Annotated in this window: 44 protein-coding genes and 3 tRNA genes (1 of these 47 only partly in view); 36 read left to right on the top strand and 11 right to left on the bottom strand. The window is 46.6% G+C overall.

The window, feature by feature from the left end; all coding sequences use genetic code 11:
* Positions 1-103: 103 nt before the first annotated feature.
* Positions 104-412 carry a hypothetical protein gene (locus QZN42_RS02630; RefSeq protein ID WP_296954171.1) on the bottom strand — a complete coding sequence of 103 codons (309 nt, stop codon included), beginning with the start codon at positions 410-412 and terminating at the stop codon, positions 104-106.
* A 9-nt stretch (positions 413-421) separates the two neighbouring features.
* Positions 422-1042: a M48 family metallopeptidase gene (locus QZN42_RS02625; RefSeq protein WP_296954170.1), complete on the bottom strand. Its 621-nt coding sequence runs from the start codon at positions 1040-1042 to the stop codon at positions 422-424.
* Positions 1043-1129: 87 nt separating this feature from the next.
* Between QZN42_RS02625 and QZN42_RS02620 the strand changes: the two genes are divergently transcribed.
* The 10 genes from QZN42_RS02620 to QZN42_RS02575 all read left to right on the top strand — a co-directional run bounded on the left by QZN42_RS02620 (position 1130) and on the right by QZN42_RS02575 (position 10559).
* Entirely contained in the window at positions 1130-1894 is a 765-nt protein-coding gene (locus QZN42_RS02620; protein WP_296954169.1) for an SDR family NAD(P)-dependent oxidoreductase, read from the top strand.
* Between the two features lie 196 nt (positions 1895-2090).
* A complete protein-coding gene (gene rpsF / locus QZN42_RS02615) occupies positions 2091-2375 on the top strand; it encodes a 30S ribosomal protein S6 (protein WP_008860071.1) in 285 nt (94 codons plus the stop codon).
* 11 nt (positions 2376-2386) lie between these two features.
* Entirely contained in the window at positions 2387-2929 is a 543-nt protein-coding gene (locus QZN42_RS02610) for a single-stranded DNA-binding protein (RefSeq protein ID WP_296954168.1), read from the top strand.
* A 32-nt stretch (positions 2930-2961) separates the two neighbouring features.
* On the top strand, positions 2962-3192 hold the full coding sequence (gene rpsR, locus QZN42_RS02605) for a 30S ribosomal protein S18 (RefSeq protein WP_232217348.1): 231 nt from the start codon (positions 2962-2964) through the stop codon (positions 3190-3192).
* Positions 3193-3595: 403 nt separating this feature from the next.
* Positions 3596-5068 (top strand): DASS family sodium-coupled anion symporter, encoded by a 1473-nt coding sequence (locus QZN42_RS02600; RefSeq protein ID WP_296954167.1) that lies wholly within the window; start codon positions 3596-3598, stop codon positions 5066-5068.
* 203 nt (positions 5069-5271) lie between these two features.
* A complete protein-coding gene (gene hrcA, locus QZN42_RS02595) occupies positions 5272-6336 on the top strand; it encodes a heat-inducible transcriptional repressor HrcA (RefSeq protein ID WP_296954166.1) in 1065 nt (354 codons plus the stop codon).
* 13 nt (positions 6337-6349) lie between these two features.
* On the top strand, positions 6350-7000 hold the full coding sequence (grpE, locus tag QZN42_RS02590; protein WP_296954165.1) for a nucleotide exchange factor GrpE: 651 nt from the start codon (positions 6350-6352) through the stop codon (positions 6998-7000).
* 65 nt (positions 7001-7065) lie between these two features.
* Positions 7066-8943: a molecular chaperone DnaK gene (dnaK, locus tag QZN42_RS02585; RefSeq protein ID WP_296954164.1), complete on the top strand. Its 1878-nt coding sequence runs from the start codon at positions 7066-7068 to the stop codon at positions 8941-8943.
* Between the two features lie 20 nt (positions 8944-8963).
* Complete coding sequence (gene dnaJ / locus QZN42_RS02580; protein ID WP_296954163.1) at positions 8964-10136, top strand: molecular chaperone DnaJ; 1173 nt, start codon at positions 8964-8966, stop codon at positions 10134-10136.
* A 165-nt stretch (positions 10137-10301) separates the two neighbouring features.
* Positions 10302-10559, top strand: a complete 258-nt coding sequence (locus tag QZN42_RS02575) for a hypothetical protein (RefSeq protein WP_296954162.1) — start codon at positions 10302-10304, stop codon at positions 10557-10559.
* Positions 10560-10599: 40 nt separating this feature from the next.
* On the opposite strand, the gene rpsD is transcribed toward QZN42_RS02575, so the two are convergent.
* From rpsD to QZN42_RS02555, 4 genes are all read right to left on the bottom strand, one after another.
* Positions 10600-11193, bottom strand: a complete 594-nt coding sequence (gene rpsD / locus QZN42_RS02570) for a 30S ribosomal protein S4 (RefSeq protein WP_296954161.1) — start codon at positions 11191-11193, stop codon at positions 10600-10602.
* Between the two features lie 163 nt (positions 11194-11356).
* On the bottom strand, positions 11357-11950 hold the full coding sequence (locus QZN42_RS02565; protein WP_296954160.1) for an aminodeoxychorismate/anthranilate synthase component II: 594 nt from the start codon (positions 11948-11950) through the stop codon (positions 11357-11359).
* Complete coding sequence (gene trpE, locus QZN42_RS02560) at positions 11947-13434, bottom strand: anthranilate synthase component I (RefSeq protein WP_296954159.1); 1488 nt, start codon at positions 13432-13434, stop codon at positions 11947-11949. The genes QZN42_RS02565 and trpE overlap by 4 nt, the downstream gene beginning before the upstream one ends.
* Before the next feature lie 330 nt (positions 13435-13764).
* Positions 13765-15585, bottom strand: coding sequence for an ornithine decarboxylase (locus QZN42_RS02555; protein ID WP_296954158.1), 1821 nt, complete (start codon positions 15583-15585; stop codon positions 13765-13767).
* A gap of 138 nt (positions 15586-15723) precedes the next feature.
* On the opposite strand from QZN42_RS02555, the gene QZN42_RS02550 reads away from it, so the two are divergent.
* The 24 genes from QZN42_RS02550 (at position 15724) to alr (ending at position 42517) form a co-directional block, all read left to right on the top strand.
* Complete coding sequence (locus QZN42_RS02550) at positions 15724-16434, top strand: ScpA family protein (RefSeq protein ID WP_296954157.1); 711 nt, start codon at positions 15724-15726, stop codon at positions 16432-16434.
* Positions 16431-16964 (top strand): SMC-Scp complex subunit ScpB, encoded by a 534-nt coding sequence (scpB, locus tag QZN42_RS02545; protein WP_296954156.1) that lies wholly within the window; start codon positions 16431-16433, stop codon positions 16962-16964. The genes QZN42_RS02550 and scpB overlap by 4 nt, the downstream gene beginning before the upstream one ends.
* Complete coding sequence (locus QZN42_RS02540) at positions 16961-17683, top strand: pseudouridine synthase (protein WP_296954155.1); 723 nt, start codon at positions 16961-16963, stop codon at positions 17681-17683. Before scpB ends, QZN42_RS02540 begins: the two co-directional genes overlap by 4 nt.
* Positions 17667-18923 carry an NAD(P)/FAD-dependent oxidoreductase gene (locus QZN42_RS02535; RefSeq protein ID WP_296954154.1) on the top strand — a complete coding sequence of 419 codons (1257 nt, stop codon included), beginning with the start codon at positions 17667-17669 and terminating at the stop codon, positions 18921-18923. Before QZN42_RS02540 ends, QZN42_RS02535 begins: the two co-directional genes overlap by 17 nt.
* Complete coding sequence (gene cmk / locus QZN42_RS02530; RefSeq protein WP_296954153.1) at positions 18916-19593, top strand: (d)CMP kinase; 678 nt, start codon at positions 18916-18918, stop codon at positions 19591-19593. The genes QZN42_RS02535 and cmk overlap by 8 nt, the downstream gene beginning before the upstream one ends.
* A 9-nt stretch (positions 19594-19602) precedes the next feature.
* Entirely contained in the window at positions 19603-20208 is a 606-nt protein-coding gene (locus QZN42_RS02525) for a 1-acyl-sn-glycerol-3-phosphate acyltransferase (protein WP_296954152.1), read from the top strand.
* 115 nt (positions 20209-20323) lie between these two features.
* Positions 20324-22216: a bifunctional 4-hydroxy-3-methylbut-2-enyl diphosphate reductase/30S ribosomal protein S1 gene (locus QZN42_RS02520; protein ID WP_296954151.1), complete on the top strand. Its 1893-nt coding sequence runs from the start codon at positions 20324-20326 to the stop codon at positions 22214-22216.
* Between the two features lie 173 nt (positions 22217-22389).
* Complete coding sequence (gene der, locus QZN42_RS02515) at positions 22390-23718, top strand: ribosome biogenesis GTPase Der (RefSeq protein ID WP_296954150.1); 1329 nt, start codon at positions 22390-22392, stop codon at positions 23716-23718.
* Positions 23718-24302: a glycerol-3-phosphate 1-O-acyltransferase PlsY gene (plsY, locus tag QZN42_RS02510; protein WP_296954175.1), complete on the top strand. Its 585-nt coding sequence runs from the start codon at positions 23718-23720 to the stop codon at positions 24300-24302. The genes der and plsY overlap by 1 nt, the downstream gene beginning before the upstream one ends.
* Positions 24303-24308: 6 nt before the next feature.
* Positions 24309-25319, top strand: a complete 1011-nt coding sequence (locus QZN42_RS02505) for an NAD(P)H-dependent glycerol-3-phosphate dehydrogenase (RefSeq protein WP_296954149.1) — start codon at positions 24309-24311, stop codon at positions 25317-25319.
* Positions 25320-25487: 168 nt separating this feature from the next.
* Positions 25488-26048: a 16S rRNA (guanine(966)-N(2))-methyltransferase RsmD gene (gene rsmD / locus QZN42_RS02500; protein WP_296954148.1), complete on the top strand. Its 561-nt coding sequence runs from the start codon at positions 25488-25490 to the stop codon at positions 26046-26048.
* A 14-nt stretch (positions 26049-26062) separates the two neighbouring features.
* Positions 26063-26551 carry a pantetheine-phosphate adenylyltransferase gene (gene coaD, locus QZN42_RS02495; RefSeq protein WP_296954174.1) on the top strand — a complete coding sequence of 163 codons (489 nt, stop codon included), beginning with the start codon at positions 26063-26065 and terminating at the stop codon, positions 26549-26551.
* Between the two features lie 9 nt (positions 26552-26560).
* A complete protein-coding gene (locus tag QZN42_RS02490) occupies positions 26561-27058 on the top strand; it encodes an ATPase (RefSeq protein ID WP_296954173.1) in 498 nt (165 codons plus the stop codon).
* Between the two features lie 71 nt (positions 27059-27129).
* Positions 27130-27684, top strand: a complete 555-nt coding sequence (locus tag QZN42_RS02485; protein WP_296954147.1) for a ComEA family DNA-binding protein — start codon at positions 27130-27132, stop codon at positions 27682-27684.
* Positions 27681-29939 carry a ComEC/Rec2 family competence protein gene (locus QZN42_RS02480; RefSeq protein ID WP_296954146.1) on the top strand — a complete coding sequence of 753 codons (2259 nt, stop codon included), beginning with the start codon at positions 27681-27683 and terminating at the stop codon, positions 29937-29939. Before QZN42_RS02485 ends, QZN42_RS02480 begins: the two co-directional genes overlap by 4 nt.
* Positions 29930-30928, top strand: a complete 999-nt coding sequence (gene holA, locus QZN42_RS02475) for a DNA polymerase III subunit delta (RefSeq protein ID WP_296954145.1) — start codon at positions 29930-29932, stop codon at positions 30926-30928. The genes QZN42_RS02480 and holA overlap by 10 nt, the downstream gene beginning before the upstream one ends.
* 10 nt (positions 30929-30938) lie before the next feature.
* Positions 30939-32303: a VanW family protein gene (locus QZN42_RS02470; protein WP_296954144.1), complete on the top strand. Its 1365-nt coding sequence runs from the start codon at positions 30939-30941 to the stop codon at positions 32301-32303.
* Positions 32304-32329: 26 nt separating this feature from the next.
* Positions 32330-36088: a PolC-type DNA polymerase III gene (locus QZN42_RS02465; protein ID WP_296954143.1), complete on the top strand. Its 3759-nt coding sequence runs from the start codon at positions 32330-32332 to the stop codon at positions 36086-36088.
* Positions 36089-36165: 77 nt separating this feature from the next.
* Positions 36166-36242: transfer RNA gene (locus tag QZN42_RS02460), tRNA-Val, on the top strand.
* A gap of 50 nt (positions 36243-36292) precedes the next feature.
* On the top strand, positions 36293-37192 hold the full coding sequence (locus tag QZN42_RS02455; protein WP_296954142.1) for a DMT family transporter: 900 nt from the start codon (positions 36293-36295) through the stop codon (positions 37190-37192).
* 89 nt (positions 37193-37281) lie between these two features.
* Complete coding sequence (locus QZN42_RS02450; protein ID WP_296954141.1) at positions 37282-38184, top strand: DMT family transporter; 903 nt, start codon at positions 37282-37284, stop codon at positions 38182-38184.
* Between the two features lie 105 nt (positions 38185-38289).
* Positions 38290-40086 carry a translation elongation factor 4 gene (gene lepA, locus QZN42_RS02445; RefSeq protein ID WP_296954140.1) on the top strand — a complete coding sequence of 599 codons (1797 nt, stop codon included), beginning with the start codon at positions 38290-38292 and terminating at the stop codon, positions 40084-40086.
* Between the two features lie 9 nt (positions 40087-40095).
* Entirely contained in the window at positions 40096-41229 is a 1134-nt protein-coding gene (gene hemW, locus QZN42_RS02440; RefSeq protein ID WP_296954139.1) for a radical SAM family heme chaperone HemW, read from the top strand.
* Between the two features lie 169 nt (positions 41230-41398).
* The gene (gene alr / locus QZN42_RS02435) at positions 41399-42517 is read left to right on the top strand and encodes an alanine racemase (RefSeq protein WP_296954138.1); all 1119 of its coding nucleotides are present in this window, start codon (positions 41399-41401) and stop codon (positions 42515-42517) included.
* Positions 42518-42654: 137 nt separating this feature from the next.
* Here alr and QZN42_RS02430 read toward each other — a convergent pair.
* From QZN42_RS02430 to QZN42_RS02420, 3 genes are all read right to left on the bottom strand, one after another.
* A tRNA-Lys gene (locus tag QZN42_RS02430) sits at positions 42655-42730 on the bottom strand.
* A gap of 150 nt (positions 42731-42880) precedes the next feature.
* Positions 42881-43114 carry a hypothetical protein gene (locus QZN42_RS02425; RefSeq protein WP_296954137.1) on the bottom strand — a complete coding sequence of 78 codons (234 nt, stop codon included), beginning with the start codon at positions 43112-43114 and terminating at the stop codon, positions 42881-42883.
* Positions 43115-43193: 79 nt separating this feature from the next.
* Positions 43194-43269, bottom strand: a tRNA-Arg gene (locus tag QZN42_RS02420).
* Positions 43270-43504: 235 nt separating this feature from the next.
* On the opposite strand from QZN42_RS02420, the gene thrC reads away from it, so the two are divergent.
* On the top strand, positions 43505-44995 hold the full coding sequence (gene thrC, locus QZN42_RS02415) for a threonine synthase (protein ID WP_296954136.1): 1491 nt from the start codon (positions 43505-43507) through the stop codon (positions 44993-44995).
* Between the two features lie 19 nt (positions 44996-45014).
* Positions 45015-45734 (top strand): TVP38/TMEM64 family protein, encoded by a 720-nt coding sequence (locus QZN42_RS02410; protein ID WP_296954135.1) that lies wholly within the window; start codon positions 45015-45017, stop codon positions 45732-45734.
* Positions 45735-45780: 46 nt separating this feature from the next.
* On the opposite strand, the gene QZN42_RS02405 is transcribed toward QZN42_RS02410, so the two are convergent.
* Both QZN42_RS02405 and QZN42_RS02400 read right to left on the bottom strand, forming a co-directional pair.
* Complete coding sequence (locus tag QZN42_RS02405; RefSeq protein ID WP_296954134.1) at positions 45781-46644, bottom strand: methylenetetrahydrofolate reductase; 864 nt, start codon at positions 46642-46644, stop codon at positions 45781-45783.
* Positions 46641-48871 carry the 3' portion of a homocysteine S-methyltransferase family protein gene (locus QZN42_RS02400; RefSeq protein WP_296954133.1) on the bottom strand. The gene runs 151 nt beyond the window's last position, so the window shows 2231 of its 2382 coding nt (coding positions 152-2382); its start codon lies beyond the right edge, outside the window; the stop codon is at positions 46641-46643. The genes QZN42_RS02405 and QZN42_RS02400 overlap by 4 nt, the downstream gene beginning before the upstream one ends.

Here is a 48871-nt window from a genome sequence, read left to right as displayed (position 1 = left end):
AGTGACAGAAGCACAAGCGCGTTAACGCGCAGCCAGTAATAAAAGGCCCTTGTGGCCGCATGTGAAGAACCACCAGCTATGCTGGTGGATTTCTTTTTGATGGTCATTTGACCAGTATATCTTTTATTTTCATAATCAGGCTTACCAGGGTCAGGATGACCACAAAAGCTGTGATGGTCATAGACCAGGCTATACCGATATGCATATATCCTTCAAAGGAAAAATCCCAGGAAAAATACATGAGGGTGATGACTATAGTGGAAATGCAGCCGATGGCCAGAATGGCTGGCTTCTCCCTGTATGTAAAAAGAAAGAAAATACCTGCTGCATATCCCAGCACTCCGGCGGCAGAAAGAAATATATCATGGTAGAGCACCAGCGAAAGAATGGAAAGGATGAATGCGTATTTCATAGGAATTTCTTATTTCACCAGACTTTCAAAGTCTTTGTCTCCATGGAGCCAAAGGAAATGGTCCTGGGTAGAGGCTTCGGGTCTCACATGCTGCGGGTCCAGGGAAATCGATTTTTTTAAGTATTCCAGGGCTTTGGCCTTATCCCTCTTGTCGGCATAGTTGGTGGCAATCCCATAGTAAGACCAGGTATTCTGCGGGTCTTTTTCGATGACCTTTTGGAAATACCGAATGGATTCATCATAATGCTTCCCCAATTTCTGGGCCATAGCCATGTCGAAAAAAGCCTGGGTATAGTCTGGATTGATGGCAAGGGATTTCCTGATCGTTTCTATTCCTTTTTCCGGGGAAGTATCAAAGGCTTCCAGGATTCCTTTGAGGGAAAGGGCCTTGTAATTTTCACCATCTCTCCCAAGAGCCTCATCGGCGAGGTTCAGGGCTGTCCTGTGATCCCCCTTTCCATAGGCAGAAATCGCTTGCTCGTAAAGCTCAGATGATTCTTTACTGATTTCATGGACTGCCGGGGCAGAAACGGAAGGAGCAGCCGGCGGCAGAGCCGGTTTTTCCTCTTTCCCGCAGCCCGGGAGAATGAGGGCAGAAGCCATCATGAAGGCGATGGGCAGATATTTCATAAGATTCTCCTTTTTCTCTGTGACAGGGAATTGAAATTGGGTATAATAAAATATATTTCTTATTATTATATCAGAAGGAGAGTCCATATGAGTCATTTTGCATTCATCACCGGCGCCACCAGCGGAATTGGTCTGGCGACTGCGAAAGCTTTGGCAGAAAAAGGATATGATCTGGTCCTGGCGGCCAGAAATGAAGAAAAACTGGCAAAGATAAAAAAAGAAATTGAAGAAAAAGAGAAAGTATCTGTGACTGCTTATAAACTGGATGTACAGAATTCAGATGAAATTCATGAAGTGACCATCCGCTGTCTGAAAGAGGTGGGGACGCCTTATATCCTTCTTAATGATGCAGGTCTCGCCAGAGGTCTTGAACCTTATGAGGAAACGGATGAAGATGATATTCTCCAGATGGTGGAGACCAATATCAAAGGACTTTTCCTTATGACACGCGCTTTTCTCCCTGCCATGCTCAAAGCCAATGAAGGCCATATCATCAATATGGGTTCCACGGCAGGACTTTATGCGTATGCGGGAGCAGCAGTATACTGTGCGACAAAAGCAGCCGTTAAGACATTCAGCGATGGAATCCGGATTGATGTTATTGACAGTAATATCAAGGTTACCACAATCCAACCGGGCATCGTGGAGACTCCTTTCAGTGAGGTCCGTTTCCATGGTGATAAAAAGAGAGCTGCTGCCGTTTATGAAGGTGTAGATGCCCTTCAGGCTGAAGATATTGCCAATATCATCGCTTTCGTAGCCGATCAGCCGAAAAGGGTACAGATTTCCGATGTTGTCATCATGGCCAATCAACAGGCTACAGGGTTTATGGTGAGCAAGAAGAAAAAGTGATTGGCAGCTGAAGCGTCAGGCTGCAAAAAGGTGAGATTTGTCAGGGGAATGAAATTCTGTAAAAATACAGGGATTTATAAATTTCCATTTGCATTTTGACGGCTGTTCATGTATAATAATTAAGCTTGCTATTTGGCAAGAAACTTCCTGGCCCGCAGAGAGTGCGGGACATAGGTCCGAAAAGGAGGCGAATTTCGTGAAAAAGTATGAAGTTATGTTCATTGTGAATGCAGCTAATGATGAAGTAATCAAAGCTGCTGTTAAGCTGGTGCAGGATACCATTACCAGAATTGGCGGCACCATCGACAACACTGATGAATGGGGTAAACGTCATCTTGCGTACGAAGTAAAGCATCAGAGTGAAGGATACTACGTAGTAGTAGATTTCCAGGCTGACCCGGCGCAGATTAAAGAACTTGACCGCGTTATCAAGATTCATGAAGAAATTATCCGTCATATCATTGTTAAACAGGATGACTAAGAGGCAGCACTATGAATTCAGTTCAGATTATGGGTAACCTGGCCCGGGATCCGGTTGTTCGCGCTACAAAGACCGGCCGTGCCGTAGCATCCTTTACGGTTGCAGTGAATCGCAATTTCACAAATCCCCAGGGCGAACAGAGGGAGATTACTGACTGGATCAACGTTGTTGCTTGGGGTCCCTGGGCGGAAGCTGCAGGCAACCAGCTGAGAAAAGGAACACGGGTCTTTGTAGAAGGCCGTTATACCACCCGTTCCTATGAAGCGCAGGATGGTACAAAAAGGTATGTGACTGAAGTGAATGCAAACTTTATTGCCATTCCTTTGAGCACAGCCGGTGGTTCTTCTTATGGACAGCAGCAGACTCAGGGCGGTTCCTACGGTGGTAATAATGGCTACAACGGAAATAATAATTTCGGCGGAAACGGTGGTTTCGGTGGAAATAATAATTTCGGAAATAACGGCGGCTTCGGCGCTGCCGGCCAGAATAACCAGCCGAAAGGTGATTTTGGTCAGTTCGGACCTTCTTCCAAGGATGAAGACATACCGTTCTGATAAACATTGATTTTGGAGGATAATAAAGCATGATCAGAAGAGATAGAGTTAGAAGACCGAGAAGAAAGGTCTGCCAGTGTTGCGTAGATCACGTAGACACCATTGATTACAAAAACGTTGCTGCACTGCGTCGTTTCGTTTCCGAAAGAGGCAAGATTCTGCCCCGCCGTGTAACCGGAACCTGCGCAAAACATCAGCGTAAAATCAATCTCGCTATCAAGAGAGCAAGAGCCATCGCTCTGCTTCCTTTCAGCGCTGACTGATGAAAATATAAAAAACCGTGAAGTCTCTTGGTTTCACGGTTTTTTGATGCATAGAAAGACAGTTAGAAGAAGGTCTCCGGAAATATTTCACTCAGCCCTTTCGTCCGCAAATTATTGGTGACAATCACTTGCAGATGATCGCGGATAGACAATCTTCTGTTGCCGATGGTACCATTTATGATTTTGGGTAATGATTGACCCCACATCTAATCATAATTGTCATACTGGTTGACACCCGGAATTGACAGGTCTATACTAAGAATAAATAAACAGACCGAGCAAAGAAACTCCTGACTGCCATGGGGCAGTGCGGGATTTTTTTGTTACCGGGACGGACCGGCAAGAGTGGAACGGAAGGGTACCGTTTCATGACATCGGTCTTTTTTGTTTTGGGGGTGAAAGTATGAATCAATCAGAGGGGATCGCGAAGAAAATCGGCTTGTGGGCTGCGTTGGCGGCCATGATCATTGTCTGGCTGTTCCCAACGCCGGTAGACTTGCCTACCCAGGGTCACAGGCTCATTGGAATTCTTGCATTTGCAGTCATCATCTGGATGACCGAAGGCGTTACGTACCCGGTCAGCGCATTCATCATCATGGTTCTGATGGCATTTTCACTGGGCATGGCGCCAAATCCGGCAAAACCGACAGCCATTCTGGGAACGGCAAATGCCATGAAGATGGCTTTGGCCGGATTTTCAACAACTGCCTGGGCATTGGTGGCAGGGGCTATGTTCCTGTCGGCGGGCATGATGATCACAGGACTTGACAAACGAATTGCTCTGGTCGTCATGAGCCATATCGGTGTGAAATCCAATCATCTTGTCATTGGTGTTATTTTCGTAGGTTTCCTGCTTTCCTTCTTTGTTCCGTCCACTACGGCCCGTGTATCCTGCATGGTTCCGATCGTGGTCGGGATTATCAGGGCCTTTGGGCTGAAAGAGGGTTCTCCCTTTGCTGCCGTACTGATGATGGCAGTGGCTCAGGCAGACTCTCTGTGGAATATCGGTATCAAGACGGCAGCCGCCCAGAACATGGTGGCCATCGGCTTTATCCAGCAGGTGCTGGGACAGGATATTTCCTGGATTGAATGGTTCATGGCCGCTGCTCCCTATGCAGCCATTATGTCCGTGGTCCTGTACTTCCTTCTGATTCATACCATTCCACCAGAAGTCAAGGAAATGCCTGGCGGCCGGGAAGCGCTGGAAAAAATGCTGAAGGAAATGGGACCGGTTTCCTTTGCGGAAAAGAAACTTCTTCTCGTTTCCTTCCTGCTCCTGTTCTTCTGGGTCACTGAAAAGAAACTTCATCCATTTGACACGACTACTGTGACCGTAGCGGGGATTATGATCATGATGATGCCGAAGATCGGTGTCATGACCTGGAAACAGGCAGTACCTCACATCAACTGGGGCACAGTCCTTCTCTTCGGCGTCGGCATCAGCCTTGGTACGGCTCTCCTGAAATCGGGGGCTGCCATCTGGCTGGCCCATCACTTCGTGGCCATGTTCGGGATGGAAACCATGACTCCGCTCGTGATCCTTGCTGTACTTGCTTTCTTCCTTACGATTATTCATCTGGGGTTTGCCAGTGCTACAGGTCTCGCTTCGGCTATGATTCCAATTGTCATTGCCGTTCTCCAGAGCGTCAAGACGCCGGGGATCAATGTACTCTACATGACCATGATCCTGCAGTTCACTGTTTCCTATGGCTATATCCTGCCGGTCAACGCACCGCAGAACATGATTGCCTATAGTACCGGTTATATCACATCCAGAGATTTCCTGATCACCGGTATTCCCTTCACCATCCTTTCCCTGATTGCCATCCTCATATTCTCTGCCACATACTGGCACTGGCTGGGATATGTGGGTTAGAAGAAATTGAAATCCTGAAAGGGGAGACTTTCGAGTCTCCTCTTTTTTATTTTTTGTAATTTTAGACTGGGAAAATTCATTTTGCTTTACAACGAATTTCTTGTAAAAATGCCATAAAGTCTTGACAAGGCAGGGCATGAATGATATTCTATTATCGTAAGTTAGCACTCAAAGCTAATGAGTGCTAATAACAAGGTGATAATATGGCAGCACGCAGAGCAAAAAATGATGGCGACCGTCAGGGAGCCAACGAACTGAATGAAAGAAAGAGAAAAGTCCTCTGGGCCGTGGTTCAGGATTATGCGGATACTGCAGAACCCGTAGGGTCCCGCACCATTGCCAGAAAGTACGATCTTGGCGTCAGCAGCGCCACCATCCGGAATGAAATGCAGGATCTGGAGGACGAAGGGTATCTGGAGCAGCCCCATACTTCCGCAGGACGTATCCCTTCCATCAAGGGATATCGTTTTTACGTTGACTGGCTCATGCAGCCTTCTCCCGTAACCAGTGAAGAAGAATCCATGATTGACAGCATGCTTCTCAATCATGTGACCAGGGTGGATGAAATATTCCGGAATATGGCCAAAGCCGTGGCGGCCCTGACCCACAACTTGTCGGTTGCTACTTCGGCGGGATCGAAGAAGAAATTCAACTATATCCGTTTCCTGCCGCTGGACGGCATCCGGGCCATTCTTCTGGTCGTTTCCGATCAGGGGGATGTGTCCAATGCAGTAGTCGAAATACCAAAAGGTACCACTTTTGATGGAATGCAGCTTCTGGCGGACAAGATGAATTATTTCCTTCATGACCGGGAAATCGCCGCTATGGATGAAAAGACCATTCTTTCCTTCCAAAAGGAAATAGAAAAGGACCTGAGTCCTTATGTGAATGTGTTCAAGGCACTGCAGCAGGCCCTGACTCCGCCGAAAGAAGTTTACTCCGGCGGCGCCTCCCAGCTGATTGAACAGCCGGAATTCAAAAATGTGGAGAAAATGCAGGATATCCTGAACCTTCTTGAGCAGAGAGATATGCTGCAGAGCATGCTTCTTTCCAGTTCCGATCAGCCCATTGCCGTGCATATTGGTACAGAAAATACAGTGAAATCCCTCTCAGACCTCTCCATCGTCCGTGCCCAGTTCTCTTCGAATGGCCGGGTAATCGGGTCTGTGGCTGTACTTGGTCCTACAAGAATGCAGTACAGCAGAATTATAGGCATGATGCGATTCATGCAGCAGAGACTGGATACACTTCTGAAAAATAAAGAATAATAGGAGGATCCTGATGAAAGACGAGAAAGTCAAAGTCGATGTGAAAGTAGAGGTTAACCAGAAAGCTGCTTCCGGTGAAGCGCCGAAGGCAGAGCCGAAACAGGAAGTGAAAAAAGAAATACCAAAACCCACGGCGGAGGAATTGCAGCAGCAGGTCATTTTCCTGACAAAGCAGGCTGCCGAAGCCCAAAAACGGGCCAATGAAGCGGAAAGTAAAGTAAAAGCGGGAGATGCGAAGATGCAGGCAGCCCTTTCCCAGTATGTGAGACTGCAGGCGGATTTCGATAATTTCCGCCGCCGCACCAGGGAAAACGATGCCAAAGCGGCAGATATCTACAAATCGGAAACATTGAAAAATTTCCTTCCGGTCCTCGACAACTGTGAACTGGCCCTGAAGCACATGAAAAAAGAAGAAGGCAGCGAAGCCTATGCGAAAGGCTTCGAGCTCCTCCAGAAACAGCTCCTGAAGATCATGAATGACTTCGGAGTCACCGAAATGGAGGCTCAGGGTAAGCCCTTTGATCCCCATTTCCATGAAGCCGTCATGATGGTAGAAGCCGATGACAAGGAAGATGAAACGGTAGCCGCCGTATTCCAGAAAGGCTACATGTACAAAGATACGGTATTACGTCCTGCCAGAGTCCAGGTTGTAAAGAACAATTGACTATGGCAGCACAAATATAAAAAATATCAATATTAGTAAAATATAACGAAAGGGGACATTTTAAAATGTCAAAAGTAATTGGTATTGATTTAGGTACAACCAACTCCGTAGTAGCTGTCATGGAAGGCGGCGAACCGGTCGTTATCCCGAACGCAGAAGGTTCCAGACTTACTCCTTCCGTAGTCGGCTTCTCCAAGAAAACCGGTGAAAGACTGGTAGGCCAGCTGGCAAAGCGTCAGGCTGTTTCCAACCCCCACCGCACCGTAGTTTCCATTAAACGCCATATGGGCAGCGACTACAAAGTCACCATTGATGACAAATCCTACACCCCACAGGAAATTTCTGCCATGATCCTTCAGAAACTGAAAGTCGACGCAGAAGCTTACCTGGGTGAGAAAGTCACTGAAGCCGTTATTACCTGCCCGGCATACTTCACCGACAGCCAGCGTCAGGCGACAAAAGATGCCGGCGCTATCGCAGGACTGAAAGTTCTCCGTATCATCAATGAACCGACTGCATCTGCTCTGGCTTATGGCCTGGACAAGATTAAAGACGGCAAAGAACACAGATTCCTGGTCTATGACCTTGGCGGCGGCACATTCGATGTTTCCATCCTCGATCTTGCTGACGGCGTATTTGAAGTAGAAGCATCTTCCGGCAATGGTCATCTGGGCGGCGATGATTTCGATGCCCGCGTCATGGACTGGATTGCAGATACTTTCCAGAAACAGAATGGTTTTCCGCTGAAACGTGATCCCATGACCAATCAGCGCCTCAAGGAAGCCGGCGAAAAAGCAAAGATTGAACTTTCCAGCATGATGTCCACCGATATCAATCTGCCCTTCCTTACCGTAGATGAAGACGGCACTCCGGTTCACTTCGAAGGCACTCTGACCCGTGCAGAATTTGACCGCATCACGGAAGATCTCGTTCAGGCAACTGTAGAACCTATGGACCGTGCTATGAAAGATGCCGGACTCTCCATCAATGATATTGACAAGATTCTCCTCGTTGGCGGCTCTTCCCGTATCCCGGCCGTTCAGACCCTCATTAGAAATAAATTCGGTAAAGAACCATCCAAGGGAGTCAATCCGGATGAATCCGTGGCCGTAGGCGCAGCCATTCAGGCAGGCGTACTCAAAGGCGAAGTCAAAGACGTACTTCTTCTCGATGTCACTCCGTTGTCCCTGGGCATTGAAACTCTGGGCGGAGTCTTCACGACCATGATCAAGAGAAATACCACCATTCCTACCTCCAAGACCCAGGTATTCTCCACGGCAGTCGATAACCAGCCATCTGTAGACATTCATGTACTCCAGGGCGAAAGACCGATGGCAGCCGATAACAAGACCCTCGGCCGCTTCGAACTCTCCGATATTCCGCCGGCTCCGCGAGGAATTCCTCAGATTCAGGTCACTTTTGATATCGATGCCAACGGTATTGTCCATGTTTCTGCAAAAGATCTGGGTACCGGCAAGGAACAGAAGATTGATATTACCTCCTCATCCGGTCTCTCTGATGAAGAAATCAAGAGAATGCAGGACGACGCAAAGGCACACGAAGCAGAAGATAAGAAACGTAAAGAAGCCATTACTGCTAAGAACAATGCAGAAGCCCTGATTTACCAGGCTGAAAAGACCATCAAAGAACTGGGTGACAAAGCAGACCAGGCAAAAGTCAAAGAAGTCAATGACGCTATTGCTAAACTGAAAGAAACCCTCAAAGGCGACGATACCGAAAAGATCAAAGCCGATGCCGAAGCCCTCACCAAACCGCTCCACGAACTGACCGAAAAACTTTACCAGCAGGCTCAGCAGGCACAGCAGGCTCAGCAGCAGGCCCAGAATGCCCAGGGCACACAGCAGGGACCCCAGGGCAGAGCCAAAAAAGACAAAGACAATGTAGTAGATGCTGATTACAAAGTCGTTGACGACGACAAATAATCAGGAATAGAGATTTCTAAATGGCAGACAGCAAGGATTACTATGATATCCTGGGCGTCAACAAAAACGCCTCGGATGACGAAATCAAAAAAGCATATAGAAGACTTGCCCGCAAGTACCATCCGGACCTGAATAAAGACAATCCCAAAGCGGCAGAAGAAAAGTTCAAGGAAGTCAACGAAGCCTACCATGTACTTTCTGATGCCGATAAAAGGGCCCAGTACGACCAGCTCGGCCACGACGCCTTCACTCAGGCATCCCGGGGCGGAGCCGGGGCAGGGGGATTCGGCGGATTCGGACAGGGCGGCTTTAATGGCCAGGGATTTGACTTCGGCGGATTCGATATGGGGGACATCTTCGACATGTTCACCGGGGGAAGCCGCAGAAGAAATAATGGACCTGAACAGGGCGCAGACCTTCGCTATGATATGACCATTACCCTTCGGGAAGCATTCACGGGAGTGAAGAAGAAATTCTCCGTCACGAAAAACGAAGTCTGCGATCACTGCCATGGAAATGGCGCTGAACCGGGCTCCTCCGTGGATACCTGCCCTGCCTGCCATGGGACAGGCCAGCAGAGAGTAGTCAGAAACGGCCCTTTCGGCCAGATGGTCAATATCGTGACCTGTAACGAATGTCATGGCACTGGCAGAATCATCAAAAACAAATGCCATAAATGTCACGGCAGCGGGACCATTCGTGCCTCCAAAACCATTGAAGTCAATATTCCGGCAGGCGCTGACAGCGGCGTACGGATGAGAGTGGCCGGAGAAGGCGAACCGGGAAAACGGGGAGGCCCGAAAGGCGACCTTTACGTCTATATCTTTGTCAAAGATGATCCGGACTTCGAAAGAGAGGGAGACGATCTTTACAGAATGGTTGATATCTCTTATCCGATAGCAGCTCTGGGTTCCACCATCAAAGTCAAGACACTGGATAAAGAAGTAGAACTGAAGATTCCCGCCGGCACCCAGAACGGGACCAGATTCCGCATTTCTGGTGAAGGCATGCCCCGTCTTCAGTCCACCCGCAAAGGCGACCTCTATGTGGAAGTCCGCGTGGTCGTACCGAAACGACTTAATGAAAACCAGAAAAATGCCCTTCTCCATTACGCTAACGAAATGGGTGAAGACTGCAGCCAGTACAAAGGGAAGAGCTCCTTCCTGGACAAGATTATTGATGCATTCAAATAATAGAAATAGAAAAGCATGGAAACCATTTTGGTTCCATGCTTTTTGGGTGCAAAAGTTCCCAGCTCCTGAAGTTCTCATCAAGGTTGTAAGTTTTGCAGCTTTGCATTAACGGTTGTCTATAAGATTATAAACCGTACGGAATCGGGGTGGGGAGGACGCGGATTTATGGACGCCGTACTTTTCGATTTTGCCTTTGGTATACATTTTCGAATGGAAAGTTTGTGGCTGACAGAGGAGTTTGTCTACTCAACGGTTGTGCCGAAGCTCCACTATCAAAGGGAGCCTTTCCACGAAGGTTTTGACTCAGTTTCAACGGGAATGATATTAAATTTCAGACATCGGTCAGCATATGTTTTGGTGGCTCCTTCAGATGGGAGAAATCACCCGTTTGCTGTGGGGCCTTTATTTTTTAAGGCACAATAAAAAAGCTGAGGCATTGCCTCAGCTTTTTTGTGGTCCTTTATTACTTGGAGTACAGTTCGACGATGTTGGTTTCGTTGACTTCGTCTTTGTAAGGGAGTTCATCTCTCTGCGGGAATCTGGTCAGGGTTGCAGTCCAGTTATCGAAGGATTTTTCGATATAAGGGAGATCGAAGGATTTCATTTCCTGGAAAGACTGTTTGAACATTTCATTGGATCTGTAAGCATCCTTCAGGGAAATCACCTGGCCTGCGCGAACCGGGTAAGATGGAATATCTACTCTCTTGCCATCAACGGTAATCAGGCCATGGGTAACCATCTGACGAGCCTGACGGATGGAGCGTGCAAAGCCTGCACGGTATACAAGGTTGTCCAGTCTGGTTTCCAGCAGGAACAGCAGGTTTTCACCTACGACACCGGACATTCTCCTTGCTTTATCATAATAGCGGTAGAACTGCTTTTCAAGCAGGTTGTACATCGCTTTCACTTTCTGTTTTTCTGCGAGCTGAACGCCGTATTCAGACTGTTTTTTCTGATGAGCGTCTGCTACCTGCCGTTTTAACGCTTTCGGATGGCCGTATACGTTTACGCCGAAACGTCTGCTTGTCTTAAAACGGAGATTTCTGTTTGTTGCCATTGTGTAGATCACCTCTCTAAAAAATTCGCTGTCCGATATGAAACAGCTTTATTATTATAAAAGATTTTATGGATTCTGTCAAATGAAATCAGTGGAAATACAGGCGTTTTTCTGCTTTATCTGTAAAAATATTTTCATTGTGCTGCGGATCCGCAGCAGATGGCTAAAGGTTGGTCGCTGCTTTTTTTCTTGCGATGGCAAAGAAGTTTTCCAGAATCTTGTGACCTTCAGGGGTCATGATGGATTCCGGATGAAATTGGAGTCCGTAGACGGGATAGTCCCTGTGCTCCACAGCCATGATTTCGCCGTCTTTCGTGCGGGCGGTGATTTTAAGGCATTCCGGCATTGTGTCTTCTACAGCTGCCAGGGAGTGATAGCGGGCAGCTTTAATGAATTTGTCCATACCTTTGAAGAGGGGACTTTCCGTATCAAGTTCAATGGTGAATGCTTTGCCATGGACCAGTTCTTTGGCATAGGAGACGGTAGCACCGAAGCATTTGCAGATGGCCTGATGGCCCAGACATACGCCGAGAATCGGAATTTTTGGTGCAAAGCAGCGGATGGCATCAATGGAGACACCTGCATCTTCAGGGCGTCCGGGGCCCGGAGAGATGAGGATAGCCTCGGGGTTCATTTCTTCCAGTTCCTGGACAGTATAGGTATCATTTCTGATGACTTTGATATCAGGATAGAGGCTTCCTGCGAGCTGGAAGAGGTTGTAGGAAAAGCTGTCGTAATTGTCGATGAGAATAATCATTCTAATCCTCCTTCTGCCTCGTAAATAGCGGTGGTGAGGGCTTTTGCCTTGTTGAGGCATTCCTGGTATTCTCTTTCCGGCTGGCTGTCGGCTACGATGCCTGCCCCGGACTGGACGCAGAGGATGCCATTTTTCTTATAGGCCAGACGGATGCCGATGCAGGTATCCATATTTCCTGAGAAATCAAGATACCCGATGGCCCCTCCGTAAATGCCCCGCTTTCTGGATTCCTCCTCTTCGATGATTTCGCAGGCCCGGAGTTTTGGCGCACCGGAAAGTGTACCTGCCGGGAGGACTGCATCGATGGCATCGACGGCATCTTTATCATCCCGTATTTTTCCTTCCACTGTGGAACCGATATGCATGACATGAGAGAAGCGGAGGATATTGAGGTAGCGGTCCACTTTGACAGTACCGATTTTGCTGATTTTGCCAAGATCGTTCCGGCCAAGGTCTACCAGCATATTATGTTCGGCCAGTTCTTTTTCGTCTTTCAGAAGCCCTTCTTCCAGGGCTTTGTCTTCTTCCGGCGTCTTTCCTCTGGGTCTTGTACCGGCAAGCGGGAAGGTGTAGAGGGTGCCGTCCTGAAGTTTTGCAAGGGTTTCCGGGGAAGCGCCTGCTATTTCCACATTGTCACTGGTGAAGTAAAACATATAGGGGGAAGGATTCAGCATGCGGAGTATCCGGTAGACATCAAAAATGCTGCCTTTTGCCTTTGCAGTGAGGGGATTGGAAAGGACTACCTGAAAAATATCACCTTCTACGATGTAATGTTTGGCCTGATTTACCATAGTGCCATATTCTTCTTTTGAATGGGCCGGGATGAGGGGTTCAAGAAGTTCCAGTGGCTTGAAGGCTGCCCTGGCACCAGAGGAGAGGAGTTTTGCCATCTCTTCCAGTTTTTCTTCTGCCTCTTTGTAGGATGATTCGGGATTTGCAGTGGATACGCCGCAGAGGAGGATGATTTTTTGTTTGAAGGCATCAAATATGATGAGCTTATCGAAGAGCATGAGGTCCACATCATTGAAATCGGCATTTTCCACGTTGGTGAGTTTCAGAGTGGGTTCGGCATACTTGATGTAGTCATAGGAGAAATAGCCTACGAGACCTCCTGTGAATGGGGGAAGACCGGGAAGTTTGGGACTTTTGTTTTCGGAAAGGATTTTTCGAATGGCATCGCCGGGGTGGTCCACTATTTCTATGGTTTCTTCCTGTTCTTCATTTTCATCGCCTTTGCGTATGCAAAGACGCCCGTTCAGGCAGGTGAGTTCCAGGGTTGGGTCGTAGCCCAGAAAGGAATAGCGGCTCCAGGGCTGGTTGCTTTCCGCACTTTCCAGTATAAAACAGTGATGACTGGCAGCCCGGATAGTCCGCATGACTTCGATGGTTGTAAAGCGGTCTGCCATGATTTCGCGGCAGACGGGAATCCGTTTGTAAATCCCCTCTGCACTGAGTTTTCTGACTTCTTCAAGAGACGGGTACATAGTAACCTCCTTTGAAATGTCCGGGCAATAAAAAATCCGCCCGGGCAGGAATAATTCTGCCAAGGACGGATGATTCCGCGGTGCCACCTTGTTTCACGATTACGTGCGCTTAGCGGGATACTGACATATCCCCGGCAACTAACGTATGCCCCACGTCATGGTATACTTCCAGAGGTTTCGCCATGCCCTCAGCGGTCCATTTGGCAGACTGCATCTCGATCCATTCTCACCAGGCAGGACTCTCTTTGCGCGCATTTTCTGCTTTGATCTCCGCTTCAACGGTTTATATTTTGTAGATTAATCGGAAATGATGATTTTGTCAAGTGTTTTTTAGTACGCTGCCACCCACACATAGGGCATTCCGTCTTCATGATGGACACCGAGTATTTCGGGGAGAAAATCGGGGAAATCTTTCCCGTATTCCTCCAGAAAGAGGAAATAATCGAGAATGGTCCGGGACCAGACTTCTCCGGCAGCAAGGACGCAGATCCCAGGCGGGTAGGGAAGGATATTTTCCAGAGAAATATGACCTTCCGCTTCGGTAAGGGGAATTTTTCTCCTTTTCCCTTTGACAAAAAGATCATGGGCATTTTTGCAGGAAAGGGAGCATTGGGGGAAATATTTCTTCTGAAATAAAGCTTTGGTAAGATTTCCTGCTTTCTTTGTGAAAAGTAAATTGCTGAAGCGGCAGCAGAAATCTTTCAGCCCTTCCCCTTCCTTCGAGGTGATGGCGGGGAGAAAATCGCTCATGGGTCTGTTTTCGAGGTAAGCTGTTTCAAATTCTTTCAATGCGGAAAGAAGGTAATCGGTCTTTTCGGAAGTGTCTCCGGGTTCGTTCAGGAAGAGAAGGGTATAGAAATCTGATTTTTCTGCCGTGATTCCCAAACTTTCCAGGTAGAGAGAAACGAGAGGAGCAGGGATGGAGTGACAGTTATCGGTAAAAGAACCGGTGATGATGAGTGTCTTGCAGGGATCCAGAGTCACAAAGGAAGAGGATAATTTTGTAAATCCCATTTTTTCATCCGGAGTGAAAAAAGAAATGTCATGCATGATGGTTTCTGTGTCATAGTCTTCCCATTTCTTTCCATAAACTTTATCGGGCAGAAAAGGCTTGAAAAATTTCGTTTCCCAAAGAAGCTTCTTTTTTAATTCTGTAGCAGAGTGGAAAGCTTTGGCCCAAATTTCTTTTCCTTTTTTCCGGTGAATGAATGCATTCATTTCAAGTCCTGCGAAAAGAGGGAAGTAGGGTGATGTGGAAATGTGCATAAGAAAGGCATCATTCAGCACATCATGGGGAAGGTATCTTTTTTCATTTTTGATGTGGCTGTCTTTTTTGTGAATCTGGCTTGTCATAGAAAAACCGGCTAACTGTTTGTGAACTGACTGAGTTACAAGGATACCGGGGTCATCTTTTAAAAGAGGAAAGGTAAGAACTGCGGAGTCTTTCAAAAGAGGAATAAAATTTTCATAACCTGCCCATGCGGCATCCAGAAGAATATAATTACATAGGCTGCCGATACGTTTCAATATTTCCTTCATATTTAGAAAAAGACCGTCATATGTTGCAAGCTGCAGGCAGGCAAGACGGAAAGGACGATCCTTTTTCAAGACATCAGGATCAAGTTTTTCCGCTTCTCTGCGCAGGAATTTTTCATCCAGCGACGATGCATCTATAGGGCCGATGATGCCATGACTGTTTCGTTCTGAAGGGAGGTAGACTGCTCTGGCACCTGCTTCAATCAATGCTCCCTGCCAGGCTGATTTATGATTGTTCCGGTCAAAAAGGACCAGGTCTCCATCAGAAAGAAGAGCCGATGTGGCAATACGGTTGGAACCTGAGGTGCCGGACAGGACGAAAAAGCATTCATCACTGTTCCATGTTTCTGCAGCAAGACGTTCAGCCTGTCCGGATACGCCTTCATGAGAAGAAGGATCGCCAATGATGGAGGAGGAGTCGGATATATCTGCCGTGAAGGGGGAAGTTCCCAGGGCGCTTGTAAAGAACCGTCCTTCCGGGATAAGGTTATAAAATTGCCCGCTGTGGTGACCGGGAGTATCGAAGTCTTTTCTGCCTGCTGCTATCATGGAAAGAAGGGCAGAGGTGAAGGGAGGAAGGTCTTTCAGGTTCAAAGTTTTTTTATCGTCTGTCATAAGGAATCTCCTTTAAATCTATTATACATGATTTCTTATTTCCATAAAAAGGAAGACTCTTTCTTTTCCTTTCTCCCGGTCTGTGTTAATATGTAAAAGGTAAACTGGAAGAGTGTGTCATGAGGAAAGGATGAGGGAATGGACCAGGAAAAAGCAGAAGAATACCAGGTAAATCTCCCGGTTTTTGAGGGGCCTCTGGATCTGCTCCTTCATCTGGTTACAAAGGACCGGATCGATATTCATGATATTCCCATTCATCTCATTACGGACCAGTACCTTGCTTATCTTGCTGCTGCCCACCGGTTTAATCTGGAACTGGGAAGCAGTTTCTTTGCTATGGCTTCCACGCTGTTATTAATCAAATCAAGAATGCTTCTTCCCGCCAGAAGACAGGAAGAAAGTGATGAATCGGATGATCCCCGTCAGGAATTGGCCAGATCATTGGAAGAGTTCAGACAGATGAAAGAAATACGGGCACGCATTGAAGCACTGATGGAAGAAGAGCGTCCTTACAGGGCACGGGAACCGGCTGTCTTTAAGAGTGGTGCATTCCGGGGAAAAATTTCCATAATGCGACTGCAGGCAGCATTTCTGTCTCTTTATGAATCGGTTCATGAAGAAGAAACGCTTCTTTCGGCGGAGGAAGTATCGCTGGATGAAGAAATCATGAATTGGGAAAGGTCGATTGCTGCTTTCGGATACCTGAATTTTGCGGAGTATTTAAAACAGTGTAAGACAAGGCTCCGCTTGTCAGTATCTTTTTTCGCTCTTCTTGAACTGATACGTCAGGGAAAGGTGCGCATTCTGGATAAAGCAGAAGGTTTGATTGTGGAAGGAGTGGGCTCATGAATAGCCTTCAGAGCTTGTTGGGATTGATTGAAGCTTTCCTTTTTGCCAAAGGAAGCCCGGTAAGCCTTAAGGAAATTGCAGAGCTTCTGGGGGAAGATACAGTAACCGTAGATAGGGCGCTTCAGGCTCTGAAGGAGAAATATAATTCTCCTGAATCGGGAATTACTCTCCATTATACAGGTGCGGGGTATTCCCTGGTGACAAAGAAAATGTACGATTCCTGGCTGAATCAGGCTCTTGGGAAACAGACGCCTCTTTCTCAGGCGGCATTGGAGACTTTGGCTGTTATCGCCTGTAAGGAGCCTGTTACAAGAGCAGAAATAGAAAAAATCCGCGGTGTATCTGCAGGCAGAATTATTTCCCAGCTGCTGGATAAAGACCTTGTTGAGGAAAGAGGCCGGCTGGAAGTTCCAGGAAGGCCGATCCTGTATGGTACAACCAAAAGGTTTCTTAACTGCACCGGTCTTAATGATGTTGGAGAGCTCAGAACCCGATGGTCTGAAAAAGTGAACGAAGGAGATTTATTTTGAAAGAAAGACTGCAGAAAATCTTAAGCCATGCCGGTATATGCTCCAGAAGAAAGGCAGAGGAACTCATTTCATCGGGACAGGTGAAGGTGAATGGCAGGGTGGTGACGGAATTAGGGAGTGAAGCGGATCCGGTGACAGACCGCATCGAAGCGATGGGTGTTCCGGTCAGGCAGGAAAAGAAACGATATTTCCTCTTCTATAAACCGGACTGCGTAATCACTTCTGTTTCAGATCCTCAGGGAAGGCGCACGGTGATGGATTATTTCCGTACCATCCGGGAACGGATCTTTCCGGTAGGGCGTCTTGATTATCATTCGGAAGGACTCCTGATTATGACAAATGACGGAGACCTGGATTATATCCTGACTCATCCCAGTCATGAAGTGGAAAAAATATATAAAGTTACAGTGCGCGGAAGGTATTCTCCAAAACTGGCCGATAAAATGTCTCAGGGCGTCCGCATTGATACAGGAATCACAGCACCCTGCAAGATCGAAGTACTGCAATATAATAAAGAAAAAAATAAAACCATGGTTCTCATGACTCTTCATGAAGGGAAGAACAGGGAAATAAGAAAAATGATGGAAGCCTATCATTATCCTGTTTTCGAACTGGTACGTACAGGTTACAGCTTCCTCACCATGGAGGGACTCACCCGTGGAAGTTACAGGAAACTTACAGGCGAGGAGGTCAGGAAATTATATGAGCTCTACCGCTAAAAAAATTATCGTTATAGGTGCCGGTGTAGCCGGCCTTCTTGCCGCAGTCACCGCGGCCCATGAAGGAGCAAAGGTTTCCTTATTTGAAAAGATGCCCAAGGTGGGTCTTAAAATGGGAATAACCGGTAAGGGCCGCTGCAATATCACCAACGCGGCACCTATTATGGATTTTATTGCTAAAACGCCGGGGAATGGCCGATTCCTTTATAGCGCTTATGAAAAATTTGATAATGAGGACCTGCTTGACCTTTTCCACAGCTGGGGACTTTCAACCAAGGTGGAACGGGGAGGACGCGTATTTCCGGAAAGTGACGATGCGCAGGAAGTACGGCATCTTTTTATGAAAAAACTGCGGGATGAAAAAGTGGATCTTCATCTGGAAGAGCCGGTAAAGAAAATCCTTATTAGAGAAGGGAAAATCTCCGGTGTTATGACAGGGAAGAGATCTTATGAGGCGGATGCGGTGATCCTTACCACCGGCGGTGCTTCCTATCCAAGAACCGGCTCTACTGGAGATGGTTACAGAATGGCAAAAGAAATGGGCCATAAAGTAACTACTATCCGCCCGGCCCTTATTCCTCTTGTCTGCAAAGAAGACTATTGCAAAGAACTTCAGGGAATTTCTCTTAAGAATGTCACACTTTCTGTAGATGGAGGGGGAAGAAGGAAGGCGGAAGAATTTGGTGAAATGTTATTTACCCATTTTGGTATTTCGGGGCCTATTGTCCTTTCTCTTTCCGATAAAGTTTCATTGTGGCTTTCTCAGGGACATTCCGTGAAAGGCTCTATTGACCTTAAGCCGGCGTTAACGCAGGAAGTGCTGGATAAACGCGTCCTGCGGGACCTGGAGAAATATCAGAAACGCCAGATGGCAGGTGCACTGCAGGATCTTATGCTCCACCGCATGATTGATGTAGTGCTTAACCTTGCAGGGATTTCCAGGAATCTTCCTGTAAGTGAACTTAAAAAGGCGGACCGAGTCAAACTGGTACAGACTTTAAAGGCCCTGCCGCTGACCATTACCGGTACCCAGCCCATTGAAGAAGCCATTGTGACGGCGGGCGGGATTTCAGTGAAGGAAGTCAATCCTTCGACCATGGAATCAAAAATCGTTCAGAATCTTTATTTGGCAGGCGAAGTGCTGGATATTCATGCCTTCACCGGCGGATACAATTTACAGGCCGCTTTTTCTACCGGCCATCTGGCAGCCATTTCTGCCTTAAGGAGTGAACATGCGTAAATTATCTATTGCTATCGATGGGCCTGCAGGGGCAGGCAAAAGTAGCGTTTCTAAAATCCTGGCTGCAAGACTTCACTATGCTTATCTCGATACAGGGGCTATGTACAGAGCAGTGACCTATGAAGCCCTTGCCCGCAAGGTAGAAGGCGAAGGAAACATCGTTTCCATGACGGAAAATCTGGAGATGGAAGTAAGGCCTGGAGAAAAAGATATGGAAGTCTTTGTGGATGGAAATAATGTGACTCCTTATATCCGTACACCTGAGGTTTCTTCCCATGTGTCTGTGGTGTCTGCTATTGGTGGTGTAAGGAAAGCCATGGTTGCTATTCAGAGGAAACAGGCAGAAAAAGGGGGAATCGTTCTGGATGGCCGGGATATTGGTACCACAGTTCTGCCGGATGCAGATGTAAAAATTTTTCTTACAGCCTCTGTTCATACAAGGGCGGTTCGCCGTTTTAAGGAATTGACAGAAGGTCATCCGGATATGACTATGGAAGAGGTGGAGAAGGAAATCAGCCGGAGAGACTACCTGGACAGCCACAGGGAAATTTCTCCCCTCCGCCAGGCAGGAGATGCGGTTCTTCTAGACAATGGGGACCTGACCCTCGAAGGTACAGCAGAAGCCATTATTTCCATTTGCGAAGACAAATTTCCCGGATTTGACCGGTAAGGAGGTACCATGTTTTACGCGATTACAAGGGCAGTCCTCAATTTCCTCTTTTTTACGATTTTAGGTCTTCATGTGGAAGGACGGGAGAATATACCGGATACGGGAGCCATCATCGTGGCGCCTAACCATAAAAGTTACTGGGATCCGCCGGTAATCGGTGTGGCCTTCCATAACAGGGTCATTCATTATATGGCAAAGGAAGAACTTTTCAAAAATCCTTTTTTTGGCTGGCTGATCCGCCAGTTCGGCACATTTCCGGTCAAACGGGGAGCCATAGACCGCACGGCCATCCGTCAGGCAGTGCGCGAACTGAAAGCAGGGAATCCGCTGGGGATTTTCCCTGAAGGCACCCGCATTAAAAAGGATGGCCTTGGCCGTTTTCATTCCGGTATGGCATCCCTGGCTCTCATGACAGGGACTCCCATCATTCCGGTGGCTGTCATTGGTTCAAGGGACCTGCCGCATAGAAGGGGGCCATTTGCCGTACTGATTGGAAAACCGGTGCCCGTTAATAAACAGAGGCCCAATGATGAACTGGTCAAAGAAATTAATGACGATATCAAAGGACGCATTGAGTCCATGATGGATGAATATAAAAGAAAGAATATAAAATAAAATTATTGCCGACGGGACTCAGGAACATTTTATCCATTCATGATGGATAATGATATTTTTTATAATAATCTGTGAAGGCTGACTATAACTGACGCAAAAGAGTAACGTGAAAATTATGGAAATTTATAAATCTAAGGTTATGGGCTTCTGCTACGGAGTACGAAGAGCCCTGAAAATGACCGAAAATGTCGCAAATTCGGGTATTCGGGCTGTCACACTGGGGCCTATCATCCACAATCCGCAAGTGGTAGAAAGGCTGGCTGAAAAAGGCGTTCCGCCAGTGAACAGCATCGATGAAATTACTGACGAAACTGTAATAATTCGCTCGCACGGAGTGGGTCCTTCGTGTTATAATATGCTTAAGTGCAAAAATCTGGCCCTAATGGACGCGACCTGTCCTTTTGTCAGGAGAAATCAGCTTCTTACGAAGCGGCTGGTTGATGATGGAAAGCAGGTTATACTCATCGGTGAAAAAAGGCACCCGGAAATGAGAAGTGTGGCTGAATGGGCGGTGGGACATTCTTACCAGGTAGAGACTATGGAAGATGTAGATGCACTCCCGCCGATGCAGGAAGCCCATATAGTCATGCAGACTACATTTTCAGTGCCTCTGGCTGAACAATTGATTGCTGCTATAGAAAAGAAGGTCAAAGATCTTCATGTGAACAGATCCATCTGTGATGCGACTATGCAGCGACAGCAGGCAGCGCGTGAGCTGGCGGAAAAGGTAGATGTGATGATTGTGATTGGCGGCAAAAACAGCGCCAATACTACGAGGCTTGCAGAAATCTGCAGGCGTTCCGGTACCAATACATATCACATCGAAACGGCGAAAGAACTAAAACCGGAATGGTTCTCAAGCCGGGACAAGATTGGCATCACCGCCGGTGCATCCACACCGGACTGGATCATAGAGGAGGTAGTTTGTATAATGGAAAACATGAAGGAAATGCTGGATCAGGAAGAAATGAACCTGGACGTGCATAAAGGCAGCGTAGTTACAGGAAATGTCGTAGATCTTTACGATGATAAAGCTTATATCTCTTTCGGATATAAGACAGAAGCTGTCCTGCTTGCACATGAATATTCCTTCCCGGCACCGGCATCCCTGAAGGACGTGCTGAAAGTTGGCGATACGCTGCGCGTTCAGATTGTCAGTGGTGTTAAAGAAGACAGCACAATTTACGTATCCAAAATTAAAGTTGACCGTCTGGCTGACTGGGATGTAGTTGAAGAAGCATTTGAAAAGGGCGAACCTGTTGAATGCGAAGGCATCGAAGCTATTAAAGTTGGTCTGCTCGTTCAGCTTAAATCTCTTCGCGGATTTATTCCCCTGTCTCAGGGCGATCTCCGTTTCGTTCATTCCCTGCAGGGACTTGTAGGACAGAAATTCGAAGCTAAGATTCTCGAAGTAGACCGTACAAAGAACAGACTTGTTCTGTCCCGTAAAGCAGTCCTCGAAGATGAAAGAAATACGGAAATGGATGAAATTGAAAAAGCTTATGAAAACGGCGACGTTCTCAAAGGCACTGTAAAGAAGATTATGCCTTATGGCGCATTCGTTGGTATCAACGGCGTTGAAGGTTTACTCCATATTTCTGATATTTCCTGGAAGAAGATTGGCAAGGTGGAAGACGTTCTCAAACCGGAACAGGAAATTGATGTCAAGATCAAATCCTTTGACCGCGAAAAACAGAGAATTTCCTTTTCCCATAAAGACTGCCTGCCGAATCCGTGGGAAACCGCTACTGAAAACCATCACATCGATGACGAAGTAGAAGCTAAAGTTGTTAAGATTCTTGAATTCGGTGTTATCGTTGAACTGGAAGATGGTCTTACCGGTCTTCTCCATATCAATGAAATGACTTCCGATCACAACAAGAAACCAGGCGATATCTGCCAGGTTGGTGATGACCTGAAAGTCCGTATCATCAATATTGATGAAGGCCGCAGAAGAATCTCCTTCGCACTGGTTGAAGCTCCAGCTCATGAAGCTCAGGCTGAATAATTTTTCTGAAAAGCTGCTCCTCCGGGAGCAGTTTTTTTTTGGCTGATTCCCTTTAGCTTGACATAATCCATGTTCCGTCATACAATTTTAAGCAGTATGAATAAAAATGGGGAAGTGTTGCTTCCGTTTGAAACTATAAAAATGACCATTCAAATAAAGAAAGGATGGAAATTATGAGTAAACCTCTCGTAGCCATTGTCGGCAGGCCTAATGTAGGGAAATCCACACTGATTAACGGTCTTGCCCAGAGGCGCGTGTCCATTGTAGAGGATATTCCAGGCGTAACCAGAGATAGAATTTATTGTGATGTGAAGTGGCTGGATAAAGAATTCACCCTCATCGATACAGGAGGAATTGAATTCCGTGATGATAATGACCAGATTTCCAGCGGCATTCGTCAGCAGGCAGAACTGGCCATGGAAGAGGCCGATGTCATTCTTTTTGTGGTGGATGCCAGGGCCGGAATGACCAGTGATGATGAAACCATTGCCGGGCTTCTTCGCAAAACAGGTAAACCTGTAGTGGTAGGCGTCAATAAAGTAGACAGCGAAAATCAGGAAATGGACGTCTACGAATTTTATTCTCTTGGTCTTGGAGACCCGGTGGCCATATCTGCGGTGAACCGGCTTGGCTTTGGTGAAGTTCTGGACCGTATTACTCAAGGATTTCCGGCAGCTGAGATGGAAGAATCAGAAGATATCATCCGTACTGCCATTGTAGGTCGTCCAAATGTGGGGAAATCCACCCTTATCAATTCCCTGCTTGGATATGAACGTTCTCTGGTAGCCGATGAGATGGGTACTACCCGGGACGCTGTGGATTCCGTATGGAAATATAAAGGGAAGACTTTTATCCTCGTGGATACCGCAGGGATGCGCAGAAAAAGCAAAATAGATGAACCTCTCGAAAAATACAGTGTAATTCGATCCATCCGTGCTATCGATAACTGTGATGTGGCCATATTTGTCATTGATGCCATAGACAAATTGACGGAACAGGATAAAAAAATCATCGGCTATATCCATGAGGCCGGTAAGGGCCTTATCCTTTTTGTTAATAAATGGGATACGGTGGCCAAAGAAACAAATACCATGGTGGAAATGGAGAAAGAAATTCGCAACGGACTTCCTTTTGCTCCCTATGTGTCCATGCTCTTTGGTTCAGCCCTGACTAAGCAGCGCATCCATAAGCTGGGAGATATGATTTATAATGTGGCTGAACAGCAGTGCCTCCGCATTCCTACAGCCGTACTGAATGATCTTCTGGAAGATGCAAAAATGATTAACCCTCCACCGGCCCATTCCGGCCGCGTGGCGAAGATTTACTATATGACGCAGGTGGGCATTCGTCCGCCTACATTCGTTATGTTTGTGAATGATGCCAAACTGATCCATTTTTCCTATGTGCGCTTTATAGAAAATAAACTTCGTGAATCCTTTGTCTTTGAAGGTACTCCAATCCGGATTGTGGTGAGGAGTAAGAAGGACGGTGACACCGAGTGATGGAGGCCATCCCATGGATTGCATTGGCTTATCTGATTGGTGCGATTCCCAGTGGTTATATTATTGGTCGTGTCTTTTACGGGGTGAATCTGAAAAAGGTAGGAAGCGGTAATATAGGTGCTACCAATGCTTACAGGGAATTGGGGGTCAAAGCGGGCCTTGCTGTTTTTATCTGTGATTTCCTGAAAGGCTTTATTGCGGTTCATCTGGGAATGCCGGATACCACACTTGTTCTGGCCTGTGCAGTTTTTGCTATTATTGGAAACGACTGGTCCGTATTTCTTCATTTTAAAAGCGGAAAAGGAGTCGCCTGTGGTGTAGGAGCTTTTACTTATATCTGTGCTCCGGCAGTGCTGGCTGCTTTTCTGGTATGGCTTGCCATATTCAAATGGAAACATATTGTATCACTGGGTTCCATTATTGGAGCCCCGGTTGTACCAATTGTTATGTTACTGCTGGGTGAACCTTTGGAATATGTAGCTTTTGGTACTTTGGCAGCAGTGATTGTTGTTGGAAAGCATAAGGATAATATCAGGAGGCTTCTTCGCGGGGAAGAGAAGCCTATTTCAAGGGAAAAGAGGTAAACCCCTATGAAAATAGCCATGATAGGAGCCGGCGGCTGGGGAACGGCCATGATGATCGAACTTTCCGGCAGGCATGACGACCTGGTCATGTATTGCAGAAATCCTGAAACGGCAGCCCGGATGAGGAGAACCCGGGTCAATCAGGAATATCTGCCTGATGCCCGTATTCCGGAAAAAATCCGTATCACCAGTGATCTGGAAGAGGCAGTATCCGGGGCCGGATGCTGTGTCATCTGCACTCCCTCTCATGCAGCGGAAGAAATGGCCGAAAAAATGACTCCCTGGCTCATGAAGGATGCCGTGGTCGTCAGTGCGTCAAAGGGACTTGCAGATAGTGAAGGCCATCGGCTTTCCGAAGTCATTGCTCAAAAAGTTGAAGGAATTACAGATAAAATTGTAGCTCTTTCCGGACCGAATCATGCAGAAGAAGTAGGAATAGGTCTCCCTTGTGCAACCGTAGCAGCTTCGGAAAAATCAGAGGCCGTGCAGATTGTACAGGATCTTTATATGAGTCCTGTTTTTCGTGTATACCGAAGTGATGACATCAGGGGCGTGGAATATGGCGGTGCTCTAAAAAATATTATGGCCCTTGCCTGCGGAGTATTGGATGGCATAGGACTTGGTGATAATTGTCGTGCGGCTCTCATGACAAGGGGGCTTGTAGAAATGACTCGCTTTGGCGTCCACTTCGGCGCCAGAATGACAACATTTTTTGGCCTTTCCGGCATGGGTGATCTGGTATGCACCTGCTCCAGTGTTCATAGTAGAAATCACAGAGCCGGTATTATGATGGCTAAAGGTATGACGGCAGATGAAATCAGGAACAGTACCAACATGGTAGTCGAGGGTATCCGTACAGCCCGCCTTGTCCATGAAATTGCTATGCGGGAACATATAGATATGCCCATCACGGAAGAAGTCTGTCATCTTATAAGAGGTGATCATAATGCCAGGGAAGCACTGGAAATACTGATGACCCGTGCAAAAAAAGCGGAATCTGAAACCTACCCCGTTTAAAAGGCTGTAAGGCAGTACTTTTATGGAGAATGAATAAAGTTTAAGCATTGCTGAATATGGCAGGAGATTTTAAGAAAATAAAATAAAAATTTGCGATTTACAGATTCGTTTATGCTATAATTAATTTAAATGCAGAAAATGGCTTTCTGCATTGTTGCGAGGCAGAACATGAAAATTATTGGCGGAAATGCGAAAGGTACTCTTCTATTCTCTCCCAATGGGCGGAATACAAGGCCAACTCTTGGGAGGGTCCGGGAAAGTATTTTCAATGTTTTGGCCAATGTTGGCATATTGGAGACGAATGTACTGGATATTTTTGCCGGTACCGGGGCTATGGGCCTTGAGGCCTTGAGCCGGGGGGCCGGCCAGGCGGTATTCATCGATAAGGCAACAGCAGCGGTTATAAGAGAAAATGCGTTACGCTGTCATGTTGGAGACCGTGTGAAAATTTTCCGGGGTGACGTTTCTTCTTCGCTGAAAGCACTTAAAGGCAATCATTTTGATTATATTTTTATGGATCCGCCCTATCGCAAAGGGTATATCAATGAAATACTGAAATTAGTGCTTGACCTTGAGCTGCCTGCTGATGATGCTGTCATCATCGTTGAACATTCCATATCCGAACCACCGGATTTAACCATTTTTGGAGGGAAGCTCGGGTTGTGGAAAGAAAAAAAACTGGGAGCAATTGTTGTTAGCTATCTGCAGTACAGGCAGACAGGAGTGTAATTTTAATGAGCTCAATGAAACTGGCAATATGTCCGGGAAGCTTTGACCCGGTCACAAATGGTCATCTTGATATTATCAAAAGAAGTGCATGCCTTGTCGATAAGTTGATTGTAGCAGCCTTTATCAACCCTACAAAGCATTATATGTTTACTACGGAAGAAAGGCTGGATATGTTAAGAGAGACCACCAGGAATATTCCCAATGTGGAAGTGGATGCTTTTGACGGGCTTCTCAATGAATATTGCGCGGAAAAAAATTGCCACCTTCTGATTCGCGGTCTCCGTGCGTTCAGTGATTTTGAATATGAATTCCAGAGGGCCCTGATGATTAAACAGATTGACCCAACTCTGGAAACCGCATTTTTTATGACGGACAGCCGATATTCCTACCTTTCTTCTACGGGTGTCCGGGAACTGGCCCATTTCAATGGTGATATCACCAGAATGGTGCCTGAATATGTACAGGAAATGATCAGGAAGAAACTGGATTCTATGAAGAAATGAGGATGTATGATGGATACAAGAAAACTTCTCGAAGAACTTGAAAATGTAATCAACAATGCCAGCGATGTGCCTTTTACCAATAAAAAAATGGTGGATAAGGATGAAGTGGAACGACTGATTGATGCTATCAACCAGTCCCTGCCGAATGAACTGGAAAGCGCCCGCCGCATTGTGGCCGATAAGGAACGGATCATGCTGGACGCTGAAAAAAAGGCGGAAGACAATATTGCTCAGGCTAAAGACTATATCGCCCGTATTACGGAAGAAAGCGAACTGGTCAAGCAGTCCCAGGAAAGAGCAAACGAAATTATCACTTCTGCCAATAAATCGGCTGAAGAACTGCGTACCAGCTCCGTCACCTATGCTACCGATGTACTCAAGTATGTGGAAACCAATATGGAAAACGTGCTGGACAGCTTGAAAAAGAATCGCCAGAGTCTGATTGATTCCAATTCTGCCTCTGTCCGTCAGCAGGAACAGGAAAATCAGGACGGATCCAGAAAATAAGGGACCCCGGCATCAGCCGGCAGCTCTGCAATTTGTGCCTTGAATGAGGATCAAAACAGGAGGGCAGGCCTATGGGATTGGACATACATGACAGAAGGGTACAGATTCTCTGCTTGTGTATTACCGCAGTGCTTATAGTCCTTGCTTACCTCGTGCTTGATCCTTTTTTGCGTGCTGAAGAGCCAAAAACGCCTGAAATTTCTACGGAAGAGCTGAAAGGCTCTGCAACGGTTACGGTTTATGTAGTTGGCGCAGTAAAAAATCCCGGTGTTTATGAAATACCGGTGGGCAGCCACTGGTATGACGCAGTTAAAGCGGCCGGCGATGTGCTGCCCTATGCAGATATGACTGCTGTCAATATGGCAGAGCCGGTAAAAGAAAGCATGAAGATTTATATTCCATTAGACCCTTACCAGCATGATCCTGCGGCTCTGGGACTGGTCAATATCAATACTGCCGGTACAAAGGAATTAGAAACACTGCCGGGTGTAGGTAAAGTGACAGCGGAGAAAATCCTTTCCTGGCGCGAGGAACATGGACATTTTGAAGCAAAGGAAGATTTGATGAAAGTTCCCTCCATCAGTGAGGGCAAGTATAAAAAACTGGCGGACAAAATAACACTATGAATACGAAATATCCCCTGCTGTGGAGTGCAGTATGTCTGGTGCCCGGAATTATTCTTTATGATTCCTTTCCTTCTTTTATTGCGCATTGGATATGGCTTCTACCTGCAGTGGGTATTTTTTTTATTGCGCTCATGTACCTGTGGCTGGGGAAGAAAGGGCTTATTATTGCTGTCAGCTTCCTGTTTCTGGGCTGTGCAGGAATGTTTCGTATGTATCTGGCAGATGAATCATACAGAGACAATTCTTTCTGGGCACTACGGAATAATGGGACCTGGACAGGCGTCGTGAAGGAAGCTCCGCTTCTGAACAGGGAAGGGGAAGCATATGCCAGGTACTATACAGAGCTGGAAAATATCAGATATACGGATGGAGAGGAAAGGACACTCTGCGGTACAGCCTTTATTTACGATACGGATCCGAAAACATTTTACCGAACGGGTGACAGGATTTCAATTTATGGAAAAATGTCGCCAGTCCGCATTTATAATAACCCCGGTAAAATTGATCTGGAAGGGCGTTACAGAAGCAGGAGGCTTCTGGGGAGAATCTATCCGGATAAGCAGGAGGAAATCCGATTCGAAGAGGACAGTGGTAAATATCGCATAGCCCGCTGGGCTGAGGGTATTCACGACAGATTGATGAATTCTTTCGCACCATACATGGATCCTGTCCGGCTTCATATCCTTATGACGCTTCTGTTTGGCGGGAATTACAGTGATATTCCGGAATATATCATGAATTCCTTCTCTGCTACCGGAATCGTTCACATTCTTTCTGTCTCCGGTTCTCATGTGGCACTTCTTTTTGGGTTCCTGTACTTTCTTGGAAAGTGGCTGCATTTGCCGAAAAGGCTTGTTATTACAGGTTCTATTTTTCTCGTCATTTTCTATTCTGTCCTGTCAGGCCTTGTGCCGCCAGTCGTACGTGCTGCAGTAATGGGAATCCTTTCTGCAGGCGGTGTTTTCATTTCACGGGAAAAGACATCTCTTAACCTTCTGGGGGCCGCAGTAACAGGTATGCTCCTGTGGGACCCATTCTATCTTTATGATGTGAGCTTTCAGCTTTCTGTAGGGGCCTCAGCGGGAATTCTTCTCTTTTACAGACCTTTAAACAGATTCTTTACTCGTATTCCCTGTATACCCGGGTGGGTGAGAGAAGGAATTGCACTGGCATTGTCAGCGCAACTCCTGACAATACCACCGGTGCTTTACGATTTCCATGTATTTCCTGTCTATTTTATTCCTGCTAATCTTTTTGTTACTCCTTTTCTTGAATGGGTTATTATTGCCGGTCTTATGGCCTCTGTGTTTTCTCTGATCTGTATGCCGCTGGCGGGAGGCATTTTGCAGGCTGCCGATTACCTTCTCTGGCTGAGCCTTCGGTTGAATCTGAAACTTTCTTCTTTTCCCCGGGCACTTCTTCAGACTGGCGGCATGACTGCTTCCCAGATACTTCTCTACTATGTAAGCCTTGCCGGTTTTTGGTTCAAGGATGAACTGAAATATCATGCATTTCGTATTGCTGCCTTCGGCTGCTGCTGGGGAGGACTTGCAGCATGGATTATATTTCTATATATCACAGTCCCGGAGTCGCTGGTGTATTGTCCGGATCTGGGACCGGACCAGGGGGCAGCACTTGTCACAAAGGATTATAAAATTTTATACTATAAAGGAGGAAGTATTCCTTCCCATACATCAAACTGGGAATGGAACTCCTTTCTGGGATATGAGGGAATTTTTAATGCCGACATCTTCATACTTAACCTGGAAGATGTGAAGAAACCGATTCCTCTGACGCTGCCGCTTCCGGTCAAGGAAATATGGGTGACCGGCGGACCGGTTGACAAGCTGGCGCCTCTTGCATGCCGTGGTTTTAATGGGAAAATCAGGGAAATTAAAAATGGAAAATACATGATTGGGAATACTTCGCTCTTCACAAATGGCAGCAGCTGGCTTATTTCCCGAATGGAAGGTAACGTGTATATATCCGGTAAAAGAAAACTATCCGTTTCTTCCTTTCCCCGGCATACCCTGTGGGTAGCAGGCATGAGGCCTGGAGGTTTTAAGGAAGAAGAGATAGACAGTGTTCATCCGGAAGTCATTATATATGCAGGGAACCGCCTGCAGTCTTCCTGGGAGGATATGGATCTTTTTGAATTTAAAAATTATCCGGCTGTCAATGTGTACAAAGATGGTATGCAGGCAGCGGGATTTGATAAGAAATGGGAACTCAGGGGTAGAAACATATGGCAGTAAAAAAATTGAACAGACAGAACTGCTGCTTCCTTTACGGCGATGATCTCGTTTCGGCCAATATCCGAAAAAATGATCTTGTACGCCAATATTTCAATGGAAATCCTCCGGATGTGACTACTTTCGAAAACAGCGGCAGTTACGAGGAGTTCAGAAACGCGCTGGAAGGGCAGTCTCTTTTTAATCCACAAACCGCCGTAGTCATCCATAATCCCTTTTTCCTGAAGCGCATATCAAAATCGGAAAAAGAGGACAAATCATTTGAGGCATTTCTTAAACTTATAAAGGGATTGCCGCCTGATATATTTCTCCTTATCATGCAGGATGGTAAGCCGGATAAACGGACAAAGACTGTCAAAAGTCTTCTTGCGGTCTGCTATAGTGAAGAACTTTCCCTCATGAATCCGAAAGACGCTGCGGGTGCGATGATACGGATGCTGGCAGATGAAGGCAGGCAGGTTGATTATGAAGCCCGGGCTTATCTGGAAGCAGTTCTTTCTTCCTGGGATGAAATTTCAGCCCCCCTTCTGCAAACGGAATGTGATAAAATTATACTAATGTGCGGCAATCGCAGCCAGGTAACGCGAAAACTTCTGGAGATGGCGCTTCCGGAATATATGAATCAGGGCATTTTCCGTTTCACTGACGCACTGCTTGACAAAAATGCAGCTGTGGTTCTCGAAAGTGCAGACCGGGTCTTCACAGATGTTTCTACCACTATAAAAAATTTAGGATTTTTATCTTCCAAATTCCGGAAGATAAAGATTTTAAAAGAAATGGAACGGAACCGGAAATCCGAAAAAGAAATATGGCAGGCATTAGGAATCCGTTCTTCCTGGATGTGGAGAAATACAAAAAATGAAGCCCGCAAGGTAAAGGAAGACGATGCAGAATGGTTTCTGATTCGTATTTTTGATTATCAGTTGAAATCGAGGCAGGGCTTCTCAGATATGGAGTTAAAAGACCTGCTTCTGGAATATTGTTTGAAATGAAGGGGTTTTATTGAGACTAAGAATTTGCAGGATTTTAGGACTTGTATCGGCAGTTTTCCTGCTGGGCGCGGCAGCAGCACCTTTTATATGGGTAAAAGATGATGCTGTAGTACCGGGAGTCCGCATAAACGGAATGAAAGCCGGTGGCATGACCAGAGAGGAGCTCTCCTCTTTCTTCAGTGGCAAAAACCGGGAACTGTCTGCGGGAAAACTGGAACTGTCCAAAGGCGAACTTGTCCATGAAGAATGGTCTTATAAAGATTTAAATGTCCGATATGATGAAAAAAGTCTGGAAGAAGCGATGGCCATAGGGAGGCAGGGGAGTATCCTCAAAAAATGGAAGGACCGCTGGGAAGTTCTTCTGACCGGAAAAGCTGCCCATATCGATGCTTCCTGGGATGAAAAAACTGTAGAAAAGAAGACCGCTGAACTGTTGGAAAAATATGAAAAACCTGCAGTAAATGCCTATCCTTCTTTTCACAAAGACGGTTCCATTACGTTTACCAGTGGGCGTCCGTATCTGAAAATCATAAAAGAAGATCTGGATTTATCCATCCGGACCGTCCTCCGGACCGGAGAGGCAGGAAAAGTGGAAATACCGGTTTCGGAAGAGACGAAGCCTAATATGTCCCCGGAAGAATCCAGGGAGATCGATACCATTCTGGGGCAATATACCACCTATTTCGGAGGCGATACCAACAGGAGCAGCAATATACGTCTGGCTGCCGAAAGCATCAGTGGTACCTATCTTAAACCCGGCGCTGATTTCTCATATAATCAGGCAACCGGTTCAAGATCAGCTGAAAATGGCTACAAGGAAGCACCGGTCATTATCAATGGAAAGCTGGAACCGGGTTCCGGTGGAGGCGTATGCCAGGTAAGTTCTACTCTTTTTAATGCAACTCTCCTTGCAGGGCTTGAAATCACGGAAAGAACCTGCCATTTCTCGCCGGTGGCCTATGTACCCATCGGAAGAGATGCCACGGTAGCAGATGGATATCTGGATTTCCGTTTCATTAATCATTTAAAACATGGCATTTATGTATATGCCGAATATGTACCGGGTCAGGTGTCTGTTTTCATACTTGGAAATAAGGAAGATAAACCGTCTTATATCAATCTTTTAAAAACACAGGATGAAACACTGCCATTCAAAACGGTGACAAAGATTGATCCTTCGCAGAAGGAAGCAAAAAAAGTGGAAGAAGGCCATGAAGGGCGCAACGTGACCATCCAGCAGATCGTCAGGTGGGCTGATGGCAGGACCTATCAGGATTCATTCCTGTCGGATTATGAGCCGGTAGATACGGTGATTACTTTAAATAAGAAGGAAGAACCAAAACCTCAACCTAAAGCCGGGAAAAAGAAAAAATAAGAAAAAGCCTTTATGGGCACGACGAAATGTCAGAAAGGAAAACCATGGGAAAATACCGCCTCACATCGCGGAAGAAAGGGTCCGTTATTACCTTGATGGAAGTTGATACGGAATGCCGGGCCTGGTATATCAAGGCAGACCATAAGGAAGCTGCAGTCAAGGCGCTGCAGGCCATGGGAAAGGAAATAGCTTCCATTAAATCCATTTTTATCAATGGAGATGATGTGACGGATGAAGTATTTTCTCAAATAGCCATGATTCAGGGGATTCCTGTAGAAGAGGCAGCGCCTGTGTCTCCGAAGGAAACATCTGTCCCGATAGAAGAAGAGGCTCCCATGCCCGAAATGCTTACCTGTGACGGCTTTCCGGAAGAAGAAATCCCTCTGCCTGAGGAAGAGCCGATGGAAAATTTCGTACTTCCTTCAGAAGATACACCGCTGCCTACGGCAGAAGAGATTGCCAGGGCAGCTGCTTCTTCAGAAAGTTCTGCTCCGGATGTTTCTCAAAAGACAGAGCCCGTCATGCCGGATATCCTGCCATCTCTTTCCAGTGTTCTTCCCAAAAGCGCTTTTAAAGCGCCTAAAGAGGGAAGTAAGAAAAATACATCCAATGGTATCTTTCTTGGGAAAAAACACATTACCGGGGATTCTGTGGACATAAGAAATATAACTGATGAATCAGACGGTGTTGTGTTTACAGGAACCGTGATCAGCTGTGAAGTACGGGAACTTCGCAGCAAGAAAAAACTTTTTATCATGAATCTCGCCGATGACACGAATGGCATTCCCTGCAAAAAGTTTTTTGACCGTCCCGATGAAGCGGCGGGCGTAGAAGGCCTGAAGCCGGGAACTGTGGTCAAAGTGCGGGGGAATGTACGACTTGATAAATATTCCGGCGGCCTCTGTCTGGAACTTCAGCAAATGGAAAAAGGAGAAATCCATGCGATTGACCATGTGGATGATTATCCCACTCCCCGGGTGGAACTCCATCTCCATACAAAGATGAGCCTCGATGGGCTGATTGATAATGAAGAAATCATCAGGACTGCAGCAAAGTGGCATCATCCTGCGGTGGCTATCACGGATCATGGTGTTATCCAGGCTTTCCCCAAAATTCAGGATCTGGCGGATAAATATCATCAGAAAGTCATATATGGCATGGAAGGGTACATGATTGACAAAATCCCTGAAGATCCCGATACGGATCGGCAGCAGTACAATCACATCATCATTCTTGCCAAAAATATTACAGGCCTTCGGAACCTGTATCGCATGGTGACCCTTTCGCATCTGAAATTTTACAGGAAACGCCCTCTTATCCCCAAGCCTATTCTCCAGGAATATCATGAAGGCCTCATTTATGGCTCTGCCTGTGTCATGGGCGAGTTTTTCCGGGCTGTGCTTGCCGGAGAGAGTGATGAGGAACTCATTAAAAAGGCGAAATTCTATGATTATCTGGAAGTACAGCCGCTCGGAAACAATGAATTCCTTATTCATGAAGATAAATTCCCGGATATCAATACGGTGAAAGATCTGCAGGATTTAAACCGTAAAGTTATCGAAATTGGAGAAAAGGCAGGTATGCCGGTATGTGCTACTTCGGATGCTCACTATATGTTTGCCGAAGATCAGAGAAACCGGGACATTCTCCTTTCCAACTGGGAAAAGCCAGGGAAAATCGAATCCCATCCTCCCGTCTTTATCCGTACTACACAGGAAATGCTGGATGAATTTTCTTATCTTCCCGAAGAAAAAGCTGTTGAAATCGTAGTTACCAACACAAGAAAAATAGCGGAACAATGTGAAGTTTTGAAGCCGCTGGCGGAAGAATGGAAATCCTACAATCCAAAAATCTCCGGTGCCGATGATAAACTGGTGGATATGTGCTACAAAAATGCTCATGCCATCTATGGAGATCCGCTGCCGAAAGTTGTGGAAGACCGTCTGACTCTTGAACTCACGCCGATTATCAAGCATGGTTACGGGGTCCTTTACTATATTGCTCATAAACTTGTAAAGCATTCCAATGACCGGGGTTACCTTGTCGGTTCCAGAGGATCCGTTGGATCTTCTTTTGTGGCTACCATGTCAGGTATTACGGAGGTAAATCCGCTTCCTCCCCATTACGTATGCCCCAAATGTCATTGGACACAGTTTTTTACCGATGGTTCTGTGGGTGGTGGTTTTGACCTTCCGGATAAGAAATGTCCCAAGTGCGGTACTTCTCTTAACAAAAATGGCCACGATATTCCATTTGCCGTATTTCTCGGCTTTGACGGAGATAAAGTACCGGATATCGATCTTAATTTTTCCTCCGGTGACGATCAGGGAGTGGCCCATAAATACACAGAAGAACTTTTCGGACGGGACAATGTATTCCGTGCCGGTACAATTTCCGGTATTCAGGACCAGACAGCTTATGGATTCGTAAAGAAGTATGCAGAGAACCGGGGACTTGCTTTCAATGACATATTTATTGAAAAACTATCTGCCGGCGTAGCAGGGGTCAAGCGTACCACCGGGCAGCACCCGGCCGGCATCATGGTATGTCCACGCGATATGGATATTCATAATTTCACGCCTCTTCAGTATTCTGCAAATAAAAAATATCTGAAAGATGAGGATGGTAACCGGATTCCCGGTACCATCACCACCCATTTCGATTATCACTCCATCTCCGGCCGTATGCTGAAACTGGACATTCTTGGGCACGATGATCCGAAGGTCATCCGCATGCTTCAGGATTTGACAGGAATCGATCCCATGTCCATTCATTTTGATGATAAGAAAACGCTTTCTCTTTTCAGCTCGACTGAAGCGTTAGGCCTTACTCCTCAGCAGCTGGCCGGTGCTATTGGAAATAAAGGTGTGACTGTAGGTGCTCTGGGGCTTCCTGAATACGGTACACCTTTTGTCCGGGGCATGCTTGAGGATACGAGGCCGAAGAATTTCTCCGAACTGGTACGTATTTCCGGCTTTTCTCATGGGACTGATGTGTGGCTGAATAATGCGCAGGACCTGATCAAAAATGGGACAGTCAATCTGAAAGAAGCTATTTCTACCCGTGATGACGTCATGAACTACCTGATTGTACATGGGGTCCGGCCTCTTACAGCTTTCAAAGTTATGGAAAATGTTCGAAAAGGGAAGGGTCTTGAAAAGAATGGTTCCAACAACAGGGCGGAACTGGATGCTGCTCATGTACCGCAATGGTTTATTGACTCCTGCCTTAAAATCGGCTACCTCTTCCCGAGAGCTCATGCCGTAGCTTATGTTATGATGGCCTTCCGCATTGCCTGGTTCAAAGTGTACCAGCCCCTGGCCTACTATTGCGCCTATTTCACCATCCGCGCCGAAGGCTCTTTCAATGCTCCTATTATCCTGAAAGGACTGGAAGCGCAGAAACAGGAACTTGCCCGTATCGCATCCCTCGAACATCCTACAGCTGTGGAGAAGGGCAATGCTACAGTTATAGAAGTGGCTGCAGAAATGTACCTGCGGGGGTTGGAATTCATGAATATTAATCTTGACCTTTCAGATGCCACAAAGTTCAAGATGGTGGATGGCAAACTGCTTCCTCCGTTCAACTGCATTCCGGCTCTTGGCAATTCTGTCGCTAAAGCTCTTGTAGAAGCAAGAGATCAGCACCGTTTCACTTCCAAGGAAGACCTGAAAAAACGAGGAAAAGTCAGTCAGAGCATTATAGATACCATGGAAACCATGGGCATTCTCAAAGGTATGCCTGAAGAAGAACAGATATCCTTGTTCGATGCTTTTAATTTTTAATCAAAAAAGCAAATAGACTTGTGAAAACAGCCTATTTGCTTTTTTTTGCTGCTCCATGGTATAATACAGCCAAATCTGGGGTTATAGCTCAGTTGGTCAGAGCGCTTCGTTGACATCGAAGAGGTCTTTGGTTCGAATCCAAATAGTCCCACCAGAATTTATTCCCGCCACAGGCGGGTTTTTTATTCTCGAAGGAGGGCAGTCATGAATTACTTTTCCATCCTTCTGGTACTTATCGCCGGCGCTGCCTGGGCAGGGACGGGTCTGGCAGCACAGGATTTTTTCTCGAAAAGCTCTCTTTCGCCCATGGACCTTACGGTTTTTCGCATGGCCTGCACCGGGATTCTCATGAGTCTCCTCACGGTGATAGAACGAAAACTTGAGAAAAATATAAAAGCTGTCAAGAGAGAACCGAAGCTGGTTCTGGCCATCATCATTTACGGCATTGGCGGTCTTCTGGCCATGCATTATACATACTTTGCCTCTATTGCGGCGGGAAATGCGGCGGCAGCTACGGTGATCCAGTATACGGCTCCGGCCATGGTCATTGCCTGGACCGTCATTTCCGGAAGACGTTTTCCATCTTTTATGGAAACGGCAGCTGTTCTGCTGGCTTTTGGAGGGACTGTTCTTCTGGTAACCGGGGGGAATACAGATCGCTTGTCTGTCCCTTTTGACTGTGTGTGGCTTGGCCTTCTTTCCGCTTTTTTCTTTGCTGTCTGCATGGTTCTTCCAAAACACCTGATGGTGAAAATGGATAACCATTTTCTCATTGCGGGTGGGATGCTCCTGGGGGCTCTGGCGGCCTGGCTGATTGATCCTGTCACAGATTTTGGGGGATTCTTTGAAGAAAGCGTAATCTTTGATGTATTCTGGATCGTCATTCTGGGAACCATGGTAGCTTTTATCTGTTACAATGCGGGACTCTCCCGGCTCCCTCAGGTGGTGGCCTCCGTGACGACTACAGTAGAACCGGCTATTTCAGTCATTGCGTCTTATTTCCTTTTTCATTCCCATTTCGGCTTTTGGGAAGTCATCGGGGTGCTTATGGTCCTTGCTGCGATTGCGGGTCCTCCGCTTTCAGAGGCGGGAAAGAAGAAATAACTCTTCATTTTCCTGATTCTGTATTTTGTAATCTACTGAAATATATATATAATGGGAAACAGGGAAATATAAACTTAAGAGGCGATTCAATGAAGAAGATTTCAGGAAATACAGGATCTGTATTTTTAGTCATTATTTCAGCTATGTTCTGGGCCGGGAGCGGTTTGGGAGCACAGCTCTTTTTTGTGCACAGCAGTGAAAATGCCATGGGACTAACGGCTTTCCGTATGATTCTGGCAGGCATTCTGCTCTCAGGTATATGCGCATTGTCCGGTAAAATCCGGCCGGGAATAAAAAAACTGCTGCATTCTCCACGGCTTTTTCTGGATATCTTTATTTATGCTAATGCAGGCCTTATGCTCATGGCTTATACCTATTTCGAGGCCGTCCATGTGGGCAATGCGGCAGCGGCAACGGTCATTCTCTATACTTCACCGGCTATGGTTATTATTTATAATTCCATAAGATATGTAAGGCTTCCTTCTCGCCGCGATATCATTACGGTATGCCTTGCCGTGAGCGGGACTTTTCTCCTGGTTACGGGAGGGGATTTCAGTAAATTGTCAGTACCTCTTCTCTGCGTAGAACTGGCTCTTTTCAATGGAGCTGTATATGCTTTTTCCTCTATTTACCCAAAGCATATTTTTCTGCAGATGGATAAAACCTTTGTCCTGGCGTTGAGCATGCTTCTTGGGGGACTTTCTTCCTGGGCCCTGGACCCCGGTATGCACTGGTCTGCTTTTCTTGCTTCCGATGTAAGGCTCAATGTATTCTGCATCGTAGTGCTCGGGACAGTCATTGCATTTTTACTCTATAATATTGCTCTCATGTATATTTCTCCCCAGCAGGCCCTGATCACGGCAGCTGCCGAACCGGCTTCGTCGGTCATTATGTCCTGGCTCTTTCTTGACATGGACTTTGGCGGTGTACAGACGGTGGGTATTCTCCTCGTTCTTACTGCAATTATCGTGCCTGCATTAATGAAGAAATAAATCTTTTATTACTTACGATTTATATATGGTATGATATAGGAGAAATGCAGTTAGTGATTGGCAAAATCTTGATCGTATAAAATTATTTCCAAAGGAATGAATAGTATGGATACCGAACATATCAGGAATTTTTCAATTATTGCCCACATCGATCATGGCAAGTCTACCCTGGCAGACCGGCTTATCGAGCTTACCGGTACGGTTCAAAAAAGGGATATGGAAGCACAGATTCTGGATACCATGGATCTCGAAAGGGAGAGAGGCATTACCATCAAGGAACAGTCTGTGCGGCTTTTGTACACCTATGAAGATGGAGAGACATATGAACTGAACCTCATCGATACCCCCGGGCATGTCGATTTCAACTATGAAGTGTCTAGAAGCCTTTCTGCCTGCGAAGGGGCTATCCTTATCATTGATGCTACCCAGGGTGTGCAGGCCCAGACACTGGCCAATGTGTACCTGGCCATAGATAACAATCTCGAAATCGTACCGGTCATCAATAAAATTGACCTGCCCAGTGCCGATATCGACAGGGTGAAGAAAGAAGTGGAAAATATTATCGGCCTTGATATGTCAGAGGCTATTCCTGTCTCCGCCAAAACGGGCCAGAATGTAGAGGAAGTTCTGAAACGTATAGTGGAACAGGTACCTCCGCCTCCGGATAACAGCAAAAAACCTCTCCGCTGCCTTATCTTTGATTCCATTTTTGATTCCTATAAAGGGGCTATCGCCTATGTACGGGTCATGGACGGGGAAATCCGTCCGGGCATGAATATCCGTATGATGGCATCCGGTAAAGTGTATACAGTTACTGAAGTCGGTTATTTTTCTCCGTTTCCTAAAGCCTGTGATGTCCTTACCTGCGGCTCTGTAGGATATGTAGCAGCAAGCATCAAAAATGTGCAGGACTGTGAAGTGGGGGATACGATTACAACTGCTGAAAACGGGGCTGTAGAAGCACTCCCTGGTTACCGCAAGGCCCTCCCTATGGTATTCTGCGGCATGTATCCCATTGACAGCAAGGACTATGACAATCTGAAAGAAGCTCTGGAAAAACTGCAGCTCAACGATGCAGCTCTGGAATTTGTGCCGGAAACATCCCAGGCACTGGGTTTTGGTTTCCGTTGCGGTTTCCTGGGACTTCTCCACATGGATGTGGTCCAGGAAAGGCTGGAAAGAGAATATCATTTAAAACTTATTACTACAGCACCTTCTGTTATATATCATGTTTTCAAAACTGATGGAACCATGGTGCCGGTAGATAATCCTGCAGAACTTCCGCCTATGGCGAAGATTGAACATATTGAAGAACCGGTAGCAAAGGTGGATATCCTTGTGCCTTCTAATATGGTCGGCAATGTGATGGAATTGGTCCAGAATCGCCGGGGTGTCTTCCAGACTATGGAATATCTGGATGAAACAAGGGTGGATCTCTCTTATCACATTCCGCTTTCTGAAATTATTTTCGATTTTTTTGATAAATTGAAATCCTGTACCAAAGGTTATGCTTCTCTGGATTATCAGGTGGACGGCTATCAGAAGACTGATGCCGTGAAACTGGATATCCTCCTTAATGGAGACCTGGTAGATGCTCTTTCCATTATCGTTCACCGGAGCAATGCGCCGGCAAGAGGACGGGCGCTGGCTTTAAAGCTGAAAGATATCATTCCGCGCCAGCAGTTTGAAGTGCCTATTCAGGCGGCTATCGGTAGTAAAGTCATTGCCCGTGAAACGATAAAGGCTTACAAGAAGGATGTCCTTGCCAAATGCTATGGCGGCGACGTGACCCGCAAGAAAAAACTTCTTGAAAAACAGAAGGAAGGCAAGAAACGCATGAAGCAGGTGGGAAGCGTGGAAATTCCACAGGAAGCATTCATGGCTGTACTGAAAGATGATTGAGGAAATCAATTGAAAACTCTGGGATTATATATACATATTCCCTTTTGCAGGAGCCGCTGTGATTACTGCGGCTTCTATTCTATAGGGAGAAAACCGACGGACAGGTTTGTGGAAGCTCTCCTGAAGGAAATGGAAATGAGGAGTCCATCTTTCAAGGACTATATTTGTGATACGGTATACCTTGGTGGAGGAACACCTTCATCCCTTTCTCAATGCCAGCTGGTAAAGGTTTTTAATGGAATTCATCAGTTTTTCAATGTTTCAGGAAATGCAGAAATCACCATGGAAATGAATCCGTGTGATATGAGTGAGTCCTGTCTTACATACGCAAGGCTGCTTGGAATTAACCGTATTTCTGTCGGAGTCCAGTCCTATGATGACCGGCTCTTGAGGATGATAGGGAGACTTCATACCGCATCGGAAGCGGAGTCAGCAGTGAAACGGGCATATCGCGCAGGCTTTCATAATATAAGTCTTGATCTCATGTATGAACTTCCCGGTCAAAGCGTCTCAGATTTCAGGAAATCCCTTCTCTGGGCAGTACACCTGCCTATTACTCATATATCCGTATACAGCCTGATTCTGGAAAAAAGGACGAGATTTGCACAGCTGGCAGAAAAGGGACTGCTTTCCCGGCCCACGGAGGATGAGAGCTGGTCCATGTATCAGGATATGTGCCGTATTCTCCCTCATTACGGGTTTGAACGGTATGAAATATCCAGCTTTGCCAGAAATGGTCATCGGTCGAAGCATAATCAGAAATATTGGACTTTTTCCGACTATCTGGGGCTGGGACCTGCTGCCTCTTCCCGTATCGGGCATAGAAGATTTACCGTAAATCCGGGCGTCAGGCTTTATGAAAAGGCGCTCCTTTCAGGAAAAATGCCTGCGGAGGAAATGGAAGAACTTTCTCAAGAAGATGAAATAGAGGAATATTGTTTCCTTGCACTCCGGAGAAGGGAAGGCATTAACCTTTCCGATTTCGAAAAACGCTTTGGTGCGGATATTTCTCACTGGTATGAAAAACCTGTCAAGATGTTGAAGGCAAGGAAACTCCTCAAAGAGCAGGGGGGCTGCCTTTCCCTTACCTATCGTGGGGCGGCACTGGGAAATTTTGTATTTGAGCAGTTTCTTTTCGATTAAACAGGGCATAGGATAATTTTCATGATTTTTTCCTTTGCCCCTTTTCTTTTTCCTGCTTGTGTTTTATGATAAGGGTAACCTTTTAATTTCACAGGGTTTTGAGGCATTGCGGCTTCCGTGACTGGATGGTCACTTTTGCTGGAATGTCTTTTTTATTGGAGGGGATATTATGCCGGTTTCTTATATGGAAGTTAATTTGAGCGCTCTTCGTCACAATCTTCGGGTTATCCGTCAGCATCTGCCCAAAGAAGTGGAGTGCCTTGCCGTTGTCAAGGCTAATGCATATGGGCATGGAGCAGTGGAAACACTTCGTATTGCATTAGAAGAAGGTTATACCGCCGCAGCTGTTGCCCGAGTCGAAGAGGGTCAGGAACTTCGTGATGCCGGCTTTACCTGCCCCATTTATGTACTGGGGTTGCCGCTTCCTGAAGATATGCCCATTGGCGTAAATAAAGATCTCATCCTTCCGATAGATGATACAGTAGATCTGGAATCTCTGGAATGCATTGCCGCGCTTTCCAGAAAGACGATTGAAGTTATGCTTCCGATAGATACAGGAATGAACAGAATCGGTACTCATCCGGAAGATGTAGAGGCATTTCTTGAAAAATTAAAGAAGTATCCCCACATTCATGTGAAGGGTACTTTCACCCATATGGCTACTGCAGATCATAAAGAAAAGGACGCAGCCCTGAAACAGCTGGATCGTTTTGATGAAGCTATTTCTCATATGCCGGTGAACAAGGATTTTGTCATTTCCTCTGCAAACAGTGCCGGGGTGATTGATATTCCCAGAAGTTGGCATAATCTGGCAAGACCGGGCATTATCATTTATGGCCCTCAGCCTTCCGATGTAATGACGAATAAGCTGGATCTGCAGTATGCTATGCGCCTAATCAGCCATGTTACTCACATTCAGACCCTGCATAAAGGGGAAGCCATCGGCTATGGTGGGACCTATGTGGCAGAAAAAGACATGAAAACGGCTACCGTCCCGATCGGTTATGCAGATGGGTTCCCACGCTGCCTCTCCAATAAAGGCGTCGTTCTAATTAATGGTAAACGCTGTCCCATCATTGGACGTATCTGCATGGATCAGCTGATGGTTGCCGCCGGTGAGGATGTAGAACCCGGAGATGAAGTCGTTCTCATGGGTCGTCAGGGCGAGGAAGAAATTTCCCTGGATGAAGTGGCGGTTACTGCAGGCACTATTCCACATGAAATCACTTGCGACCTGAAGCGTATCCCCCGTCTTTTCGTGGACATAGATTACGACAAGAATTGTTAAAATGACTAAAAGGACTGTGAAATAGAAATTTACTGTTTCACAGTCCTTTTTATTTTCTCCGCTGTGCAGATGTTTCCGGCATGGGAATAGGGGAGAAAAATAAAAAATCCCACGAAATCTCGTGGGATTTAATTTTCTGGTGGATCATCAGGGGTTCGAACCCCGGACACCCTGATTAAGAGTCAGGTGCTCTGCCAGCTGAGCTAATGATCCGTTCAACGAATGATATAATATCATCTTTTGTTCGCACTGTCAAGTTTTTTTAAAAACTTTTCTGAGCGGCCATGGATTGGCGATGTAGATACTATACCACAGGACAGGGAATTTTACAAGTGCCGGATGAATGAAAGCAGACCCCTTTTATTAGTAGTGGATGCCGTACTTATGCTTTAATTCTTCAATATCTTTTCTCATATCCCGGTCACATTGCTCAAGGGCAGACCTGAGGCCGGGCATATGGGAACGGGCCATGAAAGTCTTTTTTGCACTGGCCATTTTATAAATGTGGGCTAGTTCTTTCTTGTAGGAAGACATGAATTCCTGCAGCTCTTCTTCAGAGAGTTCTTCCATTTCTTTGTGTTCAGTATCTTTTTCCATGAATAGCTCCTTACGGAAAAAGCCCTTATACCGGAGGGCATAAGGACTTTCTATATAAACCGTTAAAACGGTCAATGACTGGTGCGTCTAGAGGGATTCGAACTCTCGACACCTGGTTCCGGAGACCAGTGCTCTATCCACTGAGCTATAGACGCTTAACAAAATGAATTATACCATATTTCTTCCGGGGAGGAAAGATTTATTTTCAATTCTACCTGGATTGGTATTTATTTTAGTGGATGACGGAACTTTTTAAGAGTATTCGGGATAAAAAGTCATATTTTTCTTCATATTTGTATATAAATCGTCCTTTAAAGGCCATATTTTCTATTGTTTCTACTTTATTTATGATAAAATAGACTTGAATATTTTTACCTGTGGAGGTGTACTATGAAATATAGAAGTACCAGAAGTAATGAAACAGTGTCTGCCGAAGAAGCGCTGGTTAAAGGTTTGGCTGATGATGGCGGTCTCTATGTGCCGGATTTTTTACCGGAACCATTCCTTGATGCACAGGCATTATTGAATCTTTCCTATGAAGAACTGGCGGCTTTTGTGCTTTCTCATTTTCTCACGGACATCCCTGATGGAGAAATCAGGAAGCTTACTCATAATGCGTATACGGGCACTTTTGAAACCAGCGAAATAGTTCCGGTGAAGACCCTTTCTGAATCTTTTTCTATGGCGGAAATGTTTCATGGCAGAACCTGTGCTTTCAAGGATCTGGCACTTTCCCTTTTCCCATACCTCCTCGTGTATGCAAAGAAACAGGAAAAGGACGATCGGGAAATCCTGATTCTTACCGCTACTTCTGGAGATACGGGCAAGGCGGCACTGGAAGGATTCCGGGATGTCCCGGGCGTTCACATTATGGTTTTCTATCCATCCCATGGTGTTTCTCCTCTACAGAAGGATCAGATGCAGAAACAATTGGGGAACAACGTAAAAGTTGTAGGTATTGAAGGTAATTTTGATGATGCCCAGGGGACTCTGAAACAGGTATTCAACAGCAGCCTTCGTAAAGAGGAAGCGGAGAAAGGAGTTCTCTTTTCCAGTGCCAATTCCATCAACATAGGCAGACTTCTTCCACAGGTCGTTTACTATGTATGGATTTGGCTGAAGCTTTTAAAGAGCGGTTCCATCGGTCCCAGGGAAGAATTCAATGTGGTTGTTCCTACAGGCAACTTCGGAAATATCCTGGCTGCCTGGATTGCCAGAAAGATCGGGACTCCTATTGGTCAGCTGGTCTGCGCATCCAATGAAAATAAAGTGCTTTCCGATTTCTTTGAAACGGGGACTTATGATGTCAACCGGGAATTCTATATGACTGAAGCGCCATCCATGGATATCCTCGTTTCCTCCAATTTCGAACGGTTCCTCTATTTCCTTACGGATTCCACCGATGAAGTGAAGGCAGATATGGAGGCTTTGAGAAATACCGGGAAATATGAAGTCTCCAGAGAAGCTCTCAAAAAGGCGGATCTGGAAATGATGGGAGGCTGGGCATCTCCGGAAGCTATGAGGAAAGCTATGACTGACGTGTATGAAAAGTACGATTACCTTATGGATCCTCATACGGCCGTAGCCTATGCGGTTTATGACAAGCTGCGCCGGACGGGAAAAATCACCCGCCACACCCATACAGTCATTATTTCCACAGCCCATCCGTATAAATTCCCGGGGGTCGTGGCCAAAGCTCTGGGACTTGATGAAAAAGAAAGTCCCTATGATACGCTCAGGGAAATCGAAAAAGCGACGGGTATTGCCATTCCCCAGCAGCTGGGCGAACTGGAACAGAAAGAAAAGCGGTTCACTGACACTGTGGAAAGAAAGGATATGGCAGAAACCATCAGGGCCTACGCAGATACAATTATAAAATAATAATCGAGGTCTTTAATGCATGAAATACAGAAACTGGGATGAAAAGGGGGAGCGGAATTTCAGGCTGGCCATACTGGGCCTGCTGGTGCTGGTGCTTGTTTCCATCCACTTCATTGACCCTACTTTTTATCCCACGGTTTATCATTTGTCCAGGGACGGAGACCTCCGGGGGACTATTCATTACCTGAAAAGCTTTGGCATGTATGCCGCAGCAATGAGTTTCTTTATCGATGTGGTCATCAATATCGTAGGCTTTCTTCCATCCATTTTTATCTCTACTGCTAACGGCCTGATATTCGGCCTTTTCTGGGGTATCATTATTTCCTGGCTGGCCGAGACAACAGGGGTACTTATTTCTTTCTATGCCATGCGTGTCCTTTTCCGGGGCATGGCGGCCAATATTATTGCCAGAAGTAAAACTTTGAAAAAACTGGATTCCTATGATTCCTGGCAGGCCATGGCCGCCGCCCGTGCGATTCCGTATATGCCAAATGGTTTAGTCACTGCCATTGCCGCTTTATCCAGTATGCATTTCCGCCATTATGCCCTGGGATGCCTCATTGGCAAACTTCCTTCCACTGCACTGGAAGTGGTGCTGGGGCACGACCTCGTCCATCTGGAAGAAAATTTCATGCGCCTGACGGTGCTGATTATCCTTGTCAGCCTTATTTATGGGGGGATCTGGTATTACAGCAGGAGAAGAAAGCAGAAATCAGAAAGTTCCAGCGATAAAAAGTAAAATAAAAAGAACTGTGATATCCACAGTTCTTTTTTTATGGAAAATATTATCTAAGCCCTTTGACAATGAGAGGAACCGCATCCACATCCTTTACCGGCATGAGATGGGCACCGGCAGCTCCCATTTCCATGAGCCCCTGTACGAGCTCTCTGGAAAGGGCAATGCCTGTTTCCCGTCCGCCATCTTCCATGGCTTTCATTACTTGGGGAGGGATGTAAATCCCGGGGACTTTTGTATTGAGGTAATTGGCCATTTTGTAAGACTTGAGGGGCACGATGCCAAAGAGGATAGGGAGATCCAGCCCCTTTGCGGCTTTCAGGAATTCTTCCGCCTGGGAAAGGTCATAAATCGGCTGGGTCTGGACAAACTGGGCACCCGCCTTTTTCTTGCCTTCGAGGCGTCTTACTTCTTTTTCAATATCTTCGCCTACTCCGGCAGTGGTGCCGATGTAAAAATCAGTAGGCTGTCCCAGTTCATGACCTGTGAGGTCATGGCCTTCATTGAGTGAGCGGGCAATTTCAATCAGCCCCGTGGAGTCCACTTCAAAGACTCCTTTGGCCTCCGGATGATCTCCCAGAGTGGGCGGGTCACCGGTCAGGGTGAGGATATTCCTGACGCCCAGGGCATAAGCGCCCAGGAGTTCAGCCTGAAGGCCGATTACATTCCTATCCCGGCAGGTGAGGTGGAAAATGGATTCCACGTTATATTTGCTCTGGATAATGGAAGAAAGGGCAATGGGGCTCATGCGGAGACGGGCCGTGGGGCAGTCAGCGATATTGACTGCGTCCACATAGGGGGCAACTTTTACTACATCTGCTTCGGTAGAAGCGGAGGAAGCACTTTTGGGAGGATCCAGTTCGGTAGTAATAGTGAACAGGTGCTGCTGATTCTTTTCTTTTAATGTAGTCATCCGTTATTCCTCTTTTCTATTGTTTCATCGGCTATGCGGACAGCCGCAATGCCGTCTTTGCAATAATGGGGTGCCCCGATTCTGTTGGCATAATCCTGGGTTACGACGGCTCCGCCGACAAGGATATCTGTTTCCGGTGTGAGCACTTTCAGTTGTCTGACAGTTTCTTCCAGTTCAGGAAGGGTGGTGGTCATGAGGGAACAGAGACCGGCAAGGTCTGCTTTGTATTCTTTTACTGCTTTGATGAAGGTTTCCGGTTCCACATCCTTGCCAAGATCAATGACTTTATAACCGCTGTTTTCCATGAGGGCAGAAACGATATTTTTTCCAAGATCATGGATATCCCCTTTGACAGTGCCTATGACAAGGGTGCCTTTGGTGGTGGACTTCATATCGGGCAGGAGTTTTTTGATTTCCTTGAAAGCAGCCTGCATGGCCTCCGCGGCCATCATGACCTGGGGCAGGTATACTTTACCCGCACCATAGCCGTCGCCGATTTCCGTCATGGCCTTTGTGAGGCCCTCTTTAATGAGTATTTCTGAAGAAATACCGCTGTCAAGGACTATCTTCACCAGGCCTGAAGCTTCTTCCTTATCTCCGCTCTTGACCGCTTCCCGGAGCTGTTCCAGCAGGGGAAGGGTGGAAACTTCTTTCTTTTGAGAAGTCGGTTCAGAGGAAACCGATGCGGCTTTGATGAAGTTCATGGCTCCGGGGTCAAAGCCCAGTAACAGTTTGGCATTGATGAAAGCATCCTGAATGCCCTGATCCAGGGGATTGATGATGGGGGCATTCATACCGCAGGCAAAAGCCATGGTAAGGAAGGACGCATTGATCCGTGGTCTTGAAGGAAGGCCGAAGGATACATTGCTGGTACCCATGACGCAGGCAAGACCGAATTCTTCTTTATAAAGAGAAATCGTTCGCAGCGTTTCCCTGGCACCGGTATCAGAGGAACCGATGGTAAGGACCAGAGGATCCAAAAGGATATCTTCTTTTCTAAGTCCATGGGAAAGAGCCCTTTCGATGAGTCCTTTGGCCACGCGGATCCGTTCGTCCGCCGTTTTGGGAAGATTTCCTTTTTCCAGGGGGAGACAGAGAATTGCGGCACCATATTTCTTCGCCAGGTCAAGAATCTGATCTGCCGCTTCCAGATCAGCGCCATTGATGGAATTGATCAGCGGCCGGCCGGGATAGACTTTGAGTGCGGATTCCACCACTTTCGGATCCGTACTGTCGATTGAGAAGGGAACCGGGCAGAGCATGGAAAGCTGAGATACGGCAGTCACCATAGCTTTTGCCTGATCAATGCCCGGGGCCCCCATATTGATATCCAGTACATCAGCCCCGGCTGCCACTTCGGCAAGGCCCTCTTTCTTTATGGAAACAAAACTGCCCCGCTGGAGGTCTTCTCTCATTTTCTTTCTTCCTGTGGGGTTGATACGTTCACCGATTTTGACCGGTGCATAATCATCACCGATGAAGACGGTTTTTGTGCGGGAAGTGAGGGCGGTAAAGGGTTTCACCGTTTTTCTTTCTGCTTCGGGATTTTTGTCGAAGGCTTCTTTCAGGGCCCTGATGTGATCCGGTGTAGTGCCGCAGCAGCCGCCCATGATATCGATGCCAAGAGCTGCATACTCCGGCACATAGAAAGCAAATTCTTCAGGCCCTAGGGGGAACCGGGTTTCTCCGTTTTCAAGGACCGGCATGCCCGCGTTTGGCTGGATGATGACAGGCTTATTGGTAGAGGAAATGATTTTTTCTGCAACACCAATCAGTTTGTCCGGCCCCACAGAGCAGTTGGCTCCGATGACATCAGCTCCCAGCGCATCGAGAAGGACTGTCGCGGTAATTGGGTCAGTGCCTGGAATGGTACGTCCGTCTTCTGCATATGTCATGGTGCAGAAAACAGGAAGTTTGGCAGCCGCTTTTGCAGCAATCAGGGCAGCCTTCATCTCCTGGATATCAATAATCGTTTCAATGATCAGGGCATCTGCTCCCGCATCGGCAAGGGCTTTGGCCAGGCGGTAATAATTTTCGCAGGCTTCATCGAAAGACAGGTTTCCGATAGGAGCAATAAATTTTCCTGTCGGACCCATATCTCCCACAACTTCGATTTGTTTCCCGCCGCCTTTTCTCGCATTGGCTACGGCAGCTTTTGCGATTTCTTCTACTTTGTCCTGCAGATCATAATCGGAAAGCTTGATGGGGGAGGAACCGAAGGTGTTGG

This window comes from uncultured Dialister sp., assembly GCA_900314595.1.
In the GTDB taxonomy this organism is placed as follows: Bacteria; Bacillota; Negativicutes; order Veillonellales; family Dialisteraceae; genus Dialister.
The sequence above is the reverse complement of the archived record's forward strand: the minus strand, read 5'-3'. Positions and strand labels throughout refer to the sequence as shown.

What these genes read in the sequence shown, in the direction of transcription:
- coaD (WP_296954174.1), top strand. Translation starts at nt 26,063, where the DNA reads ATGAAACTGGCAATATGTCCGGGAAGCTTTGACCCGGTCACAAATGGT.
- holA (WP_296954145.1), top strand. Translation starts at nt 29,930, where the DNA reads ATGGCAGTAAAAAAATTGAACAGACAGAACTGCTGCTTCCTTTACGGC.
- rsmD (WP_296954148.1), top strand. Translation starts at nt 25,488, where the DNA reads ATGAAAATTATTGGCGGAAATGCGAAAGGTACTCTTCTATTCTCTCCC.
- dnaK (WP_296954164.1), top strand. Translation starts at nt 7,066, where the DNA reads ATGTCAAAAGTAATTGGTATTGATTTAGGTACAACCAACTCCGTAGTA.
- QZN42_RS02620 (WP_296954169.1), top strand. Translation starts at nt 1,130, where the DNA reads ATGAGTCATTTTGCATTCATCACCGGCGCCACCAGCGGAATTGGTCTG.
- QZN42_RS02455 (WP_296954142.1), top strand. Translation starts at nt 36,293, where the DNA reads ATGAATTACTTTTCCATCCTTCTGGTACTTATCGCCGGCGCTGCCTGG.
- QZN42_RS02425 (WP_296954137.1), bottom strand. Translation starts at nt 43,114, where the DNA reads ATGGAAAAAGATACTGAACACAAAGAAATGGAAGAACTCTCTGAAGAA.
- dnaJ (WP_296954163.1), top strand. Translation starts at nt 8,964, where the DNA reads ATGGCAGACAGCAAGGATTACTATGATATCCTGGGCGTCAACAAAAAC.
- QZN42_RS02575 (WP_296954162.1), top strand. Translation starts at nt 10,302, where the DNA reads ATGGACGCCGTACTTTTCGATTTTGCCTTTGGTATACATTTTCGAATG.
- scpB (WP_296954156.1), top strand. Translation starts at nt 16,431, where the DNA reads ATGAATAGCCTTCAGAGCTTGTTGGGATTGATTGAAGCTTTCCTTTTT.
- QZN42_RS02490 (WP_296954173.1), top strand. Translation starts at nt 26,561, where the DNA reads ATGGATACAAGAAAACTTCTCGAAGAACTTGAAAATGTAATCAACAAT.
- QZN42_RS02520 (WP_296954151.1), top strand. Translation starts at nt 20,324, where the DNA reads ATGGAAATTTATAAATCTAAGGTTATGGGCTTCTGCTACGGAGTACGA.
- QZN42_RS02600 (WP_296954167.1), top strand. Translation starts at nt 3,596, where the DNA reads ATGAATCAATCAGAGGGGATCGCGAAGAAAATCGGCTTGTGGGCTGCG.
- plsY (WP_296954175.1), top strand. Translation starts at nt 23,718, where the DNA reads ATGGAGGCCATCCCATGGATTGCATTGGCTTATCTGATTGGTGCGATT.
- QZN42_RS02465 (WP_296954143.1), top strand. Translation starts at nt 32,330, where the DNA reads ATGTCAGAAAGGAAAACCATGGGAAAATACCGCCTCACATCGCGGAAG.
- QZN42_RS02625 (WP_296954170.1), bottom strand. Translation starts at nt 1,042, where the DNA reads ATGAAATATCTGCCCATCGCCTTCATGATGGCTTCTGCCCTCATTCTC.
- rpsD (WP_296954161.1), bottom strand. Translation starts at nt 11,193, where the DNA reads ATGGCAACAAACAGAAATCTCCGTTTTAAGACAAGCAGACGTTTCGGC.
- QZN42_RS02565 (WP_296954160.1), bottom strand. Translation starts at nt 11,950, where the DNA reads ATGATTATTCTCATCGACAATTACGACAGCTTTTCCTACAACCTCTTC.
- QZN42_RS02525 (WP_296954152.1), top strand. Translation starts at nt 19,603, where the DNA reads ATGTTTTACGCGATTACAAGGGCAGTCCTCAATTTCCTCTTTTTTACG.
- QZN42_RS02550 (WP_296954157.1), top strand. Translation starts at nt 15,724, where the DNA reads ATGGACCAGGAAAAAGCAGAAGAATACCAGGTAAATCTCCCGGTTTTT.
- der (WP_296954150.1), top strand. Translation starts at nt 22,390, where the DNA reads ATGAGTAAACCTCTCGTAGCCATTGTCGGCAGGCCTAATGTAGGGAAA.
- QZN42_RS02610 (WP_296954168.1), top strand. Translation starts at nt 2,387, where the DNA reads ATGAATTCAGTTCAGATTATGGGTAACCTGGCCCGGGATCCGGTTGTT.
- QZN42_RS02405 (WP_296954134.1), bottom strand. Translation starts at nt 46,644, where the DNA reads ATGACTACATTAAAAGAAAAGAATCAGCAGCACCTGTTCACTATTACT.
- QZN42_RS02450 (WP_296954141.1), top strand. Translation starts at nt 37,282, where the DNA reads ATGAAGAAGATTTCAGGAAATACAGGATCTGTATTTTTAGTCATTATT.
- trpE (WP_296954159.1), bottom strand. Translation starts at nt 13,434, where the DNA reads ATGTACCCGTCTCTTGAAGAAGTCAGAAAACTCAGTGCAGAGGGGATT.
- QZN42_RS02480 (WP_296954146.1), top strand. Translation starts at nt 27,681, where the DNA reads ATGAATACGAAATATCCCCTGCTGTGGAGTGCAGTATGTCTGGTGCCC.
- QZN42_RS02410 (WP_296954135.1), top strand. Translation starts at nt 45,015, where the DNA reads ATGAAATACAGAAACTGGGATGAAAAGGGGGAGCGGAATTTCAGGCTG.
- cmk (WP_296954153.1), top strand. Translation starts at nt 18,916, where the DNA reads ATGCGTAAATTATCTATTGCTATCGATGGGCCTGCAGGGGCAGGCAAA.
- thrC (WP_296954136.1), top strand. Translation starts at nt 43,505, where the DNA reads ATGAAATATAGAAGTACCAGAAGTAATGAAACAGTGTCTGCCGAAGAA.
- hrcA (WP_296954166.1), top strand. Translation starts at nt 5,272, where the DNA reads ATGGCAGCACGCAGAGCAAAAAATGATGGCGACCGTCAGGGAGCCAAC.
- QZN42_RS02555 (WP_296954158.1), bottom strand. Translation starts at nt 15,585, where the DNA reads ATGACAGACGATAAAAAAACTTTGAACCTGAAAGACCTTCCTCCCTTC.
- QZN42_RS02535 (WP_296954154.1), top strand. Translation starts at nt 17,667, where the DNA reads ATGAGCTCTACCGCTAAAAAAATTATCGTTATAGGTGCCGGTGTAGCC.
- QZN42_RS02630 (WP_296954171.1), bottom strand. Translation starts at nt 412, where the DNA reads ATGAAATACGCATTCATCCTTTCCATTCTTTCGCTGGTGCTCTACCAT.
- QZN42_RS02485 (WP_296954147.1), top strand. Translation starts at nt 27,130, where the DNA reads ATGGGATTGGACATACATGACAGAAGGGTACAGATTCTCTGCTTGTGT.
- lepA (WP_296954140.1), top strand. Translation starts at nt 38,290, where the DNA reads ATGGATACCGAACATATCAGGAATTTTTCAATTATTGCCCACATCGAT.
- QZN42_RS02505 (WP_296954149.1), top strand. Translation starts at nt 24,309, where the DNA reads ATGAAAATAGCCATGATAGGAGCCGGCGGCTGGGGAACGGCCATGATG.
- grpE (WP_296954165.1), top strand. Translation starts at nt 6,350, where the DNA reads ATGAAAGACGAGAAAGTCAAAGTCGATGTGAAAGTAGAGGTTAACCAG.
- alr (WP_296954138.1), top strand. Translation starts at nt 41,399, where the DNA reads ATGCCGGTTTCTTATATGGAAGTTAATTTGAGCGCTCTTCGTCACAAT.